This is a genomic window from Paenibacillus chungangensis (assembly GCF_042675905.1).
Lineage (GTDB): Bacteria > Bacillota > Bacilli > Paenibacillales > Paenibacillaceae > Pristimantibacillus > Pristimantibacillus chungangensis.
The window spans coordinates 57,672-115,342 of sequence record NZ_JBHTJZ010000012.1; the positions used below are offsets into that span (position 1 = coordinate 57,672).

A 57,671-nucleotide genomic window follows, 5' to 3' on the forward strand; every position below is an offset into this window, starting at 1 on the left:
GGACTACCCCCGAATGCTTGGATCGCCTGATTGACGATGCCCGTGGTCGGAGAGAGGAAGAGGATCAGCATTCCGACCAGCACGACAGTTGACAGGAAGTGCGGAGCGTAAGTGACCGTCTGCACGAAGCTCTTGAACCATTTGTTGCGTACTTCATTAATCATCAATGCCAGTAGAATCGGGACAGGGAAGCCTACTGACAGCTCGTACAGACTAATGCCAATCGTATTCTTCATCAACCTCCAAAAGAAGTAACTGTTGAAGAAGCGCTCGAAGTGCTTCAGCCCCTCCCATGAGCTTCCCCAGATGCCGCGAGTTCCGATGAAGTCCTTGAAGGCAATCTGCACGCCGTACATCGGTAAGTAATGAAAAATAATAAAGTAGATTAGCACCGGTAAGATGAGCAAATAGAGCTGCCAATGATGCTTCAGAGCATGGACCAGCTTACTCGGACCTCTTCTCTTAACAGGACGTACCGGGACAACTGTGCTTTGCGTCATCGTCTCTTGTACAGATTTCATGTTATCCCTCCTGGCTTAACTCCCGTGAACTGTCGCGATAGATCAGTTCAGTGGGTAATAGAATATTCAAGTGCAGGGGCAGTATCCCTTCCATTCGCTGCAGCATGAGCTTCACCGCTATTCGCCCCATCGCTTCCTTGTGTACTCGCACTGTAGTCAGTCCCGGATTCATGTACTCGGCCAGCTCGATATTATCGAAAGACACGACGGACAGATCTTCCGGGATTGACAGACCAGCTTCCTGAATAGCCTTGTACACCCCGTATGCCATCTTGTCGCTAGCAGTAAATACAGCTGTAGGCCGCTCTTCCGACTGCAATATTTTGACCATTTCCTCATAGCTCTTCGTCGGGCAATACCCTCCGTCAAGGATCCAGTTCGCAACCAAGGGCAGAGCATTCGCTTCCATCGCTTCCTTGAACCCTAAGAAACGCCGTTCTTGTTCCAGCGATTCCCCGACTCGCGAGTGTCCGCCGATAAAAGAAATGCTCCGATGTCCCAGCTGAATCAAGTGCTGGACGATCTCATGAGCCGCACGCTTGAAGTCGATTGTCACACAATCAATCTCTGGGAGAAGTAATCCGCCTACAGAAAACACGCTGGGAACTTGCTTTTTGAGCTGATATAAGAAGTCCGATTTTAACGGACCGACGCAGATGATCCCCAGATTGTCTTTGTTGAGACTTGCAAATAAATCAGATGTGAAGATATCTTGTATTTCGAACGTATAGTCAAGCGCATAACCATGCTGCTGCAGTTCACTTTCAATTCCATACATCATTTCTGAGAAATACGGATCTTGGTATTTGTCCTTGATCAAGTGCATAACTAAAGCAAAGCGTTTTTTTGCCGTTTTTTGCCGATCATCATCAGTGTTACTCCATCTGCGGTAGCCTAACTCTCTGGCCGCTTGAATAATACGGCTTCGAGTCTGATCGTGGATCGGTGCAGTCGTTTGCGATTTACTTAATGCCCGGGATACCGAGGAGATCGATACATTCGCACGATCCGCGATGTCCTTCAGCGTTACTTTCATCCCTTACAGCTCCATTCGTAGATAGATCCCATTTTCATAAACACATCTTTTTATTGCTGTTTTTTTCATTTCTTTTCTGATCTAACTCTAGCAATTCTCTGTAAACGGGATATTATCCCCATGTTAAGAATTGGTTAATGCAAGGAAGGCTTGCTTCTATGTCAGAATATAACTAAGTTACGGTATAGTTACGGCATACTATAGAAATAAAAAGAGATAATTGATACAATCAATCAAAGCACATTGGGCTATACCAAGGTTGCTTTTTTTTGCTGCACACATTAAAACCTAGAATAGGAGCAGGATAGATGATGAAAAAAACAAGATTAGCATTATTAGGTTGCGGAAGACTAAATGAGATTGTAGCTCATGCTTTGGAAGAGCATCTTCCAGAATACGAGCTTGTTGGAGTGATGGGGAGAAGTTCTGAGCGGACACAGATTTTTGCTGAACGCTATGGCGGTAAGGCTTGCACCGATATTGAAGAGCTGATGGCTCTAAAGCCAGATTTTATAGCAGAGGCTGCCTCCCCTCAAGCGGTGAAAGATTACGCCGAAACGATACTAAAAGGCGGCGCGAACTTAGTGGTGTTAACTGTTGGGGCATTCGCGGATGCAGATTTTTTTAATAGAGTAAAAGAGACAGCAAGGGAACATAATCAAAGGGTATATATCGCTAGCGGCGCTGTCGGAGGATTTGATGTTCTTCGTACGGCAGCATTAATGAGCCCGATTAAGGCAACCATGACCTCTAAAAAATCATTGCGATCCTTATCATACACGCCGCTGTTTTCCGAAGAGCTCATGAGCATAACTGAGCCCAAGCAAGTTTTTAGCGGAAATACGAAGGAAGCCATAGAAATGCTGCCTTTTCATTTTAACGTGGCAGTCGCCACGGCACTTGCCAGCGCAGGGCCTGAGCAGACTACTTTGAATATCGATGCTGTTCCTCATTTTACTGGTGATGAATATAAGATTGAAATTCAAGGGGAAGAAGTGCATACGGATCTCAATATTTATTCCAGGACTCCTAGAATTGCCGCCTGGAGCATGGTTGCGGTACTTCGAAACGCTGTTTCACCCATTGTATTCTAACAACTGAAAAGTATTTCGGCTAAGTGAAAAAGCGGCTTTCGTGAATGATGAGGTAGAAAGAAAATGGAGGAGGGGGCTAGCTGCCCCTCCTCCATTTTTTTCATTAGGATGCCTTACGTCCAATTTTAACCGATATGCTGCCTTCCAATTCAAAGTAGGAAACATCAACAGATCGTCCATTCAACGTGAATTGTTCAGGAATATCATTACGATTAAAGTAGTTCCAAATCGTCTCCCACTGATCTCCGAAGTAGAAGTGGAACAGCTGCGCAGAAATGACCGGGATCTTGAATGATTCCGATATTTCTTCATTCGGTTGGCCCGGAGGCGTTCCCCAGCCATATAATTTAATCGTAACTTCGGTCTTTTTGTCGCTGCTATCGATTAAAGTAATGGCGCGCATAAATCCTGGAACGCCATAGCTGCGTCCGTTATTCGTAAACCCCAGATCCCGGGCAAAGGCTTTGTAATTGTCTTCCGGTTTAGACGACCAGCTCGATTTTAGCTGAGGCGCCTTCCAGCCGCCTGGATATTTGGTAAGTGGATTCAGCGGATCAAAGTTAAAGGTTGTCGGATATTGGCCTTTATCGCCAAAATAATTAGCTGTTGGGTTGTCAGGAACTGTGCCCACAAAAATCATTACGGTGTTATTATCCCTCTGCCGACTTACAGTATAATAGGTTGATATAAAATCCAGCGGTACAAACAGCTCCGTATCCTTCACTAACGCTCTGATTGTCGTTCGTTGTTCGCCTTCCAGGAGTGTTCCGATATAGATATCCCCTCTATTACCGTCTGGTCTAAATTCCCACTCCTCGCCGTTTCCTATCGCAACATGGATGGTTGTCCAATCGTCACTCCAATAATAGAAACCTCCCATACCATTAACGATATCGGAAAGCGGGACGTAAATCGTGTCCTTGACAGCGAACGCTTGCTCCAAAAATATGTTGAATTTCGGTGCTCTCTTTAGCTCTCCGTCAACAAACAGTGCGTAAGCATCTCCGCTAGTTACTTTAGCAGGAGCAGTATTCCTTTCTTCTCCCCATTGAATATGGTAACCAAAATAATGGGAAGTATAGATAGCTGTTTTTCCTTCTTTATAAGTTTCCCCTGTAGCGCCATATTTAAGTTCCAGCACTTGATTCACTGCTGCGCGAGCTTCTTTCTCAGTCATCGGAAGTCCAAGCTCAACTAGCATAGAAGCTACTATATTAATTTTAGTTCTGTCCAATTGAGCAATCGTCATGTGCCAATGCTCTCCAATATCCGCATAAGGATATTCGTCAAAACGGAAGTCAAGCTGAATGCCCTTGCCTTCAACTGTAGTCTGATAATCTTCTGGATTGGACGATGCCGTCACGCTAAATCCGGCCTTTTGAGCGACGGCCTTGATTCGACTGGAAAGAGAGTCCTTTAAGGAGATCTCGGCACTAGGTTTAGAAATTTTCCCTTCCTTATAGTCCTTGATTCTTACCAGGAAAGCAGCTGTTTGAGCGCGGGTTAGCCTCTCTGCCGGGCCATAGTTTGTGAAATAGTCTCCTCTATCGGTATAGCTGCCGGATGTCAGGTGTTTTTGATATAGGAATTGCACAGCAGATTTCGTTGGCAAATTTTCAAAATTTCCATTCAGCAATATATAGATGATGCGAGCGGCGTCTGCCCGAGTGATCTGGACTTTTCGTTTATGACCGTCTCTAACCCAGTAATCATCAAGCGTGTATATCCCTTTCTCATGTAATACATCATAGACCCAATAAGACCAGCCTTCTAATACTAAGCGTTCATCAGAGGGGATAATGGCAGGCTTTCCATATAGTATAGTTACTGCTATTGCAAGAAACTCCTCTTGCGTAATATAGTCATTGGGTTTAAAAGAACCGTCGTTGTAACCATTAATAATATGAGCATTAGCTAACTGTTCAATGGCTGCATTAGCCCAATGGTTGGAAGGAACATCCGTAAATCGTTGTTTGGCCGCATAACTATCATCGACCGGAATCATAGAGGCTATTAGTATAATCATTAGAAGAAAAAGAGTGAATTTCTTGTTGATAAGTCTCATGGTGCATCTTACTCCTTTTTAGTTTGAATTTCCCAATTGATAATATCATGAGCAAATAGTAGTGTCTATGAAATTTAATCCATATTTATTCGGATAAATTACAACTTTAGACCCGGTTAGGGAATGAGTAGAAAGCTTCATTTCGATTGAATGGGAAAGGAGAAAGATATTCCATGTCGAAGAGTGTCAGGGACATCATTAAATGGAGGAGACTTAGCATACTATGAATTTGCTCAGGAAAATAAGGATTCATGCAGTTGTAGCTGTTATTCTATCTACTGTTGTTCTGTTAGGAAGCGTCGTCTTGCCATCTGAACGGGCGTATGCCGATGCGTTCATTGATGAAGTAGATGGAGCTTACCAGAAGCTTCTGGATCAATACACCAAGCAATATGAAGAAGATAAGGTTGAGATATCTGAGGAATATAGTTGGCTGCATGCCATTCTTACAGGCGAACAAGAGCATATGGCACGTATTGTAGATGCGGATCTGGCCTATTTGACAGAACTATTCGACAACGATTATAACCAATTGGTTAAACGATATGGAAGTTCGAGAGAGTATCGTGATAAGTTGGCCACATACAAGAGGCAGATTAATCCGGACTATTCAACAGGAGCATTGTGGAAGTACAAAATAACGATTAACAGAGATTATTCCACCAGTACGCATTGGAAGTTCGATAATGAGATTAATCCGGGCTATAGTACAAGTACGATGTGGAAGTATAAAAATACGACCAACCCTGATTATTCTACAAGTACGATGTGGAAGTATAAAAATGCTGTCAATCCAAACTACTCGACTAGTCTCATGTGGAAGCTGAAAAATGAGAGCAACGCGCATTATTCCACAAGTACGATGTGGAGTTATAAACAAGGCTATCTGAAGTTAGCCGATGCGCGAAAAAAAATCGATGCCATTCTAACGAATGGGTCGAAGGATTTGCAGGAAACAAGAGACCAGGCTGTAACCTCCATTACGAAGACTCGACAAGATACAGTGGAGCAATTATTTGATCTTCGGGACAAGACGGCAAGTGCATTTCTTGCTACAAGAAAGGACACTTTAGCGTCTATTCTTTCCATTAGGGAACAGCATTTTGGCAGTGGCTTGGAAGTAAAGCCGATTACGATTTCATTTGATCCCATTAAAGTATTGATTAATCTGAAGCTGATGTCATTTGAGCAACCTCCCGTTATCATCAATGGGAATACGCTCGTCCCGATGAGGGCTATATTTGAGACGCTTGGCGCTTCAATTGAATGGGACCCGGAACAATTTGCGGTAACAGCGACGAAAGGCAATCAAACCATCTATTTAAAAATCGGAGAAAAGAAAGCACAGCTGAACGGTAAAACGATAGAACTGGGAGTTCCGGCTCAGATCGTAAATGCCAACACGATGGTTCCGGTCCGCTTTATTAGCGAGTCGCTCGGTGGCGAAGTGTTATGGGATAACATGACGAGGACGGTCGTTATTTCTCGTTAGAAGATTGCTGATTGATATGACAAGCTGACACGGAGCTTCTACCGTGTCAGCTTGTTTGTTTTCTATACATCCTTCAGGATATACGGTCATTTTGCAGATGATAATTATGTTTGAAGTTTCGCGGGGTTACCCCATATTTCTCCCTGAATTTTCGAATGAAATAAGCGGAGCTATTGAAGCCGACCTTATAGGAAATTTGTTCAATCGTATCATTTGTAGAGATAATCAGATCACGCGCCGTCTCCATTCGAGTGGATGTAACAAAATCAGTGAAATTCATTCCTGCATCTTCTTTGAACAGCTTGCTTAAATAACGAGGACTTATTACGATGTGTTCGGCAACCGTATCAAGCGAGAGCGGTGTGTCCAGGTTTGCTACAATATATTCCTTTGCTTTTTGAATGATGGCCGCGTTCTTGTTGACTTGGCGATCGTTCATATTGGCAATGGCCGCTTCTATGGATTGCAGAAGCCATTGCTTGAATTGGGCAACGTTTTTAATCATTTTGAAACGCTCGAGCTGTTCAGAGCCGATGGCCTCGTCTGATTTCACATACATATCTTTAAGATAATTCCGGAATATCGTAACAATATCTCTCAACTTCTGATGACAATGATCAGCAGAGTAATGTTCCGTTCGCATAAGCGAAATGAGGTTGTTTACTTCTGTTCTAATTTCATGGATATCATTTGTTCTAAGGCTGGTTGCCAGTCTCTCCAGCGCCTCCTCAGGTATTTCCTCTGTATGATGTTCCCGATGAAGAAGATTTTCTCCATGAAGCACTTTTCTCTCAGGCATAAAGTAATGATACTTCATCAGAACCTGCGAATCCTTGAACGAGAGATGGAAATCCAATGGGTTGTTAACTTGTGTGCCGATAACGGCAATGACATCGATCTTAAAGTTCGATTGTGTGTAGGAAATGACATTGTCGGCTAACTTTAGAAAGTCATCGAAAACATCGCTTTCGGTACAAGCAATCGTACATATTTGGTTCTCTGCAAGTACGGTTGTAAGTAACAAAGTATCGGATTGACTATGATTGTCAATATAGCTAATGAGATTGTATTTAATAAATTGACTGTTTTCCATCGTGAGCGAGTTCAATGTATCGGAGTCAAGATAAAACGTGCAAGACCGAAAACTGGAGCCGTGCAGCTGCAAATTGAGCAGCCTAAGTCGATCCGCAAGCTCATTGTGATTGCTGATCGTGTTGTGGATCAAGCTGATGATGAGATTATGTTTAATCAGGGGCATATTGGTTTCCAGTGTATCTTTCAACGTATTCACTTTCACCGACAAATTAGTAATCACGTTGTCTATGATTTGATATTCATTCTTCGTATCCAGAGGCAATTGCTGATTGCCGAAAAACTGCCGTGTGCCTTGAATGATCGTTTTAAGCGGATTGTAAATTCTAATTGTGAAAAAGTTCGAGACGATGAGTCCGATAACGATCGCGATCAAACAGATTAAAATCAATGTGTTTCGAATCGGCGTCGTACTTTTATAAAATTCGTCAACAGGCGTATGATTAATCAGCTTCCATTGGACACCAGGAATGTTCATATAAGAAACTAACGTTTTAGCGTTATTGCTTTGATAAATAAAGTTCTCTGATTCTAGTGGCGAATCCTTAATTATATCGATGAATTCATAATGATTGAAGTTGCTGAACAGCAAAGAAGTATCGCTATGCGACAGCAATTGTCCTTGATCATTGAGCAAATAAAACTGGCCCTTCTCATAGGGAGCAATGGACTGAATAATGCGATGAAAGGCGCTTTCCTTCAAGTGAAACGCGATATAGCCTTTACTATTCGCTTTATTGGGATAAGAGCTTACAAAGGTTACGATATTAGAAACATTGGAATCGGAATGAATGTTGGTGGCCATTTTACGCGCTTCGATCCACGTCGATCTTTGATGCGATTGTCTCGCGATGTGGAGCCAGCTTAAGTCGATGGTCACCTCTTCCTGTAAGTAAGTAATGCCGGAGGAAGAAGAGATCAACACATCGAGATCGCTGTAATAGATACCAATGGAATCGAACAGGTCTGCATTGTAATTGACTAATGTATTCAACTGCTGATATACGGCATTAATGGTAGGGTGATTTCCTTCTAACGGGTAGTCGAATAGAAATAGGGACGGACTGTTCTGCCAACTATCGGCAACCAGTTCAAAGTAGGCAGCCTCCACTTTATCAATAATGTTGTCTTCGATGGTTTGCTTCAGATGAGACAAGATATGATCATTTACTTTTTCGACCTGTTTATTAAATTTGGAGGAGAAATAAAGATATGAGGTGAATCCAACGAAAATGATCGTAATCAAAATTAATATGCCGTACGAAAAAATGAGTTTATGAAAAACGGTATTAAACTTATGGAAACGTCTCATGATCGTCACCTCCAGGATGAATGGAACCACTGCTCTACACATGCAACAAACATTATATCATGTGGTCGCCCTTTGTTGTAATCGCTTCCAATCAAATGACGATCTTTTATACTTTTGTGAAATGTTTATATGCGCATCATTGCGGTGCATGCGGGAAGTTTCAATGATTGGATATCTTTCATATAGATTAATGGCTTCGTTTGTTGCATGGTGGAATTACGGAAGCGAAAGGAAGGGAAGGGAGAGAACATCATGGTTCAACCCACAGGGAAAAGCGCACAAAGCATCCATCGAAAGAAAGGGATTCTTCACGAGTATGTCAAGCAGAAGTATTTAGTGTTATTGTTTGTTCCCGCCATTATGTACTACATTGTGTTTCATTATGTTCCCATGTACGGTTTACTTATTGCTTTTAAAGACTATAGCTTTAGTCGCGGCATTTGGGGCAGCGATTGGGTCGGTTTTGCACACTTTCGAGATTTGTTTTCATTAGGAAGCTTCTGGGAAGTGTTTCGCAATACGCTGATTATCAGTACGTATAAGCTTGTGTTTGGATTTCCTGCGCCGATTATGTTATCGCTGCTTTTGAATGAAGTGAGAGTGATGTTTTTTAAGAGAGTTGTGCAAACAGTCAGCTATATGCCGCATTTCTTGTCCTGGGTCGTAATTGCCGGTTTATTCACTCAATTTCTATCTCCGTCGATCGGGCCGATCAATATTATTTTGCAATCGTTAGGGATGCAGCCCATTTATTTTTTGGCGGATTCCAACTGGTTTCGCTCCATTGTAGTCGCAACGGATATATGGAAAGAGATTGGATGGGGCACAATTATATATTTGGCGGCATTAAGCGGCATCAATCCAGAAATCTATGAAGCATCGACTGTTGATGGGGCGAATCGTTTTCATAATATCTTCTATATTACATTGCCATCACTAGCTCCTGTTATTACCATTATGTTTATTTTCGCAGTTGGACGAATCGTAAATGATGATTTCGATCAAATTTTCAATATGTACAACGCCGCAGTGTATAACGTTGGAGATGTATTGAGCACGTATACGTACCGACGAGGCTTAATTGAGATGGAATACAGCTTTGCAACTGCCGTGGGGTTATTTAAGAACGTCATTGCATTTACGCTTATTGTCATCACTAACGCTGTAAGCAAGAAAGTGAATGATTATGGATTATGGTAGATTGGCCACTCTAGAGAAAGGCGGGCATCCTGCATGCATGCAAAAATCAAATCGTCAAAAATGGATATCGTGTTCGATAGCATTAATTATATATTTTTAACCATTCTATGCTTGTCGATGGTCTATCCTTTTCTGTTTCTATTATCTCATTCCTTAAGCCCTGTTGAGGTCTCGTTGACGCAAATAAGCATTATTCCGTCTAAAATTACACTGTCCAACTATGCGCAAGTGCTCAGCAATGAGTTTATTGCGTACGGTTTTCTCAATACAGTGGCTCGTACAATAATCGGCACGCTGCTAACGGTGCTGGCGAGTATTTTCACAGCCTACCCGCTTGCCAAGAAAACATTTCCTAATCGCGGTTTTTGGACAGCGTTCATCGTCTTCACGATGTTTTTCTCAGGCGGTTTAATACCCACTTATTTTCTCGTCAATAACTTGCAGCTGATGAACACCATGTGGGCTCTCCTATTGCCGGGCTTAATTCTGACGTTTCAAATGATTATCGCACGCAACTTCTTTATGTCCATACCTGAAAGTCTGGAAGAATCAGCAAAAATTGATGGGGCGAATGAAATCCGAATTTTGTTCAGCATCATCATTCCCATATCCATGCCCATTATTGCCACACTTAGTTTATGGACAGCGGTTCATCATTGGAATGCCTGGTTCGATAGTATGATCTATATAACCGACTCCAAGCTTCAAGTTCTGCAGGTTGTATTGCGAAGAATTGTGCTGGAAGGGACCGTTGAAATGATGGAGATGGGCGGAGATGAAGATCTGGCGGTGAATCCGGAGACCATTAAGGCAACGGCCATTATGGTAGCGACACTGCCTATTATTCTCGTGTACCCGTTCGTGCAGAAGTATTTTGTGAAAGGCATTATGATTGGTTCACTCAAAGGCTAAATAGCACAGTCCAGTCTATAGCTATCGACGCTGGAACGTCGTCCAATGTGTAGATCAACGTTTCTATAACGTTTATCTTATATAAAAAAAACGGGAGGTTAGTAGATTGATGAAAAACAAAAGAAAATCATGGATGATAGCCCTGGCAATTATCTTCGTATTCACCATGGCGCTATCCGGTTGCTCAGGCTCTAACAACGGCGGCAACAATGCTCCGGCAAGCACGGAGCCGGCTAATAACGCTGCCACAGCAAAGCCGACGGATGCAGCAGAAGGGGATAAAACGAAACCGGACCCCAACAAAAAGTATCACATTTCATTTGCCCGTTCCCATGTCGTTCCTCCGGATAAAGACGGAGAGCTGCTCAAGTACTTTGGCGAGAAATTCAATGTGGAGTTCGATTCGTGGAATATTGAATCAAGCAAGTGGCATGAGATATTAAACCTGAAATTTGCGTCGCGCGAAATACCGGATTATATGGATGTGAAAGGATTTGAAACGCTGCAAAAGTATGTGAAACAGGATCTGCTCGCTGAAATTCCGGTAGATATGCTGAAAGAGTATGCTCCGTTTATTTATGAGGAATTTCTAGAAGCGGCCATACCGAATGCGTTGAAATACGGAACGATTGACGGGAAAGTGTATGGCATTCCAATTCCGAACCAGGTTCGTTATCGTAAACCAACGGTATGGCGCGGCGATTGGCTAACGAACGTAGGCATTGACAAAGCTCCAGAGACGTTCGCCGAGTTCGAAGAAGCGATGTATAAATTTGCGAATGAAGATCCCAATCAATCGGGCAAAAAGGACACGTACGGTTTGTCGCAAACCGGCATGCAGGCGGTGTATGGCGCATTCGGTTACTTGCCTCTCATCTGGCAAGAGAAGGACGGCAACCTGGTCTATGGTTCTGTACAGCCTGAAATGAAAGAGGCGCTCGCAACATTAAGCAAATGGTATAAAGACGGTGTGCTTGATCCAGAGTTTATTACGGGAGAAAATCAGGGCGGGTATTATGCCTTCTCCCACGCATTTATGAACAATAGAATTGGATTCACTAGCCTTGGCGATTATTATCATTGGAAGCCGCTGACCTATGAAGGAGACTCCAAGTCGGAGGTTTATCTTGAATTGCAGAAGGTAAATCCGCAAGCGTTGGAAACGCTCATTCATGGCGTTCCGCCAAAAGGTGAAAATGGTGCGATGGGTGTTCCGGCGCCTAATGAAGTGAATGGCAATTTTATTGGCTTTGGCAAGCATCTGGAGAATGAGCCGGATAAACTGGCGAAAATTCTGCAAATATTAAACGCACAAAGTGAAGATTACGAGGATTATATTACTAGTATTTTCGGAATCAAAGGAAAGCATTGGGACTACGATCCGAATAACGGTTTCCCAGGATTTATTAATGGCAATGATTCCAAAACTGTTGCACAGATGGGTCTGGTAAGCGGACTGGAAGCGCGAATCTGGACCATTAAGCGCGCGCAGCCAAGAATTGATTGGGCACGTGACAATCATTTTGATGTTGGCGGTATTTCCAACGCATTGCTATCACCATTGCCTTCAGACGGTAAATATAAAGAAGAATTAAAGAAAATTGAGGAAGAAGCATTTATTCATATTATTTCTGGCGATAAGCCTGTCGATTATTTTGATGAGTTTGTTGAGAAATGGAAAAAAGCGGGCGGTTCACAGCTGGAGAAGGAAGCGAACGAATGGTATCAGAGCATTAACTAAACATCATGCAGGCAGGTGCAGCCCTTACCCATTGGCGATAAAGGCTGCACTTGCCTATAAGTTCCGGACATGCAGGATAGGCGAAAAGGAGAGAACAGATGTCCAGACAACCATTTGCACAGCCTGGCTCAAGGCTTGTCCTCTATGTGAATTGGGATGGATTTGCCTATGAATGGTACAGACTTGTCAACACCTCTTATGGAGGCACGCCCCACATCAATGCGCTTTTGCAGGACGGAGTGCTTTTCACCAATGCTAGTACAGGGGTTCCTGCAATAACCGGAGCGATGCAGCAATGCTTGGCATCTGGCGCTTGGCCTGTGGACACGGGCAATTGCTATCGCTACTATCATGCTGAGAATAATGTAGTCATGCAATTTGCCAGGGAAAATAAATTGGAAAATATTGTGGAAGCCGCAGTGAGACATAAGGTTCGTGTGGCTGGAGTAAACGCATGGTATTTCGAAAACAGGGGCTTGTTTGAAGGGAATGAACAACAGCCGTATCTAAGGACGGAAAGTATGCCCAGCAATTTCGGTCAACGTGTGGATGAATTAATAAAAGTCATTCATGGAGAGCCCGTTCGTATGGGAGACAAGCACATCATTTTCGATGACATTCCCCAATTTCTATCTATATATGCGGACGATATCGATACGGTTGCTCATAATGGCAGAGTCACTTACGACGGACTGAAGGTGGCGGGGAATATTCAGGAATGGTATGACAACATCGCGCAAACGATTATGCGTATGGATCAGGATTTGGGTCGCTTGGTGGCTGCTTTGAGAAGAACAGGCAGGTATGAGCACAGTAGTATTGTTCTAACGACAGATCATGGCATGATTCATTATGGAGCGCATTCCAAAGAGCAGCATCATGAAGCCGAGCCAGGCGCATTGACCAGCTTATATGATATGACAGCATGTATAGCCAACGTTGGACTGCGGCACATCGGAAGAAAGTTTGCGATCGAGATTCTTCCTGCAGGGGGAATGCAGGCTAAGAGTGATACGGACATTGTCATTGTTCCGATCATGCTGCAGGCGCAGATAACCTTTCTCCATCCTGCTTGCCATCCTGCTATTCCGGATATCATTGAGCAGATAAAAAGCAAATGGTATTATGGCACACATCTGACGAGTGACCAGCTCATGAAGGCGGGATTGCCGTCTACTTATGCAGACTTGGTCATCTCCTCCTGTCCGCCTTATCACTTCATCCCGGATCCCCATGGCTGCTATGCCGTTGGCGGAAATCACGCATCTCTGGATCCTCAGGTCAAACATATCTTTACAATGCTGTCAGGTGCGAATATCGCCAAAGGCGTCGTCTGCGACAAACCTATATCCATCATAGATATAGCTCCGACACTGGCCAGGCTGCTTGGGTTCGAAGGTCCTCAACATGCAACAGGCACGGCGTTGGATGATGGATTGCAAAACCATATGCAAGGTCCGCAGCTGACAATCACAACAACAGAAGACACGATATACACAACTGTGGCGACGGTGTCGGGGAAAGCGTCATCAGGCGCCACCATTACAATTAATGGGGAGCACAAGGGTGATGTGGATGAGAGCGGTTCATTCGCCTATACCATCAACTGTGCAGCTGGAGTAAACAGGGTGTTAATAGAAGCTGCTTATGGCGGAAGAACAAGTCGAAGAACGATATATATGACGGTGAAAGATGAAATGCAATCAACCTAATAAACAACTACGCTGGAGGAGATTAAGAACATGTTATTGTATATGATTCGTCACGCCGATCCGGATTATGAGCAGGGGACGATTACTCCGGAAGGCCATCTGGAAGCGGCGGCTTTGGCGGATATGCTAGAGGAGCAAGGGCTGGACCATATCTATACCTCTCCATTGGGACGTGCGGTTCATACGATGGAATATACGACACAGCGATTACATAAAGAGTATGAGTTCTTGGATTGGACTGAAGAAATTACAGGCATGTACCAGGATATTGAAGGAATCGGGACGGTTGCGCCATTCAATGTGCCAGGGGAATTTATAGTGAATCAGGAGCCCTTCCCAACCCATGACAATTGGTTCGAGAACAAATATTTTCATCAGAATGAACCGTTGATGGAGAAGATCGCGCAAATCAAGCAAGGCTCAGATCAATTGCTGGAGAAGCACGGCTACAAGAGGGAGGGAGGGCGCTATCGTTGCCTGAGACCGAACAAGGATAAAATCGCCGTGTTCTGTCATGGAGGACTAGGCGTGACTTGGCTTGCCCACTTGCTGCAAATTCCGATCTCGATCGCATGGTCCTCTTTCTGGCTAGCTCCAAGCTCAGTTACCACGGTGCTTATGGACCAGCGGACGGAGCAGTGGGCGGTTCCGCGCTGCATCGAGCTGGGAGCCACCTCGCATCTGCATAAAGCGGCATTGCCAGTGAAATTTAGAGGTCTGCCTACGATCTAATAAAGGAAGTTAATAAAGGTATGAAGGGAGATTTGAATCGATGAATATTGTTCGGAGACCGTTGTTCGCATTATGTATTGTTTTGTCACTAGTAGTAGGAAGTGTCGCCGTACCTTTCGGAGAAGCAGGCAAAGGTTCGGTCAAAGCGGAAGGGCTAGGTTCCCCCTCGAAGGTTGTCCATATTACATGGGATGGCTTCTACAATGGATTATACGATTCAGCCAAAGAGAAAGGTGTTGCGACACCGAATCTGGACCTGCTGGTAAACTCGGGAATGAGACTGACGAATCATGCAACGACTGTGCCTAGCGTAGAGGCTGCTAAATATTCCGCCTTAACAGGCGCGTATCCTAGAACGACAGGCAATACGTATAAGCACTTCGATGGCAATGCGGTCGTCGGCTTGGATAGCAAGGTCAACCTTGCTCAGACGATCACACAAGCGATGCAAAATCACAAGACGGCGCTTGTCATTGATGAAAGCGCTGTAAGCACAGAGGAAGCGAGTACGTATACCTACCTGTCCAGCACGAAGAAGTTCGCGGATAGCTCGACATTGGCTGTACAGCAGCTTGCTACGGTTGGTCAGCCCGACTATTTGAACATTTATGCGAATGATCTGTACATGCATAAACGGAGTGGGGCTATCGCGGATCGCGCAGCTTATGTAGATGAGCTGCTTGCCATCTTGCAGCAATTAGATGCTGGATTAGGCGCTGTAATGGAAGCGGTTACTCTTCATGGCGATGCTGAGAATACGACTTATGTTCTAAGCTCGCATAGCGGAGATGCGGTGACAGAGAGTAAGAAAATCGCCGATATTCATCAAGCGCTGACGGCAGGCGGCTTTACATTTAAAGAAGTAAGCTCTGGCAATGCAGCTGGAGATCATGAACTCGTCCTCATTAAAAACTATGAGGCCAAATATTTGCAGGTTCGCTACAACACGCTGGATCCCAATGCAGTAGATGAGCTGATTGCATTAATCAGAAATGAAAGCTATGTCGAGGATGTGCTTGTGAGAAGCGACTTGGATGCGCTGGGCGTTCATCCCATGTTCGCGGATCTAATCATTATTCCGAAGAGCGGCTTTAGCTTCTGCCCGGCTAGCGTAGGGGTGAGCAGACCGGATGCGTTCGAGGATTCGGCGAGACATGTATTCGGTGTGGTCGCAGGACCGAGAATGGAAGCGATGAATAAAGCAGGTCGAGTGACAACGGAAACGAGCATTGTAGATTTGGCGCCAACGATTGCAGATGTCATGGGCATTGCTGTGCCGGCGCAAGCTGAAGGCAAGAGCTTGTTAACGCTCGAAGTCGAGGACGGCTATGTGTTATATGTGAACTGGGACGGCTTCGCTTATGATTGGTATGAGCTCGCTAATTCACCCGGATATGAAGGGACTCCGCACATAAATGCGTTGCTGCAGAACGGGGTGCTCTTCACCAATGCTCGCACAGGGATTCCATCGATTACGGGATCTATGATGCAGGCAGTCGCATCAGGCGCGTGGCCTGTCGATACAGGGAATAGTTACCGCTATTATGATAGCGATCTCAATCAAGTCATTCAATATGGAAGAGAAAACGTATTGGAGAACATCGCTGAAGCGGCTGCTATACGCAACATCAGCATGGCAGGCGTCAATGCATGGTATTTTGAGAACCGCGGATTATTCGAAGGCAATGAAGCGCAGCCCTATATTGCAGCCGGCGGCCTGGGAGGCTTCACACAGCGTGTCGATGAAATGATCAAGGTCATCCAAGGCGAGCCAGTTCAAACGGGAGGGAAGACAATCACCTTCCCCGAGGTTCCGAGATTTCTCAGCATTTACGGCGATGAAATCGATGGAGTAGGCCATAATGAAAAGGATATCCGAGATGTATCCGTTGTATCGGAATCACGGGAGCAATTGTTGCTGAGTGTCGCTAACACCGTCATTCATATGGATCGTGAGCTGGGACGATTAGTGCAGGCATTGAAAGATAGAGGAATCTATGAGAAAACGACCATATTCCTGACAACAGATCATGGCATGAGTCTTCTTGGGGCCGATGACGCTGCTAGTGCTGCGACGAGCCCAACTGCGACAAGCAGTCTGCCCGAACTGGAGAGGACGATCGCTAATGTAGGACAATCCTACCGTGGTGAAGCGTTTAAGGTTGAGACGGTCTACCAGGAAGGCAGAGGCGCTCAGCCCGATACAGAGATCGTCATTACGTCTGCCGGGCTGCAAGCGCAAGTGAAGTTTTTAATTCCATTGGAAGAGGCGGTTAGGGATCAGATTGTTGAACATGTGATGGCAACCGAATTTTATGGCGCCCACTTATCGCATGATGAATTGATAAAACGAGGCGCGCCATCCCATTTCGCGGATTTATTAATCTCGCCCAAACCTCCATATAACTTTAAAACAGGGGATCCCGATCGTATTCGTATCGCAAGAGGTCAGCATGATTCACTTGATGATTCCTCACAACGTATTTTCACGATGATCTCAGGTCAAGCGGTTAGGAAGGGCATCGTGTATAATCAGCAGATTTCCAATATTGATATTGTGCCTACAATGGCCAGAGTGATGGGCTTCGATGGACCATCGGGAGCGACAGGAATCGTACTTGACGACATCCTCATAGAGAGGCTGCAGGGTCCTGTCTTATCGCTGGCTCAGCCTGCAACCGGGGATGTCACTGTTGCTGACAGTACGTATGTCATACAAGGGATAACAGAGCCTCGAGCGACCGTTAAGATCAATAAAACAGCTGTTGGAAGAGCAGATGAATGGGGACAATTCGCCATTCCACACCCACTTATGCCTGGAATTAATCGTGTCATTGTAGAAGCCGAGTCGCAGGGCAAAGAAACGCGAAAAGTGCTGTTCATCACTTACTTGGTGCCAAGAGAAGCGTTGACGAACAGTATGGAAGAAGCATTCATGCTTCATGAAGAAGCGGAAGAAGGCAATGAGGACGGGCAGTATAAACCGGGCTCGAAGGAGCCTCTGAGACAAGCGATTCGGAAGGCAACCTTCGTAGCGGAAGATAACGAGGCTACGAGCGAGCAAATAGCAGCGGCGCTGTCGGAGCTTCATGAAGCAATTGCAGCTTTCCAGTTAGGAAAAAGAATGGGCGCTATTCATTTGTTCGGCGAAATCATACTGGACGGCGCAGACAAGGCCGGCACAACAGTGGTCATTGCGAATGCGGATCATAGCGTCGTCTATACCACAACCTATGGGGAAGCAGCGACAGATACAGCTCTGGGCCGCAAAGGAATCGTCGATGTGTTGGATGCCTATAACAACGTGCTGGACGATCGTCTCACGTATTCCTTTGATGTCCCGCAAGGAACGTATACCATCTCGATCACTAGCGGCTCGAAGTCAGCAGTGAAAGTAATAGAAGCAACATCCGGAACGGTCGGTGAATTGCCTTGGGGTACCTATACGCTTGTGAAGGCAACAGATATCACGCTTCGGACTACCAATCCTCATACTGGCGATGGGGTCTACGAGATTAGCGACGGGCAATTGACCAGACAAGGCGGAGTGAAAGCGAAGGTAACGATTCAGAGAAGCGGAGCAGCGAGCGAGGATACAGAAGCTGCAGTCGTATTGTTCCAACTGCTCAAAGGAACCACACCGGCAGGGATCATTGCTGTAGAGAAGTCTATCGAAGCGGAAGAGCAGATAACGGCACACTTTAATGTAGCAGGTGCCGACTATAAGGTGAAGGTCTATGTGGTGGATAGCTATAACGGCAGCTTGACCGATGTAGGTTATCATCTGGCCGATCCCAGTACGCTGGAATAAGAGTAAGGAAGAAGGAGTGATGGCATAATGAAGCTTCGCTTGCCTATTTTGTTCATTGCCGCTATGCTGCTACTTCTGCCAAGTGTGGCGGGAGCTGATTCACAGCATGTTACACTGGATCCTGTTCCGAATAAGCAAAGGGGCGACACGGTCGAAATAAGCGGCAGTACTTCGTATGATGAAGTTATTATTAAAGTGATACAGCCAGACCAGACGGTATTATTGTTCGAAATGGCAGACGCACGGGAAGGGAAGTTCCATATTGCCTTCACGTTGCCGACTGACGCGACAGCGGGACCATACAATATCGCAGCTGGAAAAGGTACCGATGTGGCGAACGCTTCCTTCCAAGTGATCGTTCATCCTGCTCCCGTTATTCCTCCTGTGGGCAACGCTCCGGAGCAATCGCAAGCGGGACAATGTACCGTTAGCGATGATCGTATCATTAATGCTGACCGATTGAAGCAAGCCTTGGAGAAATGCAAGTCAACTCATCTCGTAATAGAGCTGTCGGATGAAGCCATGCTGGATGACATCATCCTTCCTTGGCATGCGCTAGCCAGCAAACAGTTGGATCAGCCTGATGGGATTATCACGATCAAAACGCCGGGCTTTTCAGTAGACTTGCCGATTGCGCTTGCGTCTTTCGTTGGTGCTGGTGATGCTGTGCCTAGTGACGCAAGCATTGTATTTCAAAGGAAACCTGTTGATCAAGCGATGCTGGAAGAGATAGACCGTAAAGCTGATGAGGAAGGATTAACGCTGATTAGCCCCGTTGTACCATTCGGCATCTATATCGATACCATGGGGGAGCGAAGCGAGCTCAATCATTTCGGAGACACGTATATGACGAGAACATTTGTCGTCGACCATGCATTAGACGCTTCTCTTGCGACCGTGTTCATGTACAATCCTGCAACGGGGACATTCGCATTCGTTCCAGCCTTGTTCACGGTTGAGAATGGGAGAACAACGATTGCAATGCAGCACAATGCGAATGGCGTTTATGTTGTAGTGTCTTCACGGAAGTCCTTCGGGGATCTGAATGGACATTGGGGACGACAAGCCATAGAATGGCTAGCGTCCAAAGGAATTGTTAGCGGGGTATCACAGACACAATTCAACCCCGATGGTGAAATTACTCGCGCTGAATTCGCGGCGCTACTGGTCCGATCTCTGGGATTACAGGAAGAGATAAAACAAACAACCTTCGCTGATGTTGGTTCAAATGAGTGGTATACAGGCGTTATCGGAGCCGCGGTTTCCTCTGGCTTAATCAATGGCTATAAGGATGGCACATTTCGGCCGGACGCATCCATTAGTCGAGAGCAGATGGCGACGATGATCACCAGAGCGCTTGCATTCGCAGGCCAACCTGCGCCAAGCGCAGATCCACACTCTCTGTCACAGTTCAAAGATGGATCAGAGATTAGCTCATGGGCGGCATCTTCGGTTGCTGGAGCACTCCAAATAGGTCTTGTGACGGGCATGGGAGATGGAAGCTTCGATCCGGCCGGTGAAGCCAGCAGAGCGCAGGCAGCTACTATGCTGCTAAGGATGTTGAGATTTGCGGAGTTTATGAATTAAGTATGTTATGCTGTGAAATAGAGTAAAGGAGGCGTTTACGCCTCCTTTATTCTATCATCCTTTCAGTTATCCCAGGGACCACTGCACGATTTGAAATTTGGCACTGGCTACTAGAGCGTCTTTCGCTTCGTTAGTGATATGATTGTGCATGGCCACATTTTCCACATGGTTTATAAATTTCGTCATGAAGGAAATCGCTTGTGAACTGGAGCCTTTTTGAAGGTGATGCTGCGCTTGATTTAAAGTGTTATCAAGTTGAACCGCCAGCGGGTCAACAACATCTCCCGAGGACATATAGTACTCCCATGCCGCTTCTACATTCAGATTCTCATACTGGTACACCCATGTTCCGGCAGAGGTTCCAATATACACGTGAGGCAAGGTCGGATGGAATGCCAGTTTCCATATATCCGCTGCGCCAGAAGGGAGGCCGGGAACGGAGCTCCATGTCACTCCTCCATCAAAGCTTTGAAACAAGCCTGCCCCGACCCCTCTTTTAATGTTGTAACCACCTGCTACATAATGGTTCAAGCGATTAGGGTTTTGAGCAATATCAAATATTTGTAATCCCCCGTCAACGTTGCGCTGAAGACCGTTTTCCTCCCCGATATAGGAATAGGATGATCCATCAAATCGGTATATTCCGTCATCACTTGCTACCCAAAATCGATTAGGGTATTCAGGATTTTCATCCGGCACTACCTTGCGGATCGGAGTCGAATTGGACATGCCCATGATATCAGGTGCAGTTAAGGTCCAGGTGATTCCTCCATCAGTGGAGTGATACAATTGATACGTCATTTTTTGGGTAATGGCATCTGTCCCCCGATCTATGGCCCATACATAGTCTCCATTGAATGGGGACACCGCCACTACGCTCTTGGTTCGCTGAGTCCACGTTGCCCCGCCATCTGAGCTGTAACGAGAACCTGCATAGATGATGTCCGGTTGCTGAGGATGATATTGAATCAGCTTCGTTGACGCTCCTTCGGTTCCGGGAATATGTTGAAATGTCTTTCCATAGTCCCAGCTTTCCGCAAGAATGGTATTGGCGTTCCAATCGCCAATGTTTATCCATAAATGCCCCGGATTCTCCGGGTCTCGAGTGATGCTGTGAACTGTGGTAGCCCCGCCAAATCTCATCACTTTCGGATCGATGATATCTTCAAACATCGGAAATACATCCTGCTTGCCCGGATTCACCGATGCAGCGATTCCTCTGTCAATGACTGCTATATATATGTTCTGGCTATCCGCTGGATCGAATAAAAAGTCGCTTGCCCGGAATCCCGAATAACCGGAATTCGCATAATGAAAAGATGTTCCTCCGTCAGTGGATTTAAACATGACCATATTCAGTGAAGTCCATACGAGATTGGGATCCGTTGGGTGAACAACGATTCCTTCGGCAGAATAACCTGTAATTTCTTTTGTAAAACCAACGGAATTGTCCAAAACAAGTTTATTCCAGGTTTGCCCTAGATCATCGCTGTACCTAACGTTATAAGCTACCTTATCCATGACGAGAAATAATCGCGGATGATTCCCTGTAACTGGAGAAGGGCCAAACAGCACCTTAATAAATTGCTTCCCGTCCGGCACACCAGAAGGCCGTGGCAGCTTCTGCCACTCCACTCCTGAGTTATAACTGATGTAGGCCTCGTCGCCAGCAGCTAATACCCAATTGCTCGCATTCAACGGATTCACGGCAATGCCATACGCCTGATAGAAGCTTTCCCCGTTTATCGTATGAGTTGGAAGATTGTGATTGAACGACTCCCATGTCTCCCCATGATCATTGCTAACCATAACGCCATTTTCTTCCGTTGCGGCAATAATTCTTCCTATCGCAGCATCGACATGCAAGTCTCCGATTCGCAATCCAGACAGGCCGACGTAAGTCCAGGTGTCCCCATCATCCAACGATCTGAATAGTCCTCCCCCGTGCGAGGCGACAAATATCTCTCTAGTCCCGTTAACCATTCCACCGAATTGAATGAGGTTACCGCTTCTGTAGCGGTGATAAGGCAATTCCAGCACATGTTGCCAGGAGGCTCCTCTATCCGTCGTTTTCCATATTCCTTGATATACACTCGGGAATTTCAGATCGACTGGTTTTCCCGCTGTAGCAGCCACGAACGCCAAGTCTCCATTATCCGGTGAAATCGCGAGATCCACTGTTCCTGGCAATTTGAGGCCATTATTGCTCATTTGATACGAAAGTCCGCCGTCTTTACTTGCCCATACGCCGGTTGTATCCGAACTGATCATAAGATGCTGCTCATCGTTCGCATCAACATCCATTGCCCATACTTGTTGCGCGCCTTCGCCACCTTTAACCCCTGACTCGATCGCGGCCGGCGGAGTCATGTGAAGCTGCACAAGCCATGGCGTGTAACGGGTTGTCGTTAGTGCATCATTTGTTTCCGGTATGGTCCGGAATGTAATGGAAGCAGGCTGCGGAAGAGGAACTCCTCGCATATTTGTTACCTCTGCATTCACGTTAACCATGTATGATGTCGAATAAGATAGCTTTTCGGGAACGCTCATCGTAAAACTTGTAGGAGTGCTTGAAAACTCATGATAAGAGACTTCTTCTCCTGTACTCATATTGATGAGGTTAATCGTGGAAGAGTTCAACGTGCTTTGATCCATCACACTGTCAAAAACGACCGTAATTTCCGGAAGTTCCACCGTCACATATTCCGAATGATTTGCTGGTGTACTGGCAGCAATAGAAGGGGGGATTTCTAAAAACTCCAGCACAGGTTGATTACTATTGTTATTGCGGGTATGGAATCTCACTGCTTTGTTAGCAGAAGTATCATCCCTTACAGCTAACGTGACTGTCCCATCCCCATTTATTTCATTCTTTACGAATTCGCTGACGTTAAAGCTGATCCACTGGTTAACAGTATCAACGCTCGCGCTGGAAATCTTGTCACCGAGCACAGGCTTATTATTCCAGTTCAGTCCTGTCTCTGACCAAGAGTCATCACTTACCGCATACACACTTACAGCCAGCGGAGGCTCATTCGGCGTAATATCCGAGACATATAGCTTGAGTACGACATTGTCGATATTGTTGGGATCGAGTTGGCTGACATCAAACTTGAAAAAAGCGTATTTGTCCGATTCACTGCCTCCCGCATCTCTAATAATCGCAGTGCCGGATAAGCCAAAGTTTCGATCCGGCATAATACCGTCTACATAATTGTCTGCAATCGCCATAAGCGCGCTTGAAGGAGTTGGTTGCGCTTTTACTTTGCCAGACATACCTGTGTTAGTGTTCATCGATACCGTCAACAGAGCACATACAAATAGAATGCTAATTTTTTTAAACATCTTGCCCCTCCAATGTAAGGAATATAAAGATTATTTGATACCGCTTTCAATATACACTTTCATTAACCTCATCCTGCTTTATTTATTGTGTACCCCCTTTCTCTGGGTATTGAACTTCTTTCAATGGGTGAAGCGCCATGCCTGTTGCAATCGCATAGCAATCATAATTGCATTGTATACTTTGATTCATCCGCTTATCCATGTCATATAAGGGGATAACATGGAGAATGACGATTGAAAAAAACGGTCGACTAACTAATCATTCTCTATCACAGCTTCAACTCACAGCAATTGACAAATCAACTACTACGTGATACTTTATAGCAGTAATAAGTAATACTTGTTACTGGTCTTACAGAATAGAGAAGGGTGATTGTGCTGGAAAACTTAACGGAAATGCTCAAAGGCGTGCTTGAGGGCTGTGTGCTAGAAATGATAAGTCGCAAAGAAACCTACGGCTATGAAATTACGCGACAGTTGAACGCTCTCGGCTTCACAGATGTAGTAGATGGAACGGTCTACACGATTCTGGTACGGCTTGAAAAAAACAAGCTGGTGGAGACGACCAAGAAGCCTTCCGACATGGGGCCGCCGCGAAAGTTTTTTACACTCAACGACGCGGGACGTGAGGAGCTGCAGAGGTTCTGGGAAAAATGGGAGTTCATATCGACAAAAATGAACGAGTTAAAGGAGCGAAGCAAATGAACTTTTGGGAAAAGATCACAGGCAACGACATGACGAAAGAAGTTAAAGCTTTTGAATCGCGCGCCCAAAAGCTGCCGGCCGATTATCAAGCGGCATGGAAAGAAATAGGCACTAATGTTTGGCAGTACTCCGATTTCACCGGTCGGAATCTCATGCCGATTTTGGACGGTGTGCTTGGCCTGTTGGAACAATCGGCGGCGGACGGTCAGAACGTCAAAGAAGTGTTGGGTGACGATATTAATGGCTTCTGTTCGGCGCTGGTCGGAGCAGAAGGAGCAAAGTCGGTTCGCGACAAATGGCGTGAGCAACTGAACCATAATATTGCCAAAAAAATAGGCAAATAGGAGGGTACTATGAGCATACGAGATATCATCGAAGGCAAAAAAAAGTGGCGAACATTAGTGGCGCGTGTCAAAGCGCTGCCGCAGGATTATCAGTTGGTTTACAAGGAGATCCAAAAATATCTCTTTAAGGTCGGCCCTGTTGAGATAGTCGAGGATGTGGGGTTACTGGAAGGAATTGTCGAGCTTTTTGAAGAGGGCGCGAGTATGGGGAAAGGCGTGCTTGAAGTGACTGGAAGCGACGTAGCGGCTTTTTGCGACGAATTAATCAAAAATTCATAGCGGCTGTTATTGCTGGCTGCTGGGCGGTCGAGACGGCAGAGTCGTTGCCGGTCCGGGAGGCTAATTTCTAATTAATGAGGCGGACAGGGAAGAACGAACCAAAAACTTACCCAGCCTTCTTCGCTGCGAACACCGTAAGGCAGCGTCCAGAGCTCGTAAAGGCTTTAATTGTTATCGAGCCGGTTGGCTCGCCGACCGACAAGACCGATCTGGAGCAGCATTTTGTCGATGTCCCTTATCTTGCCGTATATGGCGATTATATAGAAAGCAGAGGTCAAACGGGGCGGTATGAGTCTTGCATAGAAACCGCGAAAGTGTTGAACGAGCTTGGCGGATATGGAGAAGTGATGACTCTGACTGATCTCGGCTATAAAGGGAATACCCATCTTATGATGCAAGATACGAACAAATCCGACATTGCGAAGCTTATTATGGAATGGATACAGTTACATGTAAAGGTTTAGAATCAAGGGGGCCGTCCCGTCCTGACCGAAGCTTGTGCAAGCAGCATAGAATCCGGCTCAGTGGATCGGCATTGGGGCGCAAGCCGAAGAATGGTTGTTTTCAAATTTGTAATTTGTATGTTATACTTTTCTTTTAAATTTTTTATGAGTATTAATTTTCATATTAAAATATAGGAGTGGTTATTTGAGAAAGCATAAATCCATGTCGTTTGACGAATTGTTGAAGGATTTACAAGGTCATAACAAAGTCGAGGAAGATCCGAATGTTATTCCTTTGGACCGATTATTTACGGATGAGTTTATGGTCAAGCATTCCCGCTCTACGAATTTTGCGGAATTTTTAGAGAAGGGAAACTTTCAAGTAAAGTCTTACGAGGATGTCAAAAACATCCCGGAAGAACTGTTCGACCGCCATTTAGACAGAGAGACGGATTTTACGAATTGGCAATGCATGCTTGATGCGGCGAAAACGGAATATGCCGCAATGAAGGCAAAATAGGTTGTGCATCTCCCTTACAGAAGGAAGTGGAGTCATTGAATCTGGAAGCCGTTATGCAAGAGCTTGAAGCGCTCGGCAAGGAACGAACCAAGAAAATATACATGTCCAATGGCGCGCACGAACCGCTTTTTGGCGTAGCTACAGGCGCCATGAAGCCAATGTCCAAGATCATCAAGAGGAATCAACCGTTAGCCGACCAGCTTTATAACACAGGGAACTATGATGCCATGTACTTTGCGGGGGTTATCGCAGATCCTGGGGTCATGACTGAAGCGGACTTCGAGCGCTGGATGGATGGGGCATATTTCTATATGCTGTCCGATTATGTTGTTGCTGTAACATTGGCTGAGACAGATATTGCCCAGGAAGTTGCAGATAAGTGGATAGCCAGCGGAGAAGAACTGAGAATGTCGGCGGGCTGGAGCTGTTATTGCTGGTTGCTGGGCAGTCGCCCGGACAGCGAGTTTTCCGAAAGTAAACTGGCCGATATGCTTAAAGGCGTGGAAAATACGATTCACGACTCTCCCGAACGAACGAAATACGCGATGAACAACTTTATATACACGGTGGCCACATCCTACACGCCTCTTCACGAACGGGCAGTCGAGACGGCACAGGAAGTCGGTCCGGTAGAAGTTCAGAAGGATAAGAAAAAAAGCAAGCTCCTGAACGCAACCGAAAATATTCAAAAGGCATTGGATCGCGGCCAGCTCGGTTTCAAGCGAAACTATGTAAGGTGCTAAGCGAGCGGGTAATTCGAAAGTCATGTAATCTCGTCTTAGAAGCTGAATCAATAGCTCGCAGACAGGGTACAGCCCCCTACTATGTCTTGGAGCTGTGCCCTTTTGTCACGAATGGAATATCTTGTTTCGTATGCGGCAAGTTGTCGATTAATTTTACATATTAGATGATAAAAACTCAGATAGTTGATGTTCATGCTTATCAAGCATAATCTGTTCCACCTTGATGCCTTGCTCACGCAATACTTTAATGTTTTGTACGAGGAATTCATCACTACCGACAACATAGAACAGCCCATCCTTGTCCTCAGCAAGATTCTTCACTTCTTCATAGTATTCCGTACGATTATCAACAAACTGAGCTGTAAAGTTTTTATCAGGTGTGGTTTTGAAAAGATCGGTAAACAAGAAGTGTTTTGATGAATCGATGTTTAAGGAATGCATTTGATTGACGCTGTCAGTACGTTTAAAGTAATCAAGTGCAAGAGGTCTAAAAGTTGCCAGGCCAACACCCGATGACAACAAGTAAACATTTTTCCCTGCTCTTTTCAGCGGTACATTAGAATGCGTTTTAAATATGGCAACTTCCCTGCCTATTTTAAGATTTCTCAAAATGGTTTTGAACTCAGAGCATTGTTCTTTAATACGTGTGGTAATTCCAATCGCGTCCTCATGTGGTAAAGTGGAAATGGACATATGGCGAATGAGGCTGCGATTTGGTTGATCTCCGGCATTAAAACCCTCCAATGCGAAATGAGTATGAGAGCCTTCTTCCCATGTGAAATTTTGCGGACAGTCCAGCAAATATGTTTTAATTTCAGGTGTTTCTTCAATAATTCTTTTTATTTTAATCCAATAAATTTGCATGATTCAATCTCCTCCGGATTCATTGTATATGAAGCTAATAAATCGCGATTGGCCCATAAGGACCATCCATAATTTCTATTTTGGTTTCGAAAATATCTGTTAAAACTTGTGGGTTCATAATCTCTTCTACTGTTCCAAAAGCGGCAATCTGTCCATTCTTCATCGCACAAATTCGATCCGAATATTTGGCTGCAAAATTGATATCATGCATAACTGTCAGTATAGTTCTTCCAAAGTCAGTAGCCACATGCCTTAAATATTCCATCATTTGGACAGAACGAGCAATATCAAGATTGTTTAGTGGCTCATCCAAAAGTACATACTCAGTCTCTTGGCACAAAACCATTGCCACATACGCCCTTTGTCGTTGTCCGCCTGAAAGCTCATCCAAATACCTATTTTCCAGATCAGTCAAATCTAGAAAATCGATATATTTAGAAATAATAGCTTCATCTTCTTTCGTTAATCTCCCCTTTGAATAAGGAAAACGTCCAAATCCAGCTAGTTGTCTGACCGTAAGCCTCGTTACAAAATGATTTTCTTGTCGCAAAATAGTCAATATTTTCGCTAAATCTTCTGATTTAGATGAAGAAACATCCATATTGGCCACACGAATGTGACCTTCATCCATATTCAGAAGTCTGCCAATCATCAAAAGTGTCGTGGATTTTCCAGCGCCATTGGGTCCAATTAAAGAAGTGAAACCAGCTTTTGGAATTTCAATATCCAAAGGACCTATTTTCACCTCGTCCGTATACAACTTTCTGGCATTATTAATTTTTATCATAGCGACCTCTTCCTTAAAATCACAATTAAAAATATGATTCCACCAAACAGTTCGATAATAACGGATACTACAGCTTGAGAATGAAATACGTGATACATTAAAAAGTACGCACTCGTTAGTATACAGAAGCCTATTGCAAGAGCCATCGGGAAAATATATCTGTGATCGTAAGTCGGCGCCGCTTGATAACTCAAAGTTGCAATTAAAAACCCGTAGAAAGTAAGCGGTCCAATTAACGACGTTGAAATGGCCATTAAAACAGCTACTAATATAAGCGTATAAATGATACTAGGTTGATATTTAACGCCAAATGAAGTAGCGACATCTTTGCCAAGTGACACTACATTCAATTTCTTAGAGTTAACCAAAAGCAATAAACCTATAATGATGACCATTGGAATGACGATGGGAAAATAATCGGAATCCGCATTGTTGACAGAACCAAACAATCTTGCCTGCAAAAGATCAAACTCAGATGGCGCAAGAAGTCTTCTCATAAAAGTGGAGACGGAATTCAGCCCTGTTCCAATGATAATGCCAACCAAAAGCATAAGTTGTAGATTTCCATACTTTCCAGACAGCAACCATCCGTATAAGATCAAACTCATTAAAACCATGATGATCACTTGAAAAAGATAAGAACCAATACCGCTAAAACTGATCAATGCACTAGCGCCAAAGAAAAACAATGTACTGGTATGAATGGTGGAGTACAGGGATTCAAAACCTAAAAGAGAAGGCGTTATAATCCTATTATTCGTAATCGATTGAAAAGCAACGGTCGACAAACTGTGACATATTGCCGCAATAATCATAGCAACAATAGCTTCCAAACGTCTTGTAACAACTGGGATAAAAGATGGTGAATCTACTGGAATCGGATTGTTGTAAACTAAAAGTCCGTAAGAAGAAAGGAGGCCTAAAACGATGAATAGGCTTAGCAAAATCCAATAACGCGTTTCCTCTTTCTTTGAACGAAAAGCTCTAGCTGATCTATTTTGATTATGAAGGCTACTACCGATTGCGACATTATTATGTGTATAATCCAATGCGTTCATCGCAGCCTCCTTGATTTTCTTTGTCTCAATAAAATTAGAATGAAAACGACTGCTCCCACTGTTCCAAGTATTAAAGAGACAGGCACTTCAAAAGGCATAATAATGGTTCGGGAAATGATGTCACATAGAGTGATCGTCCCCATGCCGATTACACATACCCAAGGCAAATTGCTTCTAAGATCATCACCTCTAAACATGGAAACAATATTGGGGACAATTAAACCTAGAAAAGGCAAGTTCCCAATAACAGCTGCAACAATTCCAACGGCAACAGCAATAAGACCATTAGCTAACAGAATGAGCCTGTTGTAATTAACGCCCAGATTCGTCGCAACATCTTCTCCTAGTCCGGCTAAAGTCAGTCTACTTGCATACATAAAAATTAAAATAGTCACTATAATAATGATCCATAAATATTCGTATCTTCCTACTTGAACAGCGGAAAAAGATCCCACGAACCAACCTTCAATAATTTGCGTCATTTGAAAAAAGAGTCCCATAAAGGTGGAAACGGCAGAAATGACTGCTCCAAGCATCAGCCCAATGATCGGAACAATTAAAGACGACCGGAGTTTTACTTTTCTTAAAAATAAAAAGAATACCATCGTTCCTATAAAAGAAAAAAGGATAGCACCAGTCATTCTTAGAACTAAAGAAGGTGCAGGAAATAATAAATAAACAGCAAGAAGTCCCAAGCCTGCCCATTCCATTGTTCCTGTTGTAGTAGGTTCTACTAAACGATTCTGTGTAATAAGCTGCATGACGAGTCCTGACATGGCCATGGCAGCTCCAGTAAGCATGAGTGCAACGGTTCTTGGAACACGAGTGATAAAAAACATATCCCGTCCATCTTCTTGTCCCCATATGTCATAAACTCCAGTAAACAGCGAAATTATTCCTAAAATACTAACGACTATAATGACTAGTATAAAAGGTTTTGTCCATAATTTATTTTTCTTATAGAGCTGGAGTTGAGAATTGTTCTCAACTCCAGCGGTTGCATTTTTGGGCACTATGTTGTACTCCTTTACTCTACTTCGCTAAGGATGTAGCAATGCTTTCAAATAATTCTAAAAAAGTTTGAATCGATTCATTTAAGTACGTGTCGGCAGGTGCATAAACAATCTGTCCTTTTGTAACAGCCGTTATGTTCTGTAGAGCAGGGGCGTTATCGATAACATCCTGAGCAGGGACTTTTTCAGTGATGCCGGATATAGGTGCGTCACGGTCCAGTACGAAAATCCAGTCAGGATTACTTTGTGCAATAGCTTCCACAGAAATTTCATCGCCTTGATCATGAGTAGAAGAATCGTCAACACCTAATGACGGAGTCCATCCGAAAATATCATACAATGGTCCCCAAACACGTCCAGTGTGAGGAGCTGAGAAGCCGATATTTCCACCGGAAACGATAACACTCATCACTTTATCCGTGCCATTGTATGCAGACTTGGCTTTTTCGATCGCTTGATCAAAGTCAGCCACCAATTGTTTGGCTTCTACGTTTTTATCAAAAATCTGTCCCAAAGTTATGGTCGTTTCTTTAAGTCCATTGACCAAATTTTCTCCAGGAGAAGCAGCTTCCTTAGATACGTCAACATTAAGATCAATAACGGCTGCATTTGGTACCAGCTTCTTGATGTCTTCATAATAATTAGTGAACCTTTGACCAACAATGACAAGTTCAGGGTTTACAGCTGCTATAATTTCAAGATTCGGTTCAGCATGATTCCCGATATTTTGAACGGATTCGTCAGTTACATAGGTTGAATCCGAAGTCATTACAGTCTTTGGAACAGCAGCTACCTTAACTCCCCAGCTAGCTAAAGTTTCAAACGTTCTATTGTCCAAGGCAACTATATTTTTGGGATTTACAGGAACAACAACCGTTCCATGCGCATCAGTAACTTCAACCGTTGCAGGTGGAGTTGGTTCATCAGCTTCCCCTTCATTCCCATTATTGCCAGCTATATTGCCTGAATTATTGCAAGCTGCCAACACCAACACTAAAATTGCCATAAAAATAGTTAATTTCAACCGTTTCATTTCTCGTACCCTCTCCCTTTAACTGATAATGATTATCGATACCAATTACCTGATAAAGTATATCAGGTCAAAAATAAAAAATCAACCCTCAATGACTCACCCAGGATTGGCGTTAACGTCTATTTACAAAACAAGGAGAAGGAGCAAGCGTAAGAGAGCAAGCGGCGGAATTTATGTGGAGAGACAGATATTGCAGCGTATTGGACCCGTATCAAATGGTCGATCATGATGCGGGTCGAGGATTGATAATTCGGAGGAAAACAACTATCGCAGAGTAGCGGAATGAAGTAAGAGCCAGACACTATAGAATGGGAAAGAGGAGAGTCGCCCTGAGCGGGGAGGCTCTCCTTGCTTGCATGCGATTGGAGACATGAAGATGATCATAGATGCGATGGGAGTATACCTTTACGCTGCCAAGGACACATTCATCTGATGGGCTATCTCCTGAATGAAGCAGATAAGCTCGGGTTCGTTTCTTTCTCTCGGGAAGAAGCTTCTCACACTTCAAAACGAAGCGCCATCTGCTCCAACTGCTCCGCCAATTCACTTAGCGAGCGACTAGAGGCGGCAATCTCCTTCATTGAAGCAAGCTGGTTTTGCATAACGTCGGCTACTTGCCTGGATTGTCCGAAGGAACGCTCAGCGATAACCGACAACTCTCCCACAGATGCCGCAATCTGCTGAGAGCCGGCCGACATCTCCTCCGTCGAGGCGGACACTTCTTGAAGCTGATGGGCAATTTTCACATTTGCCTTCAGGATCTCTTCAAAGGATAGACCGGCTTGTTCCATCACTTGCATGCCGTTCTCTACTTCCTTCGTGCCTTCATCCATCACGGATACGGCGAGTTTGCTGCCGCGCTGAATTTGGGTTAATATTTCCGCCACCTGTTCTGAAGCGGATTTGGTTTGATCCGCCAGTTTGCGGATTTCCTGTGCGACAACCGCGAACCCTTTCCCGTTCTCTCCCGCACGTGCCGCTTCAATACTAGCGTTTAATGCAAGCAGATTCGTTTGCTGCGTAATGTCGGCTATCGTTGTTACAATCTCGGATATTTGGGTAGAATGCTCGTTGAGTTCTTCAATCGTCTCTTTCGAGCGGCTGGCAGTATCGCCAATCGTGCGCATCTGTGCAATGGCTCGATCGATTCTCTCGAACCCTTGCTTCGCCTGCCTCTCCGCATCGACGGACAATTCAGCGACTGTCCCGGTCGTTTCTGCGACACGCTGAATTGCTTGTGCCATCTCTTCCATAGCGCGGGCTGTTTCAGTTGTGCTTTGTGACTGCTGCTCCGCCCCATTCGATATTTGCTGAATCGTGCTTGCGACGAGATTGGTAGAACTCGTATTTTCGTCCGCTGCGCTGGACAATTGCTCTGCCGAGGTAGCCACTGTTAGCGAAGCGTTCTGTACATTGCCAATTAGCGAGGCCAACTTGCTCCTCATTTGTTCGAACGCTTCGGACAATAAGCCAAACTCATCGTTGCCTGAAGAAGTAACAGGTCGGCTTAGATCTCCTGCGGCGATCATACGGCTGACGTTAACCAACTTGCGGATAGGAACTAATATCGCGCGAACAAGTCCATAGACAATCGCCAAACCTAATATAACAATTACACCGATTGACCATAGCTGCGACACGATCATGCTGCGAGTAGAAGTTTTGATCTCCGTAACAGCTTGAGTGATTTCCTCGATTTGTGACTGGCGAAGCGCATCGACTTTCGTGTTAATATCTACGGCCGTTTTATCGAATTCCCTCATGGTCTTGTTGCCTGCTGCCGTTCCGCCGGTTAAGTAATCGTCGGCCATTTTTTTGCCCATGTCATAATAAGCGCGGAAAGATTGTCGAATCTCTTCCAGATGCTCTTGATCAGCCGGGTTGATTGCCTCAAATTGATTGAGGTCCGTCTCAAAACGATTCGCGTGTTGCTCTGCTTCAGCAAGAGCTGCGTTGTCGAGAGTAGCGCCAACGTCTGTCAGAAACTGCTGAACCTGAACGACGGCCAGCTTCATATCGCTGGCTAATAAAGCGGATTGAAGCTTTCTCGATTCGACTTGTTCTACATTATCGAGCCCTTTGTTGGTATTTACATATTGAATCACAAATACAGTCATCATTACTGCAAAAATCAAACCGAACCCGATAAGAAGCTTGTTGCGAATTTTCATGTATGCCATCCTCCGTGATGTTGTAGCTTTATATCCTTATATGATGATAAAACAAACAATGACGTCAAAACGCTACCTATCAGCCAGAGGAGACGAGGAAGGCTTTCCTAATAAATAACCCTGAGCAAGTGAAACTTGTCGGGACTTGCAATAAGCAAGCTCCTCAGGACGTTCCATTCCTTCGGCTAACACCGTCGCTCCGAACGATTGCGCGCAAGTAATAATGTCACTAATCAGTTTTTGTTTATTATTATCTTGATCACAATAGCTGACTAAATCACGGTCTATCTTCACGTAATCAGGCTTTAGCTCTGCCAATACCTCCAAAGTGGAATAGCCTGCTCCTACATCATCGAGAGCTACTTGAATGCCGTGTTCCTGGTACACCTTAAATATGTTTTTTAAATGCGCGATATCAGATATTTTTTCAGTTTCCACAACCTCGAATACAAAATCGCTAGGATCCAGCTGAAAACGGTCAATGGCATGAAACGTATGACTTAAGCAATGGTTGGGGTTATAGATCGATGATGGTAAAAAGTTGATAAATCGTTTAATTCCCTTCTTGAGTACTAAGGCACTGGTTTCAATCGCCGAAATTCTGGCTGATCGATCAAGAAAAGAATGAAGGCCGCATTGTTGGGCAACCTCAAACAATTGATAGGGCTTAAAAGGGGGGTGCCCCTCAGCAGGGCGCAATAAAAACTCATACGCTACAATTTGCATGTTGTTGATATCAACGATCGGTTGCATATGACTTGCGAATTGATTATCGGAAATAATACGAACTAGATCGTAATGTTTCACGCGGGAGGCAATTGTCGCCAGTTGAAAACGCGATGATGGATGAACGGAGTCGCTTTCATCTTCGAATTCAATCTGTATTTCTGTTTGAACTTCCGAACTCAATTGTTCGATCAATAAATGCAAATATTCGAGCAGCTGCTCTCTGGATGTATAATGTAACGGAAGCTTGAGAGAATCTGAGCTTTCGGCAAGCCATTGATTTTGCATGAAAATCTTGTTCAGTTGCAGTTGAGAAGTCAGACTGCGGGTTATGATCCATATAATTCCTTTATCTTGAATAGGCAAGACTTTGTCACAGCTTTGACATTTCATCGTAACACCCCAATATTCGCCATTTTATATGAAAGAATAAGACAATTGTAACATAAAGAAACCGGAACAATAAGGAGTTTTGACGGTTAATGGTTGCTGTAGAAGGTAAATCGTAAGTTGTGTCGAAATATGTCAGTTATAACAAGAAGAATCTCGTTTTGTATGTATGAGAGGATGTCATTATGGAAAATGGAATCAGTAGAGCCATTTTGGATTCCCTTCGTGATCAGCTATGTTTAATAGACCCATCTGGAAAAATTATATTTGTGAATCAAGCGTGGATAAACGCTGCTCTGAACAATGGCGGAGATTTGGAAAGTTGTGGAATAGGCGCAAACTATTTGGAGGTTTGCAAAGAGGAAGAGGAGATTCATACGGGAATCTCCTCGGTTTTATCGAGGGAAAGCGATTACTTTGCTAATGAATACCCCTGTCATACTCCCGACACGCAAAGATGGTTTTATATGCAAGTTGCTCCATTGTATACGAACGATCAGGGAATGAAAGGCGCCGTTATTTGGCATGTCGACATTACCGAGAAGAAGCTATTGGAAAATAAACTGAAAATGTATGCCGTGACAGATCCCTTAACATCGTTATACAATCGGAGATTTTTTGACCAAAAGCTGAAGAAAGAGATGCTCCGCGCCAAGCGTCGTAAGCGACTTATGTCGATTCTTTTAGTTGATATTGATCATTTCAAAGAAATTAATGATACCTTTGGTCATTCGATCGGAGATCATGCCTTAAGAGAATTATCATTTCTAATGCTTGAAGTAACAAAAGAATGTGGTATTTGCGCCCGTTTGGGAGGGGATGAATTTGCCATCCTCTTGCCTGAACGCAATGCGTCCGATCTGTCTATTATTGCGGAGACATTGCTTAACCGAATTCGAAGGCTAACGATTAGAGCAGGCAAAGAAACGCTTCACATCAGTGTATCTATTGGGGGGACAAGCTTCAAGGGAGACATGAACAAAAAGCAAGTGGTGGAGACAGCGGACGAAGCATTGTATACCGCCAAGCGCAGGGGCAAAAATCAAGTCGTTATCGTTGACCTTAATTCATAAACTGCTCATAATTAGAGAGATGTCAGTTGACCCCTTAAATCCCTTTACAATAACTTGACATATTATTGTATAGGGATTTATACTAACTAATACTTTGATCATTAAAATTTTCAATTGTTAAACTAACTACGGGAGAGGGGCGAGTTTATTGAATGAGAAGCTTTTCTCACAGTTCGAGATGTCATTCTGGCAATTATCCAGAAATATGGGCTATGTATGGAATGAGATATTCGAGAAGCGACTTCCGGGATCACAGTCTTACATTCTTTATGTGCTGGAACAAGGCGGTCCCAAGAGAATGTCTGAATTAGCTGATTCCATTTGTCTGACGCCAGGCGCGGTTACGGTGGCTTCCGATAAGTTAATGAATCAAGGGTTTATCGAACGAATAAGAGATGAGGCAGACCGTAGAATCGTTCATGTGAAAATAACAGAAAAAGGCGAGGAAGCGCTAAAAGAAATGCGAAGCGAAGGAAAAGACGTAATGAGACAGGTATTCTATCATTTGTCCGAACCGGAATTAGAGTGTTTGGTAGACGTCTTTGAGGAAGCGAATCATAATCTGAAAAGAATCAGGAAAGGAAATGTTTGAATGACCCATCTGACTGAAAAGAAAAAAGTTACGATTATGATTGCGATTATGGTGGCTATGTTTTTCTCTGCTATCAACCAAACAATAATTGGTGTTGCTATGCCAAGAATTATCGCGAAGCTTGGCGGTATGGACTATTACACCTGGGTGATCACCATTTATTTGCTGACAATGGCTGTGGCAACCATTCTCGTCGGTAAGCTTTCCGATATCTATGGACGGAAGCCATTTATTCTTGCAGGAGTTGGTTTGTTTATGGCGGGAGCATTTTTGTCCGGTTTCTCTACTACTATTTTTGGGCTTATTATTTTTAGAGCCATTACCGGCTTTGGCGCCGGTATCATAATGTCAACGGCCTTTACAGCTATAGGCGATTTGTATATGCATAACAGAATTGAAAGTGAAGACACCTATACTTCCTTTATCTTTATTTAAGAATGGCATTGTGACATTTTCTAATCTAGCGGGTTTCTTCCTTGGCGCTGGAATGATGGGCGTTATGATTTATGCTCCATTCTTCATTCAAGGCGTCTATGGACTCTCTCCAAGTATATCGGGATATATTATGATGCCTATGTCCATTGCGATGGTATTCGCCACGGCTTTTGCCGGACAGTTCATGACTAAAACGGGTAAATATAAAGGATTAGCTGTTGCAGGGTTAGTTGTCATGACCACAGGTGCTATTCTGCTTCACTTTATCGCACCGGATACTCCTGTATATCTCCTCATTATTTATTTATGTATTGTTGGAATAGGACTGGGAGTGAGCATGCCTGTGTTCTCGCTCATTGCGCAAAATGCGGTCTCATTAAGTCAATTAGGTGTAGCTTCCGCCTCATCGCAGCTGTTCCGTTCCTTAGGGAGTACAATGGGCATCGGAGTGCTAGGCTCCATCATGAGCTCGCGCATGGCAGCAAAAATGACAGAAAGGTTTGCGGGGGGAACAGCCAGCGGACAGTCAGCTCTGAGTGGTGAACAAGCCGAGCAGCTGGGCGAACTGATGAGTCCGCAAATTCTGCTGGATCAACCGCATCTGCAGGAAGTATTAAATGGCATGCCTAAAGACTTGCAGCAAGTGGCAGAACAAACGGTGACAAGCGTAAGAATGGTGTTTAGCGAAGCGTTAACAACTGTTTTTTTGGCATGTGCCATTATAGTCATGGCAGCCATCCTCTTTACCTTATTTATTCGGGTTATACCGCTTGTATCAGCAAGTGACAAAGCCAAGGGCGCTCATGGAAAAAGCTAATGAGAAAATGAAATTGCGCTTTCGGAATAGGAACGAACCAATTGGAAACCATATCCTTGTGTCATTTGATAATGGATAAGGGAAACGGCGTGATGGCATGACGAAGAAATTGGGCGAATACAACCAAAAACGGAATTTCCATAAAACGTTGGAGCCGGAAGGGAAATTAGCAGCTTCGGAAGAAGGCTTGAAATTCGTCGTCCAACATCATATGGCGAGAAGAGAACACTACGACTTGCGTCTGGAGTGGGAGGGCGTTCTTCTAAGCTGGGCGGTGCCTAAGGGCCCCTCCTATAATCCTCATGACAGACGGCTGGCCGTCATGGTGGAGGATCACCCGCTGGACTACAGAAACTTCGAAGGAACAATACCCAAGGGACAATACGGCGGCGGCGTGGTCATGCTGTGGGATGAAGGCATCTGGGAACCATATGGTGACGTGGAGAAAGGGCTTCTGAAAGGCGAACTGAAGTTTGTGTTGAGAGGGAAGCGGCTTCGGGGGAAGTGGGTATTGATCCGCTGGCAAGCGAAATCCGGCGATGAGAAGGATAACTGGTTGCTCATGAAGGAAAGGGACGAGTATGTTCAAACGGATGACGGGATATCGGGATTCCGAACGAGTATCAGAACCGGACGCACCATGGTGGAGATCGAAGTGGGGGAAGAGGAGAAATTCGCAAGAAATCCCTTCAGCAAAGTCGAAGCGCAGCTAGCCAAATCCGTTCAAGCGATACCCAGGGGCGACGATTGGTTATACGAGATGAAATATGACGGTTATAGAATGATTGCGTTCGTGGAGGGCAACGATGTTCGGCTGTTAACCAGGAACGGCAATGATTATGCCAAGCGGTTCTATGACATTGCCTCCGCTCTCGTTGACCTTGCAGCCGGAAGGGCGATGGTGCTGGATGGCGAAGTTGCCATTACGGATGAGTCGGGCAAGACGGACTTTCAAGCTCTGCAGAACTATTTCAAAAATCCAAAAGCTCGGAATCTGACCTATATCGTCTTCGATCTGCTTGCGCTGGATGGTGAAGACCTTCGGGGGAAACCACTAACGGACAGGAAAGAACGGCTTGAGGCGTTGCTGCAAAATGCTCCGGGCAACCTTTATTATAGCCGTCATATTAGAGGAAGAGGGAAAGAAAGCTTCGCTGCAGCCTGCGAAGCGAGCATGGAGGGGATAATCGGTAAAAAGGCGGATTCCGCCTATAGCGGCACGAGGACCGGTGATTGGATCAAACTGAAATGCGATCGAAGGCAAGAATTCGTCATCGGAGGATATGCTCTGTCCGACAAAAAAACGAACGGAATAAGCTCTCTGCTCCTTGGCGTCTATGAAGATGGGGAATTGGTCTACGCCGGACGTGTCGGTACAGGGATTGGCGAGGCTGACAGGAAGCTGCTTGAGAAGAAATTCGAGAAATTAAAGAGAAAGACTCCGCCTTTTAAAGTTGCTCCCAAGTCTAGACCGAAAGAAAAGCTTACCTGGCTTGAGCCTGAGGTGGTGGCGGAAATCAAGTTCGCCGAATGGACGAAGGAGCATCAGTTAAGGCAAGCCAGCTTCAAAGGATTAAGAACGGATAAAAAAGCGAGCGAAGTGAAAAAGGAAGTAGAGGTGGAGATCATTCAGCCTGAATCTCCCGCCGCAGAAGAGGAGAGGAAAGTAGTCGCCATCTCTAACAGCATAGTCATCGAAGGCATTCCGATTACGAACCCGGACAAGGTGCTGTTCGTTGACCCTGACATTACAAAAGAAGACGTGATCCGGTATTATGCCAAGGTCGCGGGACATATGCTGCCTTATGCAAGTCGCAGAATTCTCACGCTTGTACGATGTCCCAAGGGAATATCGCAGACTTGCTTCTATAAGAAGCATCCCGGACCTGACAACAAGGGAATTGTCACTATACCGATTACGACTGGCAGTGGGAAGAGGGAAGACTACTTCTATATCGAGAATTCGTCGGGGTTTATAGCGGAAGCGCAAATGGGCACGCTGGAATTTCATATATGGGGGAGCCGCATCGACGAGCTGGAAAAGCCCGATATGATGGTATTCGATCTCGACCCGGATGAAGGAATGGACCTTGACAGAGTGCGACAGGGGGCGAGGGATATGAAGAGCGTACTTGACGAGCTCTCTCTGCGTACCTACCTTAAGACGAGCGGGGGTAAAGGCTATCATGTCGTTGTCCCTTTCCAACCGGCGATGAGCTGGGATCAGTTCCATGACTTTGCCAGGAGGGTTGCTGGGGTGATGGAGCAGAAGTGGCCTGACCGTTACACCAGCAATGTGAGAAAGGCTAATCGCGCCGGCAAAATATTCATTGACTGGATTCGCAACGGCAGAGGCGCGACAAGCATCGCCCCCTATTCCATAAGAGCGAGAAAAGGAGGCAAGGTATCTATGCCTATCTCATGGGACGAACTGGACACGGTTGCTCCCGACGGCATCAGCATGGCGGATGCGCTTTTGAGAATCGGTGGCAGCGCGGATCCTTGGCAAGATTTTTTTCGTGATCGCTAATTCATCATAGCTTTGAAAACCAGACCTCGGGAGGGCTTAGTCCTTGACCGAGGTCTATTCTGTATGCTCCCGCCTTGCGGTATAGTTCTATTGAACAATCCAGTTGGGGGGAAATACCATGACGAAATCAGTGCTGGAGCTTCGCGATGTGACCAAATCGATCGGCAGTCGCAAGCTCGTTGACCAGCTGTCCTTCGAGGTCCAGGCAGGGGAAGTATTCGGCTTCCTGGGACCGAACGGGGCAGGCAAGACAACGACCATTCGAATGATCGTCGGATTGATTGCAATGAGCAAGGGGGAAATTAGCATTAAAGGGGTCTCCTTGCGCAAGCAATTCGAACTGGCGATGACCCATGTCGGGGCCATTGTTGAAAATCCGGAAATGTATAAGTTCATGTCGGGTTACGATAATCTCGTTCACTTCGCAAGACGCCACAACGGCGTAACGAAGCAACGAATCGACGAGGTCGTGCAACTGCTCGGCCTGCAGAATCGGATTCACGAGAAGGTGAAGCGATACTCGCTCGGCATGCGCCAGCGACTGGGCGTAGCGCAAGCGATCCTCCATCGTCCGTCGCTGTTAATTCTCGACGAGCCGACGAACGGACTGGACCCCGCGGGCATCCGCGAGCTGCGTGATTATCTGCGCATGCTGGCGAAGGAAGAGGGGCTCGCTGTCATCGTATCATCACACTTGCTATCCGAGATGGAGCTGATGTGTGATCGAATCGCCATCATTCAGAGCGGGAAGCTGATGGACGTTCGATCGCTGCATGAAGCGCGCGGTCAGGCGCAGAGTAAGATCCTGCTGGAAGTGAAGGACGCGTCTGCCGTCCAGCTTCTGCTCACCCAGACCTATGAGAAGATGCCGATCGCGATCCATGGAGGACAGCTGGAGCTTGCCGCGGAGGCCGCCCGCATCCCCGATATCGTGAAGCTGCTCGTTCAGTCAGGTGTAGACGTCATGGGCATCCATGCCGTTCGGCAAACCTTGGAAGAGCAATTCCTTGAAGTGACAGGAGGCGAGATGATTGTCTAATTTCATAGGACTAATTCGGAACGAAAATATGAAAATCTACCGCAGGCCGAGGACATGGGTGTTGATTGCGTTGCTGCTGATGGCTGTCGCGCTCATGAGCGGCGTGATGAAATGGGAGGAGAATCGAACCGATCAGACCGGCTGGGAGCAGCGTGTAAGCAGCTACGTTGAAGGGCTGCAGCAATATTTGGCGGAGCAGGGGGAGGTTGGCGAGGAAGAGAGGTCCATGCTGGAGAACGAGATCACGCTGAACCAATATTATTTGGAGCACGAAATCAATCCCTTCGCGTTGACGCACTGGGAATACGTACAAAATTCAGCCGGATTGATCATTCTGGTCACACTGCTCACGGTCATTATCGCAGCCGATATGGTTGCGGCGGAATTCACATGGGGAACGATCAAGCTGCTGTTAGTCGGTCCTGCATCGCGAACGAAAATACTGTTGAGCAAATATGCGGTGACCTTAACGTTCGCATTGACACTGCTCTTGCTCTGCTTCGCTTCCGCATACTTGGCGGGCGGCATCCTGGAAGGCTTCGCGTCAAGCAGCGAGCCGCGAATAGCAGTTGATGCCAGCGGCATCGTGCAAGAGGGCTCCATGCTGGCGCATGTGCTGCAAACTTACGGCTACTCCGTCGTATCGCTTGTCATGTATGTGACAATGGCCTTCATGATATCAGCCGCGTTCCGGAGTTCTTCGATGGCCATTGCGTTCTCACTTCTGTTCATGCTGCTTGGCACTACGTTGTCTGCTATGCTCAGCAAGTTTGAATGGTCCAAATATTTGCTGTTCTCCAATATTGATCTGACCAACTATCTGGAGGGCGGTACGCCGTTGCGGCCGGAGATGACGCTGTCGTTCTCCATCACCATGCTTCTGTTGTATTATGTAGTCTTCCAAGTAACAGCGTGGCTGCTGTTCACCAAACGCGACGTTGCCGCTTGACCCTTTTTGCATGAACTGAAGTATTGCAACGATAGGAATTGGATGGCTTGTAATAGTGGTATAATAATAGCAATTGATGACGGAAAGGATGGTATGCAGTTATGACAGTCTCGAATAAAACATTGAGAGTTTGTGAAAAAGGTCATCGCTACTATAAAAGCAGCGATTGTCCGACCTGTCCGGTCTGCGAACAGGATAGGAAGCCAAAATCCGGCTTTCTATCGCAATTGTCCAATCCTGCCCGGCGCGCATTGGAGCATGAAGGCATTGCGACTCTGCAGAAGCTCTCAGAATATACTGAGCGCGACATTCTGCGCTTGCATGGAATAGGTCCCAGTTCAATGCCCAAGCTGCGAGAGGCGCTGCAGTCGCAAGGCTTGTCGTTCCAATCCGCGAATAAAGGCACACCTTGATATAGAACGAAGAGATTCTGTGAGAGTAGGGAGATGGATCGGGTGAAGACGTTGAGCGAATCGGCATCTTTTTTCATCTTGACTACTACGTTGCGTCATAGTGCATAATTCTCGCTATAAGCCATTTAGGAGGAGAAGCTATGAACATACGTACCCTGCGCTCAGATCATATTTATCGAAAGGTTGCACAAGCGCCGCATGAGGAAAAGGTAGAATTATTTAGACAAGAAATGCTGGCCCCCTTTATGAAGAAGTGGGAGATACAGCAAATTCCTTTTAAAGCCGAAGAACCGCAAGGATTTGATGTGATGATGTTGAATAATATCATGAACCTCCCTCCAAACCAGGTTACAGATCAAGTTTCAAAAGAAATAGAACTCATTTCGTCCGACTCTTTTTGGTCAGCATGTGAAGAGGCTATAACGAAAAGCTTGCATGCTTTCCCAGAGCACGGAGTGAAGCTTTCCGTAACCGACTACTTATTCACCATTCAATTAGGGAATCCAGAAAGTCCCTCATTACGGTTAAGCGAAGGGTATAGCGGAGATGGCGGTATTCCAGGGTATATATTCGGTACGCTTGTGCCCAATGCCTATACGATACCTCGAATGAAGGCGGCTTTGGCGCATGAATGCAACCATAATGTCCGGTATCAATTTATTCAGTGGGACCATACCGTCACCTTAGGCGAATTAATCGTTAGTGAGGGATTAGCGGAGAACTTTGCTACTATGATGTATGGGGAAGAATTGCTCGGCCCGTGGGTTGCGAAAACAAATGCAGAAACGCTTAACAAGCGGATTAAACCCGTCATAAAGGAACAACTCCAAATAACTGGATTCCATAAAATTGCGCCGTATCTCTATGGAGACGAAATAGCAATACTTCAAAACTTTGAACCCGTTCATATGCCTTATAGTGCTGGCTACGCCTGCGGTTATTATTTGATCCAGTACTACTTAGAAAAAACAGGGAGATCGATCTTTGAAGCGACAATTACCCCTGCCGAGCACATATTAAATGAAACAAAAGGATTCTGGGATGAAGAAACCATTATTAGCTGTTAAAGATATCGTTCAAATTACAGGCATTACAACTAGAACCTTGCATTATTACGATAAAATCAATTTATTTAAGCCGACTTTCTTTACGGAGAAAGGGTATCGTCTCTACGATCGAAGCAGTTTGGAGAAGCTTCAAACCATTTTGTTTTTGAAGGAAATGGACTTTTCCTTAAAGGAAATTGCAGATATTGTGAAGCTGACTAAACAGGAACAGAAGCAGATATTAAGAAAGCATAGCCAGACTTTACTCTCAAGGAAACAAAAATTAGAAGCCATCATGTCTTCTTTGGATGAATATGTATCGGGGAAGGATATTTACAACTTGCAAATTTTCAATGATTCATCCGTATTGCCAATACAAGAGCAATATGCGAATGAAGCGAGATTCATCTATGGCGAGACTGAGGAATATAAAGCCTTCGAGGGTAAGCTGAAAGAGCTTACGCCTGATGAGCAAGCCAAGCTTTTCTCTGAATTTCAACAACACATGGAAGAGGTATTGGGGAAGATTGCTTCCTGTATGCATCTGCCCCCTTCCTCCGATGACGTACAGCAACTAGTCGCAGAATGGAGAAGGTGCCTTGAGCTTACGATGACCTGTAATGTTGAGCTGTTAGCCTGTATTGCACACACCTATAAAAGCGATTTGCGATTCAAAAATTATATGAACCAATTCACCGATAAAGATTTCGCAGATTATTTATATAGCGCCATCATGCACTATATTGACCGGCTGTCAGGCGACATCGATCCGGCTGGCTGGAATTATACATTGTGAATCTATGAGGAAAGTGTGGTAATGTTATAGCGAGGATTGAGAACATAGGAGGCATACATGTCCTGGAGCAAATTGAAGCAACAGCTGGAGAGCTTTCTCTGTCCTGCGTTAGTTGGAACGTACGAATATCGCTCAACGAGCTATCGTTATGTATCTGACAAAGCAGGGCAATGCTATATTTCGGTAGATAAGAAGAACATCCTTAACATGAGTGATGCCGCGAAATGGATTAGATGGTATGGGACGGAGCTGGAAATAAAAAATGATCCCACCATCCAAGTTCCTGTCACCGATGAAGACCTTGAGCTCGTCAGAGGGGAGATCAAGGGAAATGTTCCGGAGGATCGTCTGGAAGTTATCGCAAGAGGCAGGAAAAAATCCGAACTTGCAAAGAAGCTGTGGTTGGCGCAGTCAGAATTAAGCAAGTCCAATTTCACCGATGTTGCGACTCGTTTTTTATCTACTTCCATAGATGAAAGCATCGAGAGCAATCACATCTTGTTGAATGTTCTTGCGTTGGTGGACAGGCGAGTGGGGAAGAAGCGGATTTTGAACATGAGCGAGAAGATTAAGCTGAAGCATCCCGTCGTACAGTATTTTTATGAGCTGAGGCTCAGTACTTACCGATAATCATCCTGGAAATAAAAAATGCCGCTCCTCCCATGAGGGAAGAACGGCATTTTTTATTTACGGCAGTACGATCACTTGTCCTGGATAAATGAAGCTAGGATGTTTAATGATATCCTTGTTTAAGGCATAGATTTGTTTCCAAAGCGCTCCGTTGTTTAATGTTTTCTTAGCAATACTATAGAGCGTATCTCCCTTTACAATCGTATACGTTTTAACTTCTTCTGTTGTTTCCTGGGACTCGCCATCAGGAGTTGCTTCGGTTGATTCCGATCCTTCCGATCCTTCGGATTGTTCAGCTTGCCATTCTTTTACCGATTTGATAGAGTAGCTGTCCGCACTCGGTTTAACAAGCTCTCCGCCATTAAGCTGCTTTGTAAATAACTCAACAAGCGGTACGGCATATGCAATGTGAGTTTCCTCTTTTACACTAGAGTCCCTCTGTACAGCCTTTTCAAACGTAACATAGCCGTCTTTGCCCAGAGCTGTAAAGGAGTTTGTCGCTACAACATAGGTTTGATTCATGTCGATGGGAGACCATTCGCCTGTTTCTCTATCTTTGACTTCTACGTTATATACACTCTTGACGTCTTCTGGTGCATTCAAGTAAACGTCATATCGCAGATGAGATGCGTAAGGAAATGCGCCTGTTGACTGTGTGATGCCCTGCGAGTAACGGATGGCGTCATCCAGAACGTTGATTACTTCTTCGCCAGTTATTTTAAGAGTAGTCACTGTATTGGAGAACGGCAACATGGTGTAGGCATCCGCCATTGTGAAATCGCCCTGTAAAAAGGTGGACCTTACGCCGCCGGCGTTCTGAATCGCAAGGTCAGCATGCGGCAAGCCGTATAAGAAGGAATCGGCAACAGCTTGTGCTGCAAAGCTTCCGTTTGCATCTTTCGTGTCTATAAAAGGCTTAGGGATCCGCTCATTGGTCAATGTTTCTTTCACAGTGCCGATAACCGTTGCCATTTCAGCCTCTACCGCTTCCCGATAAGGTTCAATGATTTCCTCTACAACAGGATTGATAGTGCCCTCTACCAATACATTGCTTTCTGCAATCGTATCTTTGATTTTGGCCAATGCAGTCTCATCCGCCTCAACCCACTTACTGTCTACATGAATTTGATAAGGGCCGCTAACGGGAGCAATGGGATTCCCTTCTGCGCTGATCACTTCGCCTTTCTGATCGAATTTCAGATCAATTTTGCCCAATACCTTCGCATATTCCCATGCTTGAACAATATAAGTGTCTTTACCGTCTGCGTTTTTAACAATCGTCGGATATTCGCCGCTCACAGGCAAGCCAAGCTCTTTCATTTCACCCGAAGAGTCAAGCAAGTTGTGTGTATCTCCGCCGATGATCAAGTCGATGTCGCTTGTTTCAGCTGCCAGAACCTGATCGAAGTCATAACCCAAGTGGCTCAGCACCAGGATTTTATTGATGCCTTGCTCCTTTACTTCTTCAACGGCAGACTTTACAAATTCGATTTCTTTAATAAAGTCCACATCATCGCTAACAAGAGAGGATTCCTTCGTTTTTTCAATCTTTACAACGCCGATGATCGCAACCTTCTCGCCGTTTACTTCTTTAATCATGTAAGGATTGTTCAGTTTTCCATAGAGCGGCGATTTCTCATTCGGTTTAATATTGCCCGATAGAATCGGGAAGGTTGCCATATCGTACAAGTCGGCAAGACGCTGGTCGCCCTCATCGAACTCATGGTTCCCGACCATGTAAGCATCAGGCTGCAAGGCATTTAACACCTTTATGTCCGTTTCGCCCTTGTAGAGGCTGAAATATAGTGTGCCGTTCACTTCGCCGCTTTGCAAATACAAGGAGTGGTCGTTTTTGTTTTCATTTATTAACGAGGATATGTAAGACATTCCGCCTAACTCCAAGCGCACTTTTTCGCCTTCTTGTGCATCGTCATAATCTAAGCTTACATCGTAAGTTTGACTTTCCAAGTGCGAATGGTGGTCGTTCAAGTGCATGATGGTGAGATCAAAAGATTCGGAGGCAAGTGCAGCTGGGGGGCTGCTTAGAGAAGAAATCAATATTGCTGCTACGCCCAGACCAACCCATTTTCTTTTCAAAATAATTCTCTCCTTTATGTTGGGATAAGTTTTATTATGGGACCGGATTATTATTGAGACATAAAATGCAGATGAATATTATGTAAAATACAACTTGACGTTTGATAGCTTTGCGCTTAATATGATTGTGTATTCATGGGGTATTTGTTGTTTTTTATTGGTTTCTATTGAGGCCTACGCATGTGTTTTAAAGTTTCGAATTTCGAGGAGGAATAGGCTATGAGTGAGAAAGTGCTACTCATCTCGGTAGACGGGATGCGTCCTGACAGCTTGGAAGCGGCGGGGCATTCCTATGTGAAAGAAATGATGACGAAAGGGAGCTATACGCTGCATGGGCAGACCGTTATGCCAAGCGTAACCTTGCCGTGTCATATGTCGATGTTCCACAGCGTCCCGCCGGAGCGTCATGGTATTGTAGATAATGTATATACGCCACAGGTGCGCCCGGTAGCAGGGCTTTGCGAGCAGCTTCGTACCCATCAGAAAGTATGCGCTTTCTTCCACAACTGGTCGGAGCTTCGCGATTTGACGCGTCCCGGCTCGCTAGCTTATAGCTTGTTCGTATCCGGCGATCTCTCTTCTTATGAGGCATCCAATAAGAAGCTCACCGAGCAAGCCATCGACTTCATCAATGGAGTTCAGCCTGATTTTACATTCTTGTATTTGGGACATGTCGATGAAGCGGGCCATAAGTACGGCTGGATGTCGGCCGAATATATTCAGGCTGTCCATGATTCCTGGGTGTGCATCGAACAAGCAGCATGTGCCATACCGGAGGAGTATACGGTTATCGTCACGTCGGATCATGGCGGACACGGGCGTGGACACGGGACGGATATGCCGGAGGATATGACCATTCCATTATTAATAACGGGGCCGACGATTGCTCCCGGGAAGCAGATTGACGCTGCCAGCATTCTCGATATAGCGCCGACTGTCGCCAAGTTGCTCGGCGTACCAAGCAACAAGGACTGGGAGGGCAACTGCCTCGTATAGAAGAGCAGAGTGATTAACGGCAAGGGGCATTATAAATAGGTGCAAAATAAAGGACGCGAAGAAGTGGATAGCTTCTTTGCGTCCTTTCCTGTTTTTCTTTATGGTCAATCCACTCAGGCTAAAGATAGTCCGCTGAATGGTGGCGTGGTCTCGGCCCTTTGCTTCAAAGATAGATTAATCCTGAGGACGAGTTCCGGGCTCCAAGCCTGTGGAAGTTGCTGTCTTGATCAGCCTGACGGCTACATCATTCTGAAGTCGGATCTGGCAAGATAGACGAATTGAGGGATCCTCGATCCCTTTATTGCGGAGTATCGTTGCTTCTGCTTCTCCCATCTCGCCCGCATTCCCAGAGAGCACCTCTACGGCGCATGTCGTGCACCTGGCATTGCCGCCGCATCTGTGCAGAACATCGATTCCGCTATCTTCTAACGCAAGCACTAGTTTCGTGCCTTCAACTGCTGTAATGGCTTCTCTTCCTTCTACTTGAACTGTAGGCATTGGCCATTCCTCCTCAGTTTATTCATGGTTATTTTTGGACCTGCTTATATTAAACCATTATCTTCATCCATAAGTCCAATTTAATCGTTCTTCGTTAAAAAAACTCCGGCCGTATTTCTAAATGCTTCTCCACGCGTATATTATATCAACGGTGGGTATATGTATATCATAGGAACGATGGGACAAAAACTGATTGTAATGAATAAGCTCATGAAAGAAAGGGGTTCTCCTATGAAGCGGATGTATCCGTTGCTTAATTTAATCGGTTATGCGGCGATGGTTATTGTGAATATACTAGCGGAACGGCTGCCGATCGGCGGCAAGACAACGGGAGAGATATCGGCTCAATATCCAGTGCTGGTCACACCTGCAGGTTATGCCTTTGCGATCTGGTCTCTCATTTATTTGCTTTTGCTTCTCTTTGTGTTTTACGGCTTAACGAAGAAGGGAAGGGACAGTTCGTCGATAGCGGCTATCGGCCCTTTATTTTTCTTATCTTGCCTGTCCAATATCACGTGGATATTGTTGTGGCATTATGAGCAATTGACGAGCAGTGTATTTATGATGTTTGCATTGCTGATTTCTTTAATCTTTATATATTCTGGAACGATTCGCAATGAACTCCGAAACTCAGTAGAAAGATGGTTGGTCTCGTTGCCCTTCAGTATATATCTGGGATGGATATGTGTAGCTTCCATTGTCAATGTGGCAGTGGCCTTATCCGCGAACGGTTGGAAGGGGTTCGGATTGTCCGATACCACCTGGGCTGTCCTGATGTTATGCGTAGCAGCTCTGCTTGCTCTGGTACTTGGATTGCGTCATCGGGATGTCGCCATCATGTTGGTGTTCGTATGGGCGCTGGTGGCGATAGGAGTGAAGCAGCAGGCATACCCGGCAGTAGTATGGACTGCATATGCCTGTGCCGGTATTGTTGCGATAGCGGTATTGGGGTTGCTGGTAAGGAGCGTGTCAGCGAAGTTTCGTGGCCGGCAAGGATGATAGGTTGATCCTGATGGGTTTATTGACAAATAACAGCAGGTGTAATCATAATAGGAGTAACAAGGAAGCACCTTCGTAGACACACAATTTGTGTTACTATTGGAGGTGCTTTTCATATGGAGAGGAGCGGATGTTATGGGAATCAATCGTGATGCGCAGAAGAAAACTGCCGATCAAGTGCTGGAACCGCCGGTCACTTATGAGATGTATGCCGAATGGCCGGATGACGGGCAGCGCTATGAGATTGTTGACGGGATTATGGAATTGATGTCGCCGAGGCCGTCTACAACGCATCAAGCTGTTAGCGGAGAATTAGCGTTTATCATCAAGCAAAGCTGCAGAAAGGATTTTCTTGTGTTTCATGCTCCGATCGATGTTGTTCTGAGCGAAACGACGGTCGTCCAGCCGGATATTCTCATGATTCATCGCAGCCGCGAGCATATTGTGACGAAGAGAGGGATTGAAGGCCCGCCGGATTTGGTCATCGAAATTTTATCGCCTAGCTCTCATAAGCGAGACAAGCTCGTTAAGCGAAAGGCTTATGCCGCGCACGGCGTTGCGGAATATTGGATCATTGACACAGAAGCGCGTACGCTGGAGCAATATCAGCTGCTCGAAGGCGGACGTTATGAGCTTAACAATCTGTTTGAATGCAACGACACTGTTACTTCGGATAAGATTCCGTGCATTGGTTTTGTCATTGAAGATATATTTCGGGAAGTGAAGGATTGGGAATAGATGGATCAATCTCGGCTGTGACGGCGAAGGGGATCTCGTCGTGATGGATATTGAAGCGTTCTCTCGCCGTGAGAAGATGTTGAAGCTGCGCGAAGAGTTGTTGGCCGTGCAAGAGGATCGTCTGGCTGGACGTAATGGTGTAGCACTAGATGATTTGGATGCTTACTTGGCTTGAAGCCGCACGCAATACGAAAAACGAATTGATTTCAGCCATGCGTTCATTGACGCTGATGCCAGAGCGATATCCTTTTCTGGATGCAGAGTTTATCCCCCCTAACAAATATCACAACATGCTTGTTGAGAAGTGGTATTTGGTGCTGTATCAGATACAAGACGACATTGTCTATGTGGATGATATTGTGGATTGCAGACAAGATTATCGTTGGTTAGTGAGATAACAACTGCAAGGAGAGAAGACGTTGAATGCATCAACGTCTTCGTTGTTTTCTTAAGGGCATGAAGCCTATGCAGGTTATTTCTTTCCCCGAATATAAGCTTCACCAAGGATTTCTCCCCATTCGTATTGTTCAGGAGAAAGCTCTGCCTGGACATAGGATGAAACTTCGCTTTGCTCCAAATCATACAGAACCTCCAGCTCTCTTGAAAATAAGAGCTTCTCTACCGGGAGAAGGCTTGAAATGTCGGGCTGCGGCTTCGGTTGAAGCTCTGTCGCATGTGTAAGAACCTGCTCCAGTCCTTGAACGTATTCATCCAATGAACGAGCCCCGACTATTTTCACGCCTTTATTCTCAGCATTCATCATAACGATAGTGGGAAAGCCGCGAACGCCAAGCCTTCTCGCAAGTGTGAAGTCTTGCTCCAGGAGATTCTGACTTTGCGGTTGATCAGCTTCCGATAATATCTCCATGCTGTCGAGTCCCAATTGCTTGACGATTTCGCCCAGCACCTGACGTTCTCCAATATTACGGTTAAAGGTGAAGACGGCTTCTCTCGCTCGCCGCAAAAACGTATGAGCCAGCCGCTCATCCTTCTGTTGAATTACTTTAAATACGCGGGAAGCCGGATAAGAGGATTGGATAGGGTTGTCAAGCCATAAGGAGCCGTCAATCGGCATGCGGGAATGCTCGCCGACTTCTCTCCAGTGGCCGGCGACATCCGCCGGCTTGCTTATGCCGTTCTTGGCATCGCCAAAACCATCCCAGCTTTCCAGCAATCCGCCCATCACCGTATGGAATTCGAAGTAATGTCCGTACTGCAGCTGGAATCGCCGCAGCGCGGGTTCAAGCGCCCAGCAATGGGAGCAGATCGGATCGGTAACATAATAAAGCGTCGCCTTTTCGAAGGGGGCTTCAAAATGGATCATTTCCATCGTGTCATTCTCCGCTTCTCCACACAGTCCTGTTTTCAAATCGCACATCATCTGTTTGCTGTTCATTCGTCTATCCTCATTTCGTTGTTCATTGTATAGCGCCTGCTTGATTTCCCTTGGGAATGGTTGAACATGTTCAGTGATTGTATTTATACTAGTTGAAAGGATCAATTTATGTAAGTACGCACATTAAGGATACCTAGTGTCCAATAGGATACTGGGAAGGAGGTAGTCATGGAGGAGTGCTACAAGGAATGTCCAGTGGAATTGGCAGTAAAGTTAATCGGAGGTAAATGGAAGCTTGTCATTCTGCATCAACTTGCCACGCATGGTACGAAGAGATTCAATGAATTGCGCAAAATATTCCCTGATATTACTCAGCGTACATTAACGCGTCAATTGCGGGAGCTGGAAGAGGACGGATTGGTGAACCGGAAAGTGTATGCGGAGATCCCGCCTAAAGTGGAGTATGCCCTGTCTGAGACGGGAGAGAGCTTGATTCCGTTGCTGCTGCAGTTGAAAGAGTGGAGCTTGTCCTATATAGAGCAGCAAGTAGGGCGGGAATGAAGCGGCAAGCCATGAATGACTTCGAGCCGCGGAAAGCCTCAAGCCGATAGACAATCGCATTCCCTATTTCATTAGGTGAAGCTCAGGGATTTCTCGTATATCATTGTCCACCAGCCGGATGACTTTTTCTTGATAGGGGTGTAAAAAGGATTCGAACGTTGACCGGTTCCTTTCGAATTCACGCGTCCATTGATACATCAGTTTCAGCATGACGATATCAGAGCGGTAGCCGCACTTCTCCAGGCCAAGGTTTTGCTTGATAAAGCGGGTCATGATTCTCATTTTTCGTTTCCACAGCGGCGGATCGAGGAAGATGATCGTGTCGGCCATCTCGAATAAGTGGCGATAGGATATCCTGTCGACTCCTTCGAATATCCAGGGACCGGATTGATCGATGCCGCGAATGACCTCGAGCTGCTCTTCTGCAGTTCTCTTGTGCCTGCCTTCCGAGGTTCGATGATGAACGATGGCATCCAGTTCGTGCCAAGGGATGCCGAGTGATGAGGATAGCTGTTTCGCAAGCGTTGTTTTGCCGCTGGCTACGATGCCGGTAATCAGAATTTTACTCAAGGAAGGGAGCCTCCTATCGCGCCGAGTTGCAGCGTTAGAGTAGTGGGTGAGGTTATAGCTTAGCAGACCAGCTAATTACTTTATCAGTATAACAGAGATGTACTTGAAAAGAGCAGATATGGAACGAGGCGCGGGTTCATTCGTAAAAGATAAAAACTGAGGGAGTGATGGCGGCATGAATGAAAAGGGCTGTATGAAATGCGGCAGCAGAGACGCATCCACGAAGGAAGTTGCGATGACGGGAACGGGCTTGTCCAAAATGTTCGATATCCAGCACAATAAATTCGTTGTCGTGTATTGTAATAACTGCGGTTACTCGGAGTTCTACAATCGGAAATCGTCTACGGGCTCCAACGTGCTTGATTTATTTTTTGGATAGAGGATCACAATTGTACGAAATGGATGAGAGGGGGGTGACGCCTCTATCTCACCGTGAAACGCAAGCTAATGCCGCCAAAAAACGGCGATAGCCGTTTACGTTTAAATAGGATGAAGCATGAAGCTAATGAGGTTAATCTAACTGTATTTCATGTCATTCATTTATCGCAATACGCCTACTTTTGATCAATGAACTGGATTTTATGTTATTAATCTGGCTGAGAGACTAGTTTTAGTGTGAAAATGTCGGATTTAACTGTACCTTTTCCACTTGCAGGGTATAGAATGGAACTTCTTACTACAATAACTACTCAAAATCCAACTAAGCAGCCTCGAACTCCGCATGAAGCGCAAGAGTTGGAGGCTTATCTCATTCCACTCTCATCGCCAGTTGCATGCAACATTTTTTTAAATTATACAGGCGCTGACAATGGAAGGCAATGACGTGAGAATCTTCTTTTTCTCCAGCAATCCGTTAAGGTATAATGGTGCAAGAGTGAACGAGGTGAACATAAGAAGAAAGGTCGTGCGATATGAGTCGCCGGAAGCTTCAAAATAGACTGAAGTTGAAGAAAGTGGAGCCCGTCCATGGCGAGCAGTTTAACGATTTGCTGCGTTATGTGTTCCAGGTGACGAACAGCGATCTGCAGACGTTCGGCTGGGAGAATAGGGAAATCGAAAAGTCCAAGCTGCCCGTTCTGAAGCATGCGGATGTGCTGGGCTGGTTCGATGGGGATAAGCTGATCTCGCAGTTGGCCGTATATCCGTTCCAAGTCAATATGTTCGGACGCATATATGAGATGGGCGGACTGACAGGTGTAGGCACCTACCCTGAATATGCCAATATGGGCTTGATGAACAAGCTGATGCTGCAAGCGCTGAGCCATATGCGGGAGCGGAAGCAGTCCATCTCTTACTTGTATCCCTACTCCATTCCGTATTACCGGAGGAAGGGATGGGAGATCATCTCCAATAAAATATCGTACGAGGTACGAGACACACAGCTGCCCAAGCCGAAGGCGGTTCCCGGCAATGTAGAGCGCGTTGCCATTGATCATCCTCATATTCGGCACATTTACGAGCGCTTCGCCCTGCACAATCATGGAGCGATGCTCAGGAATGATCTGGCCTGGGAGGAATATTTGCGTTGGGACTTAGACGAGATGATAGCCGCGATCTATTATGACGGCCGCGATCAGCCGACAGGTTATCTGTTGTATTGGGTAGCGGAAGAGGTGTTCCATGTGAAAGAGATGGTTCATATCGATGAAGAAGCGCGGATTGGACTATGGAACTTTATCAGCGCTCACTTCTCAATGATTACGAAGGTAAAGGGGGATATTTACAAGAACGAGCCGCTGGCCTTCCTGTTGGAAGACGGCGATATAACGGAGACAATCGCGCCTTACTATATGGCCCGGATTGTAGACTTGCCTCTGTTCATTGAACAGTATCCGTTTCGTCCGCCTGGAGAGGATCGTAAGCTGGTGTGGAAAGTGGATGATCCTCTGCTGGATTGGAACCAAGGGACGTTTGTCTTGACGGTGAATGCGGCGGGGGAAGGAAAGCTTGTCAAAGGGAATCAAGCAGCTTCGGCCGTTACGACGGACATACAGACCTTAACGACGATGCTGATGGGCTACAAGCGGCCGTCGTACCTGGCGCGCATTGGCCGGATTCAAGCGGAGGAAGAGGCTATAGATCTACTTGAGCAACTAATCAGGCGCGAGAAGCCTTACTTCTCGGATTACTTCTGATCTCTGACTTTCTATCCTGAATCGGTTACTACATACATGGGGAGGCGCCAGATGAGAAGGTTGATTTGCTTGGTCGTGATGATGATGTTAGCGGTTGTTCCTGCAGCCGTAGTGGCAGCTGTGGACAAGCCTTCCGACTGGGCACAGCAAGAGGTGGAGAGTGCGATAGAAGAAGGACTTGTACCCCCGGATATGCAGAGAGACTACAGAGGCGATATAACGCGATCCGAATTCGCGCGGCTAGCCATGCACTTCCTGTCGGCGAAGCTGGGGAAGACAGCCGAGGAGATTGTAGCCGGGAAGGGCAAACAAGCGATGTCCGACGCATTCAGCGATACAGATGATCGGGATATTCTTGCAGCGCATGCACTGGGAATCGTAAGCGGCAAGGGGAGAGGGCTGTTCAGGCCAGGTGATCTCATTACTCGTCAAGAAGCGGCGGTTATGCTGTATCGGACAGGGAAGCTATTCGGAATGAAGTCGGCCGACGGGGTCTATTGGTTCGCAGACGACCATGAAGTGGCGGATTGGGCTGGGGAAGCTGTAGCATTCGTCTATTCGACTTCGGACACGATGAATGGTGCCAGAGTGATGGGAGGCGTATCGGAGGATCGGTTCGGGCCCAATGGCAGATATACGAGACAGCAAGCCTATATTACGTTCAAACGGCTGGGCAATGCGATGGTCGCTTATCATCCGGATCAAATGTCGGATGCTTTAACGGATATGGAACGGGAGCTGGCCGATCTAATCAATGACTATCGGGAATCGCTGGGGCTGGAGCCGATGAGAATATCGAAGTCGCTCACGAAGGTAGCTCGCTACCATGTCTATGACTCTAATGCGCATCGTCCCGAGGATGGGGTTGATGCGCGAGGCATGGAAGCCAATCTGCACAGCTGGTCGGATCAAGGTCACTGGAAGGCGGTGGCGTATACGCCCGATCACGAGTATGCGGAGTTGATGTGGAGCAAGCCTTCGGAGTTGACGGAGTACACGGACAATGGCTTCGAGATATCCGTCGCCAGATATGGAGCCGAGATCACACCTCAGATTGCCCTGGACTTGTGGAAGGGGTCTCCGGGGCATAACAATGTTATCGTGGGTGAGGGTTATTGGAGCGGGTTGAAGGTCATGGGGATAGGTATCTATGGCGGATACAGCCATGTGTGGTTCGGCCTTGAAGAGGATCCGGCTGGCTACTATCTGGAATGAATAGGTGGAGTGCTGACTGCGACTGATGAGCAGCAACAGCAACAGCAGCAACAACAAACAGCCTCCGGCTCATGAAGAACCGGAGGCATATTTTGATATGTAACGGATCTCAGTAGCCTTAATATGCGCGACATGGCCGTTTCAGCCTTTTAACGGATGCAACGGAGCTTATTCCAGCATTTCCATGTGCAGATTATCCAAAACTTGAAGAATAAGCTCAATGAGATCCGCTAATTATACCAACAGCCTCTAACAGAGCAAATAAACGCAAAGAGACCCGTTAACCATCGAAAGAAACATGGCGCAAAGAGACCCGTTAACCATCGAAAGAAACATGGCGCAAAGAGACCCGTTAACCATCGAAAGAAAGCAATTCGTGCATACAGTTCCGCCAGATGAGCGAAGGGATGTGTCCCTAAAGGAATCTGTCAGCTCACCGCAAAAGTGTTATTTTCCTCCCAGCAGGGCCTTTACATTGTCAAGGGATTGCTTCACGCTGGCATAGCCGTCAATCTTGATTCTGTCCTGCTCTACGACTACCCACTCGTAGCCTGCCGACGCGGCTTTCGCCACAATGCCGGCCAGATCCAGAATACCCGTGCCAAGTTCCGTCATTTCCTTCTCCTCGCGGCTTACCATATCCTTCAGATGCACCGTCTTGCAGCGCGTGCCATACTCGGTCATCACCTTCACCGGCTCGCGGTCCGCATGCGTCGTCCAGAACATGTCGATCTCGAAGCTTAGCTCTTCGTCAGTCGTCTCGTCGCGCAGCATGTCCAGCACTGGCCGATCTCCAAAATCATTGATGAACTCATGATAATGATTATGGTAGAGAAGATCCATGCCGGCGGCCCGAACCTTCGGCCCCATCTCCTTCACGATGCCGATCAGCGATTGCACATCGTCCATGGATTCGATTTTATAATAAGGAATAACGATATACTTAGAACCGATCACCTTGTTGTAAGCGATCACCTCATCCAGCTTTTCCAGCAGCTCTTCAATCCGCGTATGACTTCCCATCGCCTGCAGACCGTTGCTCTCCAGCATGGTCTTCATCTCTTCCGCCGGAATATCGTCGAAGCCTGCGAATTCAACACCGTCGTAGCCAGCTTCTCGCACCTTCCTCAGCTTTGCGGCGAAATCTCCTTTGTCGTAATCGCGCAGCGTGTATAGCTGCAAGGCCACCTTCAAGCTTGCCATGTTCGATTCACTCCTATCGTGATGTCTGTAATTGCAGCATTTGCAGCCATATCATAGCATAATCCTGCCGTGTCGGAACTACCTGGAAGGCGCTTTAGCAACAATAAGTCATTTTTCTGATCAATGAAGACATTATATTTACAGATAGGCGGACATTATATTTGCTAAGATAGTTCTTAATTCAATCAGGAGAGGATGTTAACAACGATGAAACGACTGCTGTCAAGCGCACTGCTGATAGTTATGCTGGTATCCTTGATCTCGGCATGCGGAAG

General features: G+C 45.8%; 51 protein-coding genes and 1 pseudogene (2 of these 52 cut by a window edge). 35 read left to right on the top strand and 17 right to left on the bottom strand.

Translation table 11 applies throughout. The features are described from left to right. On the bottom strand, positions 1-500 hold the 5' portion of the coding sequence (locus tag ACFQ2I_RS11375; RefSeq protein WP_377564489.1) for an ABC transporter permease. 454 nt of this gene lie to the left of the window's left edge; 500 of the gene's 954 nt are visible here — the first part of the coding sequence; the start codon lies at positions 498-500; the stop codon falls past the left edge of the window. Positions 501-522: 22 nt separating this feature from the next. Beyond that, the gene (locus ACFQ2I_RS11380) at positions 523-1,557 is read right to left on the bottom strand and encodes a LacI family DNA-binding transcriptional regulator (RefSeq protein WP_377564313.1); all 1,035 of its coding nucleotides are present in this window, start codon (positions 1,555-1,557) and stop codon (positions 523-525) included. A gap of 308 nt (positions 1,558-1,865) precedes the next feature. Here ACFQ2I_RS11380 and ACFQ2I_RS11385 point away from each other — a divergent pair, with 308 nt between their 5' ends. Further along, entirely contained in the window at positions 1,866-2,651 is a 786-nt protein-coding gene (locus ACFQ2I_RS11385; protein ID WP_377564314.1) for an aspartate dehydrogenase domain-containing protein, read from the top strand. Between the two features lie 103 nt (positions 2,652-2,754). Here ACFQ2I_RS11385 and ACFQ2I_RS11390 read toward each other — a convergent pair whose 3' ends face one another. Further along, positions 2,755-4,716: an S-layer homology domain-containing protein gene (locus ACFQ2I_RS11390; RefSeq protein WP_377564315.1), complete on the bottom strand. Its 1,962-nt coding sequence runs from the start codon at positions 4,714-4,716 to the stop codon at positions 2,755-2,757. A 223-nt stretch (positions 4,717-4,939) separates the two neighbouring features. Here ACFQ2I_RS11390 and ACFQ2I_RS11395 point away from each other — a divergent pair, with 223 nt between their 5' ends. Further along, a complete protein-coding gene (locus ACFQ2I_RS11395; protein ID WP_377564316.1) occupies positions 4,940-6,208 on the top strand; it encodes a stalk domain-containing protein in 1,269 nt (422 codons plus the stop codon). A gap of 73 nt (positions 6,209-6,281) precedes the next feature. On the opposite strand, the gene ACFQ2I_RS11400 is transcribed toward ACFQ2I_RS11395, so the two are convergent. After that, positions 6,282-8,612, bottom strand: coding sequence for a helix-turn-helix domain-containing protein (locus tag ACFQ2I_RS11400; protein ID WP_377564317.1), 2,331 nt, complete (start codon positions 8,610-8,612; stop codon positions 6,282-6,284). 252 nt (positions 8,613-8,864) lie between these two features. Here ACFQ2I_RS11400 and ACFQ2I_RS11405 point away from each other — a divergent pair, with 252 nt between their 5' ends. The 7 genes from ACFQ2I_RS11405 (at position 8,865) to ACFQ2I_RS11435 (ending at position 20,307) form a co-directional block, all read left to right on the top strand. Continuing rightward, positions 8,865-9,812, top strand: a complete 948-nt coding sequence (locus ACFQ2I_RS11405) for an ABC transporter permease (protein WP_377564318.1) — start codon at positions 8,865-8,867, stop codon at positions 9,810-9,812. A 33-nt stretch (positions 9,813-9,845) separates the two neighbouring features. Continuing rightward, entirely contained in the window at positions 9,846-10,724 is an 879-nt protein-coding gene (locus tag ACFQ2I_RS11410) for a carbohydrate ABC transporter permease (RefSeq protein WP_377564319.1), read from the top strand. Positions 10,725-10,833: 109 nt separating this feature from the next. Next, positions 10,834-12,465, top strand: a complete 1,632-nt coding sequence (locus ACFQ2I_RS11415; protein WP_377564320.1) for an extracellular solute-binding protein — start codon at positions 10,834-10,836, stop codon at positions 12,463-12,465. A gap of 98 nt (positions 12,466-12,563) precedes the next feature. Then, the gene (locus ACFQ2I_RS11420; RefSeq protein ID WP_377564322.1) at positions 12,564-14,177 is read left to right on the top strand and encodes an alkaline phosphatase family protein; all 1,614 of its coding nucleotides are present in this window, start codon (positions 12,564-12,566) and stop codon (positions 14,175-14,177) included. A 30-nt stretch (positions 14,178-14,207) separates the two neighbouring features. Then, positions 14,208-14,909, top strand: coding sequence for a histidine phosphatase family protein (locus ACFQ2I_RS11425; protein ID WP_377564324.1), 702 nt, complete (start codon positions 14,208-14,210; stop codon positions 14,907-14,909). Positions 14,910-14,949: 40 nt separating this feature from the next. Next, positions 14,950-18,720, top strand: a complete 3,771-nt coding sequence (locus ACFQ2I_RS11430; protein WP_377564325.1) for an alkaline phosphatase family protein — start codon at positions 14,950-14,952, stop codon at positions 18,718-18,720. Between the two features lie 27 nt (positions 18,721-18,747). Further along, positions 18,748-20,307, top strand: a complete 1,560-nt coding sequence (locus ACFQ2I_RS11435; RefSeq protein WP_377564327.1) for an S-layer homology domain-containing protein — start codon at positions 18,748-18,750, stop codon at positions 20,305-20,307. 66 nt (positions 20,308-20,373) lie between these two features. Here ACFQ2I_RS11435 and ACFQ2I_RS11440 read toward each other — a convergent pair whose 3' ends face one another. Then, positions 20,374-23,652 carry a CBM96 family carbohydrate-binding protein gene (locus tag ACFQ2I_RS11440; RefSeq protein WP_377564329.1) on the bottom strand — a complete coding sequence of 1,093 codons (3,279 nt, stop codon included), beginning with the start codon at positions 23,650-23,652 and terminating at the stop codon, positions 20,374-20,376. A gap of 396 nt (positions 23,653-24,048) precedes the next feature. Here ACFQ2I_RS11440 and ACFQ2I_RS11445 point away from each other — a divergent pair, with 396 nt between their 5' ends. From ACFQ2I_RS11445 to ACFQ2I_RS11470, 6 genes are all read left to right on the top strand, one after another. Continuing rightward, entirely contained in the window at positions 24,049-24,357 is a 309-nt protein-coding gene (locus tag ACFQ2I_RS11445; RefSeq protein ID WP_377564490.1) for a PadR family transcriptional regulator, read from the top strand. Then, positions 24,354-24,701, top strand: coding sequence for a DUF1048 domain-containing protein (locus ACFQ2I_RS11450; protein WP_377564330.1), 348 nt, complete (start codon positions 24,354-24,356; stop codon positions 24,699-24,701). Before ACFQ2I_RS11445 ends, ACFQ2I_RS11450 begins: the two co-directional genes overlap by 4 nt. 9 nt (positions 24,702-24,710) lie before the next feature. After that, entirely contained in the window at positions 24,711-24,980 is a 270-nt protein-coding gene (locus tag ACFQ2I_RS11455) for a DUF1048 domain-containing protein (RefSeq protein ID WP_377564332.1), read from the top strand. 74 nt (positions 24,981-25,054) lie between these two features. Beyond that, complete coding sequence (locus tag ACFQ2I_RS11460) at positions 25,055-25,444, top strand: hypothetical protein (protein ID WP_377564333.1); 390 nt, start codon at positions 25,055-25,057, stop codon at positions 25,442-25,444. Positions 25,445-25,646: 202 nt separating this feature from the next. After that, the gene (locus ACFQ2I_RS11465) at positions 25,647-25,943 is read left to right on the top strand and encodes a hypothetical protein (protein WP_377564491.1); all 297 of its coding nucleotides are present in this window, start codon (positions 25,647-25,649) and stop codon (positions 25,941-25,943) included. A gap of 35 nt (positions 25,944-25,978) precedes the next feature. Continuing rightward, positions 25,979-26,686 carry a DNA alkylation repair protein gene (locus ACFQ2I_RS11470; RefSeq protein WP_377564334.1) on the top strand — a complete coding sequence of 236 codons (708 nt, stop codon included), beginning with the start codon at positions 25,979-25,981 and terminating at the stop codon, positions 26,684-26,686. Between the two features lie 153 nt (positions 26,687-26,839). On the opposite strand, the gene ACFQ2I_RS11475 is transcribed toward ACFQ2I_RS11470, so the two are convergent. The 7 genes from ACFQ2I_RS11475 to ACFQ2I_RS11505 form a co-directional block, all read right to left on the bottom strand. Further along, positions 26,840-27,550: a dihydropteridine reductase gene (locus ACFQ2I_RS11475; protein ID WP_377564335.1), complete on the bottom strand. Its 711-nt coding sequence runs from the start codon at positions 27,548-27,550 to the stop codon at positions 26,840-26,842. Between the two features lie 34 nt (positions 27,551-27,584). Beyond that, complete coding sequence (locus ACFQ2I_RS11480; protein ID WP_377564336.1) at positions 27,585-28,337, bottom strand: iron ABC transporter ATP-binding protein; 753 nt, start codon at positions 28,335-28,337, stop codon at positions 27,585-27,587. After that, positions 28,334-29,395, bottom strand: coding sequence for an iron chelate uptake ABC transporter family permease subunit (locus tag ACFQ2I_RS11485; protein WP_377564337.1), 1,062 nt, complete (start codon positions 29,393-29,395; stop codon positions 28,334-28,336). The genes ACFQ2I_RS11480 and ACFQ2I_RS11485 overlap by 4 nt, the downstream gene beginning before the upstream one ends. Further along, positions 29,392-30,408: an ABC transporter permease gene (locus ACFQ2I_RS11490; protein ID WP_377564338.1), complete on the bottom strand. Its 1,017-nt coding sequence runs from the start codon at positions 30,406-30,408 to the stop codon at positions 29,392-29,394. The genes ACFQ2I_RS11485 and ACFQ2I_RS11490 overlap by 4 nt, the downstream gene beginning before the upstream one ends. 19 nt (positions 30,409-30,427) lie before the next feature. Further along, positions 30,428-31,441, bottom strand: a complete 1,014-nt coding sequence (locus ACFQ2I_RS11495; RefSeq protein WP_377564339.1) for a siderophore ABC transporter substrate-binding protein — start codon at positions 31,439-31,441, stop codon at positions 30,428-30,430. 497 nt (positions 31,442-31,938) lie between these two features. Beyond that, positions 31,939-33,612, bottom strand: a complete 1,674-nt coding sequence (locus tag ACFQ2I_RS11500) for a methyl-accepting chemotaxis protein (RefSeq protein ID WP_377564341.1) — start codon at positions 33,610-33,612, stop codon at positions 31,939-31,941. A gap of 72 nt (positions 33,613-33,684) precedes the next feature. Beyond that, entirely contained in the window at positions 33,685-34,731 is a 1,047-nt protein-coding gene (locus tag ACFQ2I_RS11505; RefSeq protein ID WP_377564342.1) for an EAL domain-containing protein, read from the bottom strand. Between the two features lie 182 nt (positions 34,732-34,913). Here ACFQ2I_RS11505 and ACFQ2I_RS11510 point away from each other — a divergent pair, with 182 nt between their 5' ends. From ACFQ2I_RS11510 to ACFQ2I_RS11555, 10 genes and pseudogenes are all read left to right on the top strand, one after another. After that, positions 34,914-35,801: a sensor domain-containing diguanylate cyclase gene (locus ACFQ2I_RS11510; RefSeq protein ID WP_377564343.1), complete on the top strand. Its 888-nt coding sequence runs from the start codon at positions 34,914-34,916 to the stop codon at positions 35,799-35,801. Positions 35,802-35,949: 148 nt separating this feature from the next. Continuing rightward, entirely contained in the window at positions 35,950-36,393 is a 444-nt protein-coding gene (locus ACFQ2I_RS11515) for a MarR family winged helix-turn-helix transcriptional regulator (protein ID WP_377564344.1), read from the top strand. After that, positions 36,394-37,645: pseudogene (locus ACFQ2I_RS11520) on the top strand (MFS transporter). Positions 37,646-37,742: 97 nt separating this feature from the next. Further along, on the top strand, positions 37,743-40,175 hold the full coding sequence (ligD, locus tag ACFQ2I_RS11525) for a DNA ligase D (protein ID WP_377564345.1): 2,433 nt from the start codon (positions 37,743-37,745) through the stop codon (positions 40,173-40,175). 118 nt (positions 40,176-40,293) lie between these two features. Then, entirely contained in the window at positions 40,294-41,214 is a 921-nt protein-coding gene (locus tag ACFQ2I_RS11530) for an ABC transporter ATP-binding protein (protein WP_377564346.1), read from the top strand. Continuing rightward, positions 41,207-42,163: an ABC transporter permease gene (locus tag ACFQ2I_RS11535; protein WP_377564347.1), complete on the top strand. Its 957-nt coding sequence runs from the start codon at positions 41,207-41,209 to the stop codon at positions 42,161-42,163. The genes ACFQ2I_RS11530 and ACFQ2I_RS11535 overlap by 8 nt, the downstream gene beginning before the upstream one ends. Positions 42,164-42,264: 101 nt before the next feature. Continuing rightward, on the top strand, positions 42,265-42,576 hold the full coding sequence (locus ACFQ2I_RS11540; protein ID WP_377564348.1) for an RNA polymerase alpha subunit C-terminal domain-containing protein: 312 nt from the start codon (positions 42,265-42,267) through the stop codon (positions 42,574-42,576). 140 nt (positions 42,577-42,716) lie between these two features. Beyond that, positions 42,717-43,643, top strand: coding sequence for a DUF2268 domain-containing protein (locus ACFQ2I_RS11545; protein ID WP_377564349.1), 927 nt, complete (start codon positions 42,717-42,719; stop codon positions 43,641-43,643). After that, positions 43,618-44,418 (top strand): MerR family transcriptional regulator, encoded by an 801-nt coding sequence (locus tag ACFQ2I_RS11550; RefSeq protein WP_377564350.1) that lies wholly within the window; start codon positions 43,618-43,620, stop codon positions 44,416-44,418. Before ACFQ2I_RS11545 ends, ACFQ2I_RS11550 begins: the two co-directional genes overlap by 26 nt. A gap of 57 nt (positions 44,419-44,475) precedes the next feature. Continuing rightward, positions 44,476-45,048, top strand: a complete 573-nt coding sequence (locus tag ACFQ2I_RS11555) for an SF0329 family protein (protein WP_377564351.1) — start codon at positions 44,476-44,478, stop codon at positions 45,046-45,048. A 57-nt stretch (positions 45,049-45,105) separates the two neighbouring features. Here ACFQ2I_RS11555 and ACFQ2I_RS11560 read toward each other — a convergent pair whose 3' ends face one another. Next, positions 45,106-47,145: a 5'-nucleotidase C-terminal domain-containing protein gene (locus ACFQ2I_RS11560; RefSeq protein ID WP_377564352.1), complete on the bottom strand. Its 2,040-nt coding sequence runs from the start codon at positions 47,143-47,145 to the stop codon at positions 45,106-45,108. A 219-nt stretch (positions 47,146-47,364) separates the two neighbouring features. On the opposite strand from ACFQ2I_RS11560, the gene ACFQ2I_RS11565 reads away from it, so the two are divergent. Continuing rightward, on the top strand, positions 47,365-48,141 hold the full coding sequence (locus ACFQ2I_RS11565) for an alkaline phosphatase family protein (RefSeq protein WP_377564354.1): 777 nt from the start codon (positions 47,365-47,367) through the stop codon (positions 48,139-48,141). Positions 48,142-48,315: 174 nt separating this feature from the next. Here ACFQ2I_RS11565 and ACFQ2I_RS11570 read toward each other — a convergent pair whose 3' ends face one another. Continuing rightward, entirely contained in the window at positions 48,316-48,639 is a 324-nt protein-coding gene (locus tag ACFQ2I_RS11570; protein ID WP_377564355.1) for a 2Fe-2S iron-sulfur cluster-binding protein, read from the bottom strand. Positions 48,640-48,870: 231 nt separating this feature from the next. On the opposite strand from ACFQ2I_RS11570, the gene ACFQ2I_RS11575 reads away from it, so the two are divergent. From ACFQ2I_RS11575 to ACFQ2I_RS11590, 4 genes are all read left to right on the top strand, one after another. Beyond that, entirely contained in the window at positions 48,871-49,638 is a 768-nt protein-coding gene (locus tag ACFQ2I_RS11575; protein ID WP_377564356.1) for a tryptophan-rich sensory protein, read from the top strand. Between the two features lie 135 nt (positions 49,639-49,773). Continuing rightward, the gene (locus ACFQ2I_RS11580) at positions 49,774-50,376 is read left to right on the top strand and encodes a Uma2 family endonuclease (RefSeq protein WP_377564357.1); all 603 of its coding nucleotides are present in this window, start codon (positions 49,774-49,776) and stop codon (positions 50,374-50,376) included. Positions 50,377-50,416: 40 nt separating this feature from the next. After that, positions 50,417-50,551: a hypothetical protein gene (locus tag ACFQ2I_RS11585; protein WP_377564358.1), complete on the top strand. Its 135-nt coding sequence runs from the start codon at positions 50,417-50,419 to the stop codon at positions 50,549-50,551. Next, positions 50,526-50,774 (top strand): type II toxin-antitoxin system RelE/ParE family toxin, encoded by a 249-nt coding sequence (locus ACFQ2I_RS11590; RefSeq protein WP_377564359.1) that lies wholly within the window; start codon positions 50,526-50,528, stop codon positions 50,772-50,774. Before ACFQ2I_RS11585 ends, ACFQ2I_RS11590 begins: the two co-directional genes overlap by 26 nt. A gap of 74 nt (positions 50,775-50,848) precedes the next feature. Here the strand turns inward: ACFQ2I_RS11590 and ACFQ2I_RS11595 are convergent, their stop codons facing one another. Continuing rightward, positions 50,849-51,772 carry a DsbA family oxidoreductase gene (locus tag ACFQ2I_RS11595; RefSeq protein ID WP_377564360.1) on the bottom strand — a complete coding sequence of 308 codons (924 nt, stop codon included), beginning with the start codon at positions 51,770-51,772 and terminating at the stop codon, positions 50,849-50,851. A gap of 168 nt (positions 51,773-51,940) precedes the next feature. On the opposite strand from ACFQ2I_RS11595, the gene ACFQ2I_RS11600 reads away from it, so the two are divergent. Beyond that, the gene (locus ACFQ2I_RS11600; protein WP_262679201.1) at positions 51,941-52,273 is read left to right on the top strand and encodes a winged helix-turn-helix transcriptional regulator; all 333 of its coding nucleotides are present in this window, start codon (positions 51,941-51,943) and stop codon (positions 52,271-52,273) included. A 63-nt stretch (positions 52,274-52,336) separates the two neighbouring features. On the opposite strand, the gene ACFQ2I_RS11605 is transcribed toward ACFQ2I_RS11600, so the two are convergent. Further along, the gene (locus ACFQ2I_RS11605) at positions 52,337-52,843 is read right to left on the bottom strand and encodes a hypothetical protein (protein ID WP_377564361.1); all 507 of its coding nucleotides are present in this window, start codon (positions 52,841-52,843) and stop codon (positions 52,337-52,339) included. A gap of 175 nt (positions 52,844-53,018) precedes the next feature. Between ACFQ2I_RS11605 and ACFQ2I_RS11610 the strand changes: the two genes are divergently transcribed. The 3 genes from ACFQ2I_RS11610 to ACFQ2I_RS11620 all read left to right on the top strand — a co-directional run bounded on the left by ACFQ2I_RS11610 (position 53,019) and on the right by ACFQ2I_RS11620 (position 56,193). Next, positions 53,019-53,222: a zinc ribbon domain-containing protein gene (locus ACFQ2I_RS11610; RefSeq protein WP_377564362.1), complete on the top strand. Its 204-nt coding sequence runs from the start codon at positions 53,019-53,021 to the stop codon at positions 53,220-53,222. Positions 53,223-53,754: 532 nt separating this feature from the next. Continuing rightward, positions 53,755-54,978: a GNAT family N-acetyltransferase gene (locus ACFQ2I_RS11615; RefSeq protein ID WP_377564364.1), complete on the top strand. Its 1,224-nt coding sequence runs from the start codon at positions 53,755-53,757 to the stop codon at positions 54,976-54,978. A 51-nt stretch (positions 54,979-55,029) separates the two neighbouring features. Next, positions 55,030-56,193, top strand: coding sequence for a CAP and S-layer homology domain-containing protein (locus ACFQ2I_RS11620; RefSeq protein WP_377564366.1), 1,164 nt, complete (start codon positions 55,030-55,032; stop codon positions 56,191-56,193). Positions 56,194-56,640: 447 nt separating this feature from the next. Here the strand turns inward: ACFQ2I_RS11620 and ACFQ2I_RS11625 are convergent, their stop codons facing one another. Next, the gene (locus ACFQ2I_RS11625) at positions 56,641-57,396 is read right to left on the bottom strand and encodes a sugar phosphate isomerase/epimerase family protein (RefSeq protein WP_377564368.1); all 756 of its coding nucleotides are present in this window, start codon (positions 57,394-57,396) and stop codon (positions 56,641-56,643) included. 207 nt (positions 57,397-57,603) lie between these two features. On the opposite strand from ACFQ2I_RS11625, the gene ACFQ2I_RS11630 reads away from it, so the two are divergent. Beyond that, a protein-coding gene (locus tag ACFQ2I_RS11630) for an ABC transporter substrate-binding protein (protein WP_377564369.1) crosses the window boundary here: on the top strand, positions 57,604-57,671 show its 5' portion. It continues 1,453 nt past the right edge of the window; the window shows 68 of its 1,521 coding nt (coding positions 1-68); it begins with the start codon at positions 57,604-57,606; the stop codon falls past the right edge of the window.

Coding starts and splice junctions, on each gene's coding strand:
- ACFQ2I_RS11380 (WP_377564313.1), bottom strand. CDS start 1,557: ATGAAAGTAACGCTGAAGGACATCGCGGATCGTGCGAATGTATCGATC.
- ACFQ2I_RS11385 (WP_377564314.1), top strand. CDS start 1,866: ATGATGAAAAAAACAAGATTAGCATTATTAGGTTGCGGAAGACTAAAT.
- ACFQ2I_RS11390 (WP_377564315.1), bottom strand. CDS start 4,716: ATGAGACTTATCAACAAGAAATTCACTCTTTTTCTTCTAATGATTATA.
- ACFQ2I_RS11395 (WP_377564316.1), top strand. CDS start 4,940: ATGAATTTGCTCAGGAAAATAAGGATTCATGCAGTTGTAGCTGTTATT.
- ACFQ2I_RS11400 (WP_377564317.1), bottom strand. CDS start 8,612: ATGAGACGTTTCCATAAGTTTAATACCGTTTTTCATAAACTCATTTTT.
- ACFQ2I_RS11405 (WP_377564318.1), top strand. CDS start 8,865: ATGGTTCAACCCACAGGGAAAAGCGCACAAAGCATCCATCGAAAGAAA.
- ACFQ2I_RS11410 (WP_377564319.1), top strand. CDS start 9,846: ATGCATGCAAAAATCAAATCGTCAAAAATGGATATCGTGTTCGATAGC.
- ACFQ2I_RS11415 (WP_377564320.1), top strand. CDS start 10,834: ATGAAAAACAAAAGAAAATCATGGATGATAGCCCTGGCAATTATCTTC.
- ACFQ2I_RS11420 (WP_377564322.1), top strand. CDS start 12,564: ATGTCCAGACAACCATTTGCACAGCCTGGCTCAAGGCTTGTCCTCTAT.
- ACFQ2I_RS11425 (WP_377564324.1), top strand. CDS start 14,208: ATGTTATTGTATATGATTCGTCACGCCGATCCGGATTATGAGCAGGGG.
- ACFQ2I_RS11430 (WP_377564325.1), top strand. CDS start 14,950: ATGAATATTGTTCGGAGACCGTTGTTCGCATTATGTATTGTTTTGTCA.
- ACFQ2I_RS11435 (WP_377564327.1), top strand. CDS start 18,748: ATGAAGCTTCGCTTGCCTATTTTGTTCATTGCCGCTATGCTGCTACTT.
- ACFQ2I_RS11440 (WP_377564329.1), bottom strand. CDS start 23,652: ATGTTTAAAAAAATTAGCATTCTATTTGTATGTGCTCTGTTGACGGTA.
- ACFQ2I_RS11445 (WP_377564490.1), top strand. CDS start 24,049: ATGCTCAAAGGCGTGCTTGAGGGCTGTGTGCTAGAAATGATAAGTCGC.
- ACFQ2I_RS11450 (WP_377564330.1), top strand. CDS start 24,354: ATGAACTTTTGGGAAAAGATCACAGGCAACGACATGACGAAAGAAGTT.
- ACFQ2I_RS11455 (WP_377564332.1), top strand. CDS start 24,711: ATGAGCATACGAGATATCATCGAAGGCAAAAAAAAGTGGCGAACATTA.
- ACFQ2I_RS11460 (WP_377564333.1), top strand. CDS start 25,055: ATGAGGCGGACAGGGAAGAACGAACCAAAAACTTACCCAGCCTTCTTC.
- ACFQ2I_RS11465 (WP_377564491.1), top strand. CDS start 25,647: ATGTCGTTTGACGAATTGTTGAAGGATTTACAAGGTCATAACAAAGTC.
- ACFQ2I_RS11475 (WP_377564335.1), bottom strand. CDS start 27,550: ATGCAAATTTATTGGATTAAAATAAAAAGAATTATTGAAGAAACACCT.
- ACFQ2I_RS11480 (WP_377564336.1), bottom strand. CDS start 28,337: ATGATAAAAATTAATAATGCCAGAAAGTTGTATACGGACGAGGTGAAA.
- ACFQ2I_RS11485 (WP_377564337.1), bottom strand. CDS start 29,395: ATGAACGCATTGGATTATACACATAATAATGTCGCAATCGGTAGTAGC.
- ACFQ2I_RS11495 (WP_377564339.1), bottom strand. CDS start 31,441: ATGAAACGGTTGAAATTAACTATTTTTATGGCAATTTTAGTGTTGGTG.
- ACFQ2I_RS11500 (WP_377564341.1), bottom strand. CDS start 33,612: ATGAAAATTCGCAACAAGCTTCTTATCGGGTTCGGTTTGATTTTTGCA.
- ACFQ2I_RS11505 (WP_377564342.1), bottom strand. CDS start 34,731: ATGAAATGTCAAAGCTGTGACAAAGTCTTGCCTATTCAAGATAAAGGA.
- ACFQ2I_RS11510 (WP_377564343.1), top strand. CDS start 34,914: ATGGAAAATGGAATCAGTAGAGCCATTTTGGATTCCCTTCGTGATCAG.
- ligD (WP_377564345.1), top strand. CDS start 37,743: ATGACGAAGAAATTGGGCGAATACAACCAAAAACGGAATTTCCATAAA.
- ACFQ2I_RS11530 (WP_377564346.1), top strand. CDS start 40,294: ATGACGAAATCAGTGCTGGAGCTTCGCGATGTGACCAAATCGATCGGC.
- ACFQ2I_RS11540 (WP_377564348.1), top strand. CDS start 42,265: ATGACAGTCTCGAATAAAACATTGAGAGTTTGTGAAAAAGGTCATCGC.
- ACFQ2I_RS11545 (WP_377564349.1), top strand. CDS start 42,717: ATGAACATACGTACCCTGCGCTCAGATCATATTTATCGAAAGGTTGCA.
- ACFQ2I_RS11550 (WP_377564350.1), top strand. CDS start 43,618: ATGAAGAAACCATTATTAGCTGTTAAAGATATCGTTCAAATTACAGGC.
- ACFQ2I_RS11555 (WP_377564351.1), top strand. CDS start 44,476: ATGTCCTGGAGCAAATTGAAGCAACAGCTGGAGAGCTTTCTCTGTCCT.
- ACFQ2I_RS11565 (WP_377564354.1), top strand. CDS start 47,365: ATGAGTGAGAAAGTGCTACTCATCTCGGTAGACGGGATGCGTCCTGAC.
- ACFQ2I_RS11570 (WP_377564355.1), bottom strand. CDS start 48,639: ATGCCTACAGTTCAAGTAGAAGGAAGAGAAGCCATTACAGCAGTTGAA.
- ACFQ2I_RS11575 (WP_377564356.1), top strand. CDS start 48,871: ATGAAGCGGATGTATCCGTTGCTTAATTTAATCGGTTATGCGGCGATG.
- ACFQ2I_RS11580 (WP_377564357.1), top strand. CDS start 49,774: ATGGGAATCAATCGTGATGCGCAGAAGAAAACTGCCGATCAAGTGCTG.
- ACFQ2I_RS11590 (WP_377564359.1), top strand. CDS start 50,526: ATGATTTGGATGCTTACTTGGCTTGAAGCCGCACGCAATACGAAAAAC.
- ACFQ2I_RS11595 (WP_377564360.1), bottom strand. CDS start 51,772: ATGAACAGCAAACAGATGATGTGCGATTTGAAAACAGGACTGTGTGGA.
- ACFQ2I_RS11600 (WP_262679201.1), top strand. CDS start 51,941: ATGGAGGAGTGCTACAAGGAATGTCCAGTGGAATTGGCAGTAAAGTTA.
- ACFQ2I_RS11610 (WP_377564362.1), top strand. CDS start 53,019: ATGAATGAAAAGGGCTGTATGAAATGCGGCAGCAGAGACGCATCCACG.
- ACFQ2I_RS11615 (WP_377564364.1), top strand. CDS start 53,755: ATGAGTCGCCGGAAGCTTCAAAATAGACTGAAGTTGAAGAAAGTGGAG.
- ACFQ2I_RS11620 (WP_377564366.1), top strand. CDS start 55,030: ATGAGAAGGTTGATTTGCTTGGTCGTGATGATGATGTTAGCGGTTGTT.
- ACFQ2I_RS11625 (WP_377564368.1), bottom strand. CDS start 57,396: ATGGCAAGCTTGAAGGTGGCCTTGCAGCTATACACGCTGCGCGATTAC.